The sequence below is a fragment of the Rhizobium sp. USDA 4016 genome (assembly GCF_056279705.1).
The window spans coordinates 714,402-772,072 of record NZ_JBWCCY010000004.1; the positions used below are offsets into that span (position 1 = coordinate 714,402).

At 55.4% G+C, this 57,671-nt stretch carries 40 protein-coding genes and 10 pseudogenes (1 of these 50 only partly in view); 30 read left to right on the plus strand and 20 right to left on the minus strand.

Annotated features, from left to right (window positions below):
- Positions 1–370: 370 nt before the first annotated feature.
- Both ACZ9DP_RS18775 and ACZ9DP_RS18780 read left to right on the plus strand, forming a co-directional pair.
- Entirely contained in the window at positions 371–1,429 is a 1,059-nt protein-coding gene (locus ACZ9DP_RS18775; RefSeq protein ID WP_476203230.1) for a polysaccharide pyruvyl transferase family protein, read from the plus strand.
- A 307-nt stretch (positions 1,430–1,736) separates the two neighbouring features.
- Positions 1,737–2,053 (plus strand): annotated as a pseudogene (locus ACZ9DP_RS18780) (DDE-type integrase/transposase/recombinase); the annotation flags it as partial.
- 216 nt (positions 2,054–2,269) lie between these two features.
- On the opposite strand, the pseudogene ACZ9DP_RS18785 reads toward ACZ9DP_RS18780, so the two are convergent.
- Positions 2,270–3,566 (minus strand): annotated as a pseudogene (locus ACZ9DP_RS18785) (IS110 family RNA-guided transposase).
- 149 nt (positions 3,567–3,715) lie between these two features.
- Here ACZ9DP_RS18785 and ACZ9DP_RS18790 point away from each other — a divergent pair.
- Positions 3,716–4,094 (plus strand): annotated as a pseudogene (locus tag ACZ9DP_RS18790) (integrase core domain-containing protein); the annotation flags it as partial.
- A 15-nt stretch (positions 4,095–4,109) separates the two neighbouring features.
- Here the strand turns inward: ACZ9DP_RS18790 and ACZ9DP_RS18795 are convergent.
- From ACZ9DP_RS18795 to rfbC, 5 genes are all read right to left on the minus strand, one after another.
- A complete protein-coding gene (locus tag ACZ9DP_RS18795; protein ID WP_476203231.1) occupies positions 4,110–4,331 on the minus strand; it encodes a glycosyltransferase family 29 protein in 222 nt (73 codons plus the stop codon).
- 86 nt (positions 4,332–4,417) lie between these two features.
- A complete protein-coding gene (rfbA, locus tag ACZ9DP_RS18800) occupies positions 4,418–5,284 on the minus strand; it encodes a glucose-1-phosphate thymidylyltransferase RfbA (RefSeq protein WP_476203232.1) in 867 nt (288 codons plus the stop codon).
- Between the two features lie 33 nt (positions 5,285–5,317).
- On the minus strand, positions 5,318–6,196 hold the full coding sequence (rfbD, locus tag ACZ9DP_RS18805) for a dTDP-4-dehydrorhamnose reductase (RefSeq protein ID WP_476203233.1): 879 nt from the start codon (positions 6,194–6,196) through the stop codon (positions 5,318–5,320).
- A 14-nt stretch (positions 6,197–6,210) separates the two neighbouring features.
- Positions 6,211–7,263, minus strand: a complete 1,053-nt coding sequence (rfbB, locus tag ACZ9DP_RS18810) for a dTDP-glucose 4,6-dehydratase (protein WP_476203234.1) — start codon at positions 7,261–7,263, stop codon at positions 6,211–6,213.
- Between the two features lie 18 nt (positions 7,264–7,281).
- Positions 7,282–7,854, minus strand: coding sequence for a dTDP-4-dehydrorhamnose 3,5-epimerase (gene rfbC / locus ACZ9DP_RS18815; protein WP_476203235.1), 573 nt, complete (start codon positions 7,852–7,854; stop codon positions 7,282–7,284).
- A gap of 632 nt (positions 7,855–8,486) precedes the next feature.
- Here rfbC and ACZ9DP_RS18820 point away from each other — a divergent pair.
- The 10 genes from ACZ9DP_RS18820 (at position 8,487) to ACZ9DP_RS18865 (ending at position 29,634) form a co-directional block, all read left to right on the plus strand.
- A complete protein-coding gene (locus tag ACZ9DP_RS18820; RefSeq protein WP_476203236.1) occupies positions 8,487–9,524 on the plus strand; it encodes a phytanoyl-CoA dioxygenase family protein in 1,038 nt (345 codons plus the stop codon).
- Between the two features lie 124 nt (positions 9,525–9,648).
- Positions 9,649–11,574, plus strand: a complete 1,926-nt coding sequence (locus ACZ9DP_RS18825) for a capsular polysaccharide export protein, LipB/KpsS family (RefSeq protein WP_476203237.1) — start codon at positions 9,649–9,651, stop codon at positions 11,572–11,574.
- A gap of 520 nt (positions 11,575–12,094) precedes the next feature.
- Complete coding sequence (locus ACZ9DP_RS18830; protein WP_476203238.1) at positions 12,095–13,273, plus strand: polysaccharide biosynthesis/export family protein; 1,179 nt, start codon at positions 12,095–12,097, stop codon at positions 13,271–13,273.
- 223 nt (positions 13,274–13,496) lie between these two features.
- Entirely contained in the window at positions 13,497–20,939 is a 7,443-nt protein-coding gene (locus ACZ9DP_RS18835) for a type I polyketide synthase (RefSeq protein WP_476203239.1), read from the plus strand.
- A 1-nt stretch (position 20,940) separates the two neighbouring features.
- Positions 20,941–22,356: an aminotransferase class I/II-fold pyridoxal phosphate-dependent enzyme gene (locus ACZ9DP_RS18840; protein ID WP_476203240.1), complete on the plus strand. Its 1,416-nt coding sequence runs from the start codon at positions 20,941–20,943 to the stop codon at positions 22,354–22,356.
- A gap of 14 nt (positions 22,357–22,370) precedes the next feature.
- The gene (locus ACZ9DP_RS18845) at positions 22,371–23,234 is read left to right on the plus strand and encodes an SDR family NAD(P)-dependent oxidoreductase (RefSeq protein WP_476203241.1); all 864 of its coding nucleotides are present in this window, start codon (positions 22,371–22,373) and stop codon (positions 23,232–23,234) included.
- 6 nt (positions 23,235–23,240) lie between these two features.
- Entirely contained in the window at positions 23,241–24,866 is a 1,626-nt protein-coding gene (locus tag ACZ9DP_RS18850) for an LTA synthase family protein (protein WP_476203242.1), read from the plus strand.
- Positions 24,863–26,161, plus strand: a complete 1,299-nt coding sequence (locus tag ACZ9DP_RS18855; RefSeq protein ID WP_476203243.1) for a capsule biosynthesis protein — start codon at positions 24,863–24,865, stop codon at positions 26,159–26,161. The genes ACZ9DP_RS18850 and ACZ9DP_RS18855 overlap by 4 nt, the downstream gene beginning before the upstream one ends.
- 268 nt (positions 26,162–26,429) lie before the next feature.
- Positions 26,430–27,275, plus strand: a complete 846-nt coding sequence (locus tag ACZ9DP_RS18860; RefSeq protein WP_476203244.1) for a glycosyl transferase — start codon at positions 26,430–26,432, stop codon at positions 27,273–27,275.
- A gap of 286 nt (positions 27,276–27,561) precedes the next feature.
- A complete protein-coding gene (locus ACZ9DP_RS18865; protein WP_476203245.1) occupies positions 27,562–29,634 on the plus strand; it encodes an acyltransferase family protein in 2,073 nt (690 codons plus the stop codon).
- Positions 29,635–29,785: 151 nt separating this feature from the next.
- Here ACZ9DP_RS18865 and ACZ9DP_RS18870 read toward each other — a convergent pair whose 3' ends face one another.
- Positions 29,786–30,502 carry a hypothetical protein gene (locus tag ACZ9DP_RS18870; protein ID WP_476203246.1) on the minus strand — a complete coding sequence of 239 codons (717 nt, stop codon included), beginning with the start codon at positions 30,500–30,502 and terminating at the stop codon, positions 29,786–29,788.
- Positions 30,503–30,692: 190 nt separating this feature from the next.
- Complete coding sequence (locus ACZ9DP_RS18875; RefSeq protein ID WP_476203247.1) at positions 30,693–31,097, minus strand: hypothetical protein; 405 nt, start codon at positions 31,095–31,097, stop codon at positions 30,693–30,695.
- Between the two features lie 169 nt (positions 31,098–31,266).
- Here ACZ9DP_RS18875 and ACZ9DP_RS18880 point away from each other — a divergent pair, with 169 nt between their 5' ends.
- A complete protein-coding gene (locus ACZ9DP_RS18880; RefSeq protein ID WP_476205404.1) occupies positions 31,267–33,297 on the plus strand; it encodes an acyltransferase family protein in 2,031 nt (676 codons plus the stop codon).
- A gap of 347 nt (positions 33,298–33,644) precedes the next feature.
- Here ACZ9DP_RS18880 and ACZ9DP_RS18885 read toward each other — a convergent pair whose 3' ends face one another.
- The gene (locus ACZ9DP_RS18885) at positions 33,645–34,616 is read right to left on the minus strand and encodes a glycosyltransferase family 92 protein (RefSeq protein WP_476203248.1); all 972 of its coding nucleotides are present in this window, start codon (positions 34,614–34,616) and stop codon (positions 33,645–33,647) included.
- Between the two features lie 250 nt (positions 34,617–34,866).
- On the opposite strand from ACZ9DP_RS18885, the gene ACZ9DP_RS18890 reads away from it, so the two are divergent.
- From ACZ9DP_RS18890 to ACZ9DP_RS18915, 6 genes and pseudogenes are all read left to right on the plus strand, one after another.
- The gene (locus tag ACZ9DP_RS18890) at positions 34,867–35,571 is read left to right on the plus strand and encodes a glycosyltransferase (protein ID WP_476203249.1); all 705 of its coding nucleotides are present in this window, start codon (positions 34,867–34,869) and stop codon (positions 35,569–35,571) included.
- Positions 35,568–36,443: a 3-deoxy-manno-octulosonate cytidylyltransferase gene (locus tag ACZ9DP_RS18895; RefSeq protein ID WP_476203250.1), complete on the plus strand. Its 876-nt coding sequence runs from the start codon at positions 35,568–35,570 to the stop codon at positions 36,441–36,443. The genes ACZ9DP_RS18890 and ACZ9DP_RS18895 overlap by 4 nt, the downstream gene beginning before the upstream one ends.
- A gap of 278 nt (positions 36,444–36,721) precedes the next feature.
- Positions 36,722–37,024, plus strand: coding sequence for a transposase (locus tag ACZ9DP_RS18900; protein ID WP_476205405.1), 303 nt, complete (start codon positions 36,722–36,724; stop codon positions 37,022–37,024).
- A gap of 65 nt (positions 37,025–37,089) precedes the next feature.
- Positions 37,090–37,278 (plus strand): annotated as a pseudogene (locus ACZ9DP_RS18905) (tyrosine-type recombinase/integrase); the annotation flags it as partial.
- An 81-nt stretch (positions 37,279–37,359) separates the two neighbouring features.
- Positions 37,360–37,670 (plus strand): annotated as a pseudogene (gene tnpA, locus ACZ9DP_RS18910) (IS66-like element accessory protein TnpA); the annotation flags it as partial.
- A gap of 76 nt (positions 37,671–37,746) precedes the next feature.
- Positions 37,747–37,953, plus strand: a pseudogene (locus ACZ9DP_RS18915) (transposase domain-containing protein); the annotation flags it as partial.
- Here ACZ9DP_RS18915 and ACZ9DP_RS18920 read toward each other — a convergent pair.
- On the minus strand, positions 37,950–38,249 hold the full coding sequence (locus ACZ9DP_RS18920) for a hypothetical protein (RefSeq protein ID WP_476203251.1): 300 nt from the start codon (positions 38,247–38,249) through the stop codon (positions 37,950–37,952). The pseudogene ACZ9DP_RS18915 and the gene ACZ9DP_RS18920 overlap by 4 nt on opposite strands.
- Positions 38,250–38,407: 158 nt before the next feature.
- On the opposite strand from ACZ9DP_RS18920, the gene ACZ9DP_RS18925 reads away from it, so the two are divergent.
- Both ACZ9DP_RS18925 and ACZ9DP_RS18930 read left to right on the plus strand, forming a co-directional pair.
- Positions 38,408–38,560: a hypothetical protein gene (locus ACZ9DP_RS18925; protein ID WP_476203252.1), complete on the plus strand. Its 153-nt coding sequence runs from the start codon at positions 38,408–38,410 to the stop codon at positions 38,558–38,560.
- 114 nt (positions 38,561–38,674) lie between these two features.
- Positions 38,675–38,815 (plus strand): annotated as a pseudogene (locus ACZ9DP_RS18930) (transposase domain-containing protein); the annotation flags it as partial.
- Positions 38,816–39,337: 522 nt separating this feature from the next.
- On the opposite strand, the pseudogene ACZ9DP_RS18935 reads toward ACZ9DP_RS18930, so the two are convergent.
- Both ACZ9DP_RS18935 and ACZ9DP_RS18940 read right to left on the minus strand, forming a co-directional pair.
- A pseudogene (locus ACZ9DP_RS18935) lies at positions 39,338–39,664 on the minus strand (NAD(P)-binding domain-containing protein); the annotation flags it as partial.
- 22 nt (positions 39,665–39,686) lie between these two features.
- Positions 39,687–40,538, minus strand: coding sequence for a helix-turn-helix transcriptional regulator (locus tag ACZ9DP_RS18940; protein ID WP_476203253.1), 852 nt, complete (start codon positions 40,536–40,538; stop codon positions 39,687–39,689).
- Positions 40,539–40,794: 256 nt separating this feature from the next.
- Here ACZ9DP_RS18940 and ACZ9DP_RS18945 point away from each other — a divergent pair, with 256 nt between their 5' ends.
- The 3 genes and pseudogenes from ACZ9DP_RS18945 (at position 40,795) to ACZ9DP_RS18955 (ending at position 44,451) form a co-directional block, all read left to right on the plus strand.
- Positions 40,795–42,333 (plus strand): aminotransferase class I/II-fold pyridoxal phosphate-dependent enzyme, encoded by a 1,539-nt coding sequence (locus tag ACZ9DP_RS18945; RefSeq protein ID WP_476203254.1) that lies wholly within the window; start codon positions 40,795–40,797, stop codon positions 42,331–42,333.
- 330 nt (positions 42,334–42,663) lie between these two features.
- Positions 42,664–43,224, plus strand: a pseudogene (locus ACZ9DP_RS18950) (flagellin N-terminal helical domain-containing protein); the annotation flags it as partial.
- A 957-nt stretch (positions 43,225–44,181) separates the two neighbouring features.
- Positions 44,182–44,451, plus strand: coding sequence for a flagellin (locus tag ACZ9DP_RS18955; RefSeq protein ID WP_476205406.1), 270 nt, complete (start codon positions 44,182–44,184; stop codon positions 44,449–44,451).
- Positions 44,452–44,737: 286 nt separating this feature from the next.
- On the opposite strand, the gene ku is transcribed toward ACZ9DP_RS18955, so the two are convergent.
- Positions 44,738–45,553, minus strand: a complete 816-nt coding sequence (ku, locus tag ACZ9DP_RS18960; protein WP_476203255.1) for a non-homologous end joining protein Ku — start codon at positions 45,551–45,553, stop codon at positions 44,738–44,740.
- A gap of 18 nt (positions 45,554–45,571) precedes the next feature.
- A pseudogene (locus ACZ9DP_RS18965) lies at positions 45,572–45,718 on the minus strand (transposase); the annotation flags it as partial.
- A 20-nt stretch (positions 45,719–45,738) separates the two neighbouring features.
- Here ACZ9DP_RS18965 and ACZ9DP_RS18970 point away from each other — a divergent pair.
- From ACZ9DP_RS18970 to ACZ9DP_RS18980, 3 genes are all read left to right on the plus strand, one after another.
- A complete protein-coding gene (locus ACZ9DP_RS18970) occupies positions 45,739–46,194 on the plus strand; it encodes a hypothetical protein (RefSeq protein WP_476203256.1) in 456 nt (151 codons plus the stop codon).
- Between the two features lie 231 nt (positions 46,195–46,425).
- Positions 46,426–47,346, plus strand: coding sequence for a DMT family transporter (locus ACZ9DP_RS18975; protein WP_476203257.1), 921 nt, complete (start codon positions 46,426–46,428; stop codon positions 47,344–47,346).
- 210 nt (positions 47,347–47,556) lie between these two features.
- Entirely contained in the window at positions 47,557–48,006 is a 450-nt protein-coding gene (locus tag ACZ9DP_RS18980) for a GNAT family N-acetyltransferase (RefSeq protein WP_476203258.1), read from the plus strand.
- A gap of 371 nt (positions 48,007–48,377) precedes the next feature.
- On the opposite strand, the gene ACZ9DP_RS18985 is transcribed toward ACZ9DP_RS18980, so the two are convergent.
- The 3 genes from ACZ9DP_RS18985 to ACZ9DP_RS18995 form a co-directional block, all read right to left on the minus strand.
- Positions 48,378–49,457: a polysaccharide pyruvyl transferase family protein gene (locus ACZ9DP_RS18985; protein ID WP_476203259.1), complete on the minus strand. Its 1,080-nt coding sequence runs from the start codon at positions 49,455–49,457 to the stop codon at positions 48,378–48,380.
- Between the two features lie 197 nt (positions 49,458–49,654).
- Entirely contained in the window at positions 49,655–51,583 is a 1,929-nt protein-coding gene (locus ACZ9DP_RS18990) for an acyltransferase family protein (protein WP_476203260.1), read from the minus strand.
- A 273-nt stretch (positions 51,584–51,856) separates the two neighbouring features.
- Entirely contained in the window at positions 51,857–52,573 is a 717-nt protein-coding gene (locus ACZ9DP_RS18995) for a membrane-anchored protein (protein WP_476203261.1), read from the minus strand.
- A gap of 262 nt (positions 52,574–52,835) precedes the next feature.
- Here ACZ9DP_RS18995 and ACZ9DP_RS19000 point away from each other — a divergent pair, with 262 nt between their 5' ends.
- On the plus strand, positions 52,836–53,750 hold the full coding sequence (locus ACZ9DP_RS19000) for a glycosyl transferase (protein WP_476203262.1): 915 nt from the start codon (positions 52,836–52,838) through the stop codon (positions 53,748–53,750).
- Here ACZ9DP_RS19000 and ACZ9DP_RS19005 read toward each other — a convergent pair whose 3' ends face one another.
- Positions 53,751–54,725: a mitochondrial fission ELM1 family protein gene (locus tag ACZ9DP_RS19005; RefSeq protein ID WP_476205407.1), complete on the minus strand. Its 975-nt coding sequence runs from the start codon at positions 54,723–54,725 to the stop codon at positions 53,751–53,753. It abuts the gene before it with no gap.
- A 442-nt stretch (positions 54,726–55,167) separates the two neighbouring features.
- Between ACZ9DP_RS19005 and ACZ9DP_RS19010 the strand changes: the two genes are divergently transcribed.
- The gene (locus ACZ9DP_RS19010; protein WP_476203263.1) at positions 55,168–56,922 is read left to right on the plus strand and encodes an ABC transporter ATP-binding protein; all 1,755 of its coding nucleotides are present in this window, start codon (positions 55,168–55,170) and stop codon (positions 56,920–56,922) included.
- Between the two features lie 206 nt (positions 56,923–57,128).
- Here the strand turns inward: ACZ9DP_RS19010 and ACZ9DP_RS19015 are convergent, their stop codons facing one another.
- On the minus strand, positions 57,129–57,401 hold the full coding sequence (locus ACZ9DP_RS19015) for a DUF982 domain-containing protein (RefSeq protein ID WP_476203264.1): 273 nt from the start codon (positions 57,399–57,401) through the stop codon (positions 57,129–57,131).
- Positions 57,402–57,534: 133 nt separating this feature from the next.
- Positions 57,535–57,671, minus strand: the 3' portion of a protein-coding gene (locus ACZ9DP_RS19020; protein WP_476203265.1) for an adenylate/guanylate cyclase domain-containing protein. The gene runs 1,774 nt beyond the window's last position; 137 of the gene's 1,911 nt are visible here — the last part of the coding sequence; its start codon lies beyond the right edge, outside the window; it ends in the stop codon at positions 57,535–57,537.

Genomic DNA, 57,671 nt, shown 5'->3' on the forward strand with positions numbered 1-57,671 from the left:
TAGTGATCTGAACCCTTCAGACTGGACTGTTTTGGTTAGAGTTTTCCGGTAGTTTACCTAGCTGGGAAAGGAACGGAGACATGAAGGCACGGCAGTTTTCGGACGCCCGAAAGGCGTTTACCTTGAAGCAAGGTGACGAAGGAGTGCCGGTCGCGGAGATCTGCCGAAAGCGGCGCCCAGCCACATAACGCATTGTTAGCTGGGGTGAGCCCCTGCAAGTCCCTAGGTCGCAACGCCTCGCTCGTTAATAGCAGCGATCAATGAGATGTACTACCTCCCTGTTTTTCATGTCAAATCGTTGGTACATCCTGCGCTAGTCGCACTCAGAGTTGCGCTGCAAAGCGTTAGAATCCACCTCGGGAGAGTTTTCGTGAAAGTTGCAATATTCAATGATACCGGCGTACTTCCTCATGTGGGTTGCAAGGCGGTCTCGAATGCGCATGCTGTGATGCTCGGAATAGCAGGCCACAGCGTAGAACATCGATTTTTTATGGGGTGGAGTCCGCCGGTACCGGATTACGAAGAAGATCAGGCTATAAAGTTTCTACTTTCGATTGATTCTTTTAGGGCCGCGATTGATGCTGTGGATGCCGTTATAGTCAACGGTGAAGGCACCATTCACCATGGCAATGGGCTCCAGCTCCTAGCAGGACTGGGTGCGGCCCAGCGACTTGGCAAGGCTACGCTCCTAATAAACGCGGTGTGGCAAGAAATGCCACACTATAAGGAGACTATTAGAAAGTTGGACGACTTCACTGTCCGTGATCTTAGATCTTTGAATTACGCGAAATGGTTAGATTTACCCGCTCGCCTTGTTCTTGATTCCAGTTTTGGTGCTCGATTAATAGACCAGCCGCTGCAAAATCTGCAGGGATTGACAGCCATATCAGATTGGCATCACGCTCGAGACAAGGACGTAGGCTCTGTTGTGCGATCTTTGGTCCGGAATGATCCACAGCATAAGTTTTATTTACCGCTGGAGAGAGGTGACGCCGAAGCAATGTGGGATCGATTTCCATCCACCATTGCGACGTGCGATACGTTTGTCACCGGGCGGCATCATGGCGTTTGCCTCGCAATTGCGGCACAAAAACCGTTTATACCTTTGCCCTCCAACACCCATAAAATCGAAGGTCTGCTGGAGGTCTTCGACGCACGTGTCCCGATCCCAACATCCATCGAAGCCCTTAACGACGCAATTGAATTTTCTCTCCGTAATCGCTCAGTTTACGACGATATCGCTCGACGGCTCAATGATTTGTTGCCCTTGGATACTTTCCGAATATTGGGGTCCTCCCACGATGCCGACGGGGCTAAAAGAGAACTTGAGCGGCTAAACCGCGACAAAGCTGCCTATGTTGGAAGTGTAACCAATGGTGAATGGATGACCGGTGAGCTTTCGCGGCTTTTTATGTCAAACCGTTTATGACCATAGCTTTAATTCGACTAGTTTGACTCTCATTTCTGAATCAACGGACCAAATGTGTGACCGCGAGATACTCGTTCACTTTGGCAATCGCCCCTCTCGGAGGGCCAACGAGGGACTGGCCGCGCCTTAGTTGGGTGCCGCCCAAGTAATAAAACTCGAGGTCGAAGGCCGATAGCTCGGCACGCATCTGATGCTCGAAAAATGGTTCGAGAGACGTTCTATCCACCATTCCGGAGGCTGCACTGTGCAGTGCGCATTCTCACCATTTGGCAAAACGGCTACAGCAGGAATGTTTGAAATATTGAAGAATACCTGGAGGCTCTTCCGGCTCTATCGGGAGGAGAAGCTGAGAGGGTGCGCAAGCGCGGCGGGCGGAAGCGAGCGATAGGCACAGGAGCACCGATACTGATCCCGATGGCAGCCAATGATCGTTGGTCGCTCGACTTCGTTTCGGATCAACTCACCGATGGACGCAGGTTCCGGGTTCTGACGGTCGTCGATGATTGCACGAGGGAATGCCTGGCACTCGTCGCCGATACATCGCTTTCCGGTCTGCGCGTTGCCCGTGAGCTGGATCGGATCATCGAGGAGCGCGGCAAACCCAGGATGATTGTCAGCGACAACGTCCTAAGTGCGGAAGAAAATGGGCTTGGCAGGCAAAGTTTCTCTGTTCGTCAGCATGCTCGCGCTGCATGACGCTCGTCAAGTCACATCGTCGAACCAGGCGGCCTCCACTGGAATGGGAAAAGGTCTCGTCCATAGCAAACACAGGGTCCATCATTTTGGCCCTCACCGTCCTTAACACGAGCTTCTGATCCAGGTGGAAGACCCAAGCATTGTCTACAGGGTCATCCGATGGGATGCCCTCACGGCCCTACCTGACAGAGGTTCTTCCACCTGGTACCCGCCCTTCAACGAAGGGCCGGTAGTCTGAACCGCTTTTGACGACGGCGTGTACGACACGCGCCATCTTGGCGGTAATAGCGGTCATTGCCTTGCGGCGGAGATCGGGATTGTCACGATCCCTTGCGATGTAGCGTTCGAACTTATGCCGGAAGCCGTTCTCACGCTGGCGGATGGCAACTTGTCCAGCAATCCACAGCGTCCGTCGCAGCCGCGCGTTGCCGAATTTGGAAAGCCGGGTCTGGCCACGATACTGGCCCGATTGTTGTGTCGACAGATCCAGCCCGCAGAATTTGAGAAACTGACGGTGATGGTGAAAGCGGCGTAGATCCCCAGCCTCCGCGATGATCGTCAGCGCGTTGATGGGACCGATCCCAGGTATCTGCCGCAAAAGCTGATAATCGCGGCTGTGTCGCAGCAGCTCATCGGCCTGTGTTTCGATCTCGTTACGTTGGCGGATCAGGCTACGGGCTTCGGCCACAACCATCCGAAACATGCGAATGGCAGGCGCATCCAGCGGCAATGGCAAGCCGATCGATGTGCATGCCGTCTCATAAATATCCATTAAAATCTGTGACTTGCTGACTTTCCTGCCGACAACATCCCATGCCGCTTCGACGAACTCCTCTTTCGTCAGTGTCGTGATGCTCGCGGGTGTGGGGAACGCATCGAGGAAAGCGAAGAACCAGTCGCTACGGCTGTTGCCCCTGAAGCGATCAATCTCAGGAAAATACAGCGGCAGGTAATGCGTCAGGATGCGATGCTGGATCTCGGTCTTGGCGTTAGCAATGGCTTCGTGTGTCTTCGACAATTCCTGAACGTCGTTGATGCCGGCACGCAAGGGATCATGATAGACTTGTGTCGAATGGATCCTCAACATGTGCAGGATCACCTGCGCATCCTTGGGATCGTTCTTGTCCCAGCTGTTGTGCAAGGCTTCTCGCGTGCGGGCCAGTGCCAGCGACGAGACCAACCGCGTCTCGAAGCCGGCTTCGACCAAACGCCAGGCGACGGGTCGGTGATAATTGCCCGTTGCCTCAAAAGCACAGACCACCGGTTGGCCATAAGCCTGCAGGACTTCGATCAGACGATCATGCTCCGCACGGGTGTTGAGAATTGCCAACCGGCGGCGGCGTTTATGGCCGGGTGCTTCGATCAACACTTCATTGCGAACCTTGGCGATGTCGATGGCTACCAACACGGCAGCGGTGGGTATAGAATTCTGACTGGTCATGGTCGGTCTCTCCGGAATGAGTTGTGAACACTCACATTCTAGAGATACTTTGGCTGGCCATGGCCACCTCAAACGGTGCGCGCTTGCAGCAAAAAAGCTGCGCGCACCGTTCCCTCGGTGGCTCCAATTCTTCCTTCCGTAGGTGCTACGGCAGCGAGTTCACCAGCAATGCGATCCTGCAATGGACGGACCGGGCCAAAGTGGATTGGCACTACATCGCGCCGGGCAAACCGATCCAGAACGCCTTCATTGAAAGCTTCAATGGGCGGCTGCGAGACGAGCTCTTGAATGAAACTCTCTTCTCCACTGGCCCATGCTCGATCAGCGCTTTCAAACTGGCGCAGCGATTACAACGATCACCGACCACATTCTGGCCTCGGCTGGCTGACACCTGCCGAGTTCGCTCAGACCATCGACCCGCGACGTGATGCGGTGCTGCGCAGCCGAAATGGCTCCGCACCGCAACCCGCCGCTACCGCCATAAATGCAGCAACCAAAAACCGCTGGAGCGAACTCAAAACTGGATAAAACTTGGGGGCAAGGTCAGAGCCTTTCCGCTCTAAACCCGGAGTAAATGTCAGCTACGTGCTGAAAGACCGAAAACGCAAGGATATTTGTTTTGTGTCCCTGTCTTTTTGGATCGGTCGGTAACCCGCGATTCATCCGGATGACTACGTCGTGCTCATCGATATCTAGGCCGTGGTCAGCCCCAAAGATGGAAGAAGCATTTCCTACGACTGCGATCCTCTTCTCTCGGAAATGCATTCCGGCCTCCAAATGCCATCTTCCACGATGTTTAACACTTGCTTGGTGCGTGTATACCTAACGCACGCGTCAGACTATCCATGTATTCAGCCTTCAGCGATCTTCAGCAGGTACTTTCCGTATGCGGTTTTCGAATACTGGTTGCCGTACTCGATAAGCTTTTCCCTGGTTATGTAGCCATTGGCAAATGCTATCTCCTCAATGCAGGCGATATTGGTTCCCTGGCGGTGCTGGATCACGCGGACGAACTCGCCTGCTTCAAGCAGACTGTCATGCGTTCCGGTATCAAGCCACGCATAGCCGCGAGACATCTTCTCGACGAAAAGTGCCCCCTTCTCCATGTAAATGCGATTGAGATCAGTAATCTCGTATTCGCCACGAGCCGACGGCTTGAGATTTTTTGCGTACTCGATAACCTTGTTATCGTAAAAATAAAGGCCCGTGACGGCAAACCGGGATTTTGGATGGCTTGGTTTTTCTTCGAGGCTTATTGCATGCCCGTCGGTCGCGAGCTCAACGACGCCATAACGCTCTGGATCATCCACCTCGTAAGCAAAAACGGTTGCGCCTTCCTTGCGGTGTCTCGCTTTTTCTAGGAGATCACTCAGTCCCGCACCGAAGAAGATGTTATCGCCAAGCACGAGCGCGACATTATTGTCGCCTATGAACTCTTCGCCGATCGTGAACGCCTGTGCGAGTCCGTCAGGCTTCGGTTGGACGGCATATGAGATATTGATGCCCCAGTCAGAGCCGTTGTCAAATAGACGTTTGTAGCTGTCGAGATGTTCGGGCGACGAGATGATGAGAACGTCGCGAATGCCCGCCATCATCAGCACAGATAGCGGATAATAGATCATCGGCTTGTCGTAGACTGGAATCAACTGCTTGTTGATCGCAAGTGTCGCCGGGTGAAGGCGGGTGCCGGAGCCGCCGGCCAGAATAATGCCCTTCATCGAAAATCCATCCTCATCAGAAATCTCGTTTAGTCAGTTGCCGCGCAACTCTGAAAGCGTCTCGCTAAGTGCATCTTGCCAGTGGCGTGGCATAACCCCAAAGTCCCGGCCGATTTTGTCCGTCGACAAGCAGGAATAAGCCGGTCGCTTAGCAGGTGTTGGATAATCGGCGGTGCTGATAGCCTCTACGATTGGAACCGAACACCCAGCTTGCGTCAGCTGACGAAAAATTTCGCGCGCGAAACCACACCAGCTCACTTCACCTGCATTAGTAAAATGATAAGTGCCGGTCGGAGACCTCTGATCCCTTATTAGACGCAGTGTGATCGCCGCTAGCGCCCCGGCAATATCCTTGGCTGCAGTTGGCGAGCCTCGCTGATCATCCACAACACGCAACGTAGGACGGTCGGCTGCGAGCCTCAGCATGGTCCTGACAAAGTTGTTGCCCTGCGGACTGAACACCCAGGCGGTGCGAAGGATCACATGACGGGGGTTGGCCGTACGCACTGCCTGCTCGCCCGCTTCCTTCGACGCTCCGTAAACACCGAGCGGCGCAACCCCATCATCTTCCAGATAGGCCGATGATTTGGCGCCATTAAAAACGTAGTCGGTCGACACTTGGATAAGTGGAATTCCTGCTCGAGCCGTTAGCTCAGCTAAAGCCGCGGGGGCCTGAGCATTAATTTTCCAGGCATCAACTACGTCGGTTTCCGCCCTGTCAACAGCAGTAAAGGCGGCCGGATTGATGATGGCACTGAATTCGTTCCCGGCAAAATAGGTGCGGATCATATCGATTTTGCCGAGGTCAAGCTCAGAGCGGTTCGGTGCGATGATCTCGACATCGGCGGGCCATGGGAACTTCAACAGCTCCATTCCCACTTGACCTGTTCCGCCGGTTACGAGAATTTTCATCGTCGGCATCACGATCAGCCCAGGCCTCGACGCTCGGCCGCCTTGGTGCGGTTCAGAATATCGCCCCACCAGTCGCGGTTATCGAGATACCATCTAACCGTCTTCTCAATACCGCTTTCGAAACTCTCGCGGGGCGACCAGCCGAGTTCTCTCCGGATTTTGGAAGCGTCGATGGCGTAGCGCTGATCATGCCCTGGCCTATCGGCGACAAAGCTAATTTGCTGATGATAGGATGATCCATCGGTGCGCGGTTGCAACCGATCAAGTATGCTGCAAATTGTTTCAACAACCTCGATATTGCGGCGTTCAGAATTGCCGCCGATGTTGTAGGTCTCGCCGGGAATTCCCCTTTCAAAAACATGCTGCAGTGCCCGCACGTGGTCCTCGACGAACAACCAGTCGCGGATATTGCTGCCGCTGCCGTAGACAGGAAGTCGCTCACCCGCGAGTGCTTTTACGACGATCAAAGGGATAAGTTTTTCCGGGAAATGATAAGGACCATAATTGTTGGAGCAATTGGTGATCAGGACAGGCAGGCCAAAGGTATGACCCCATGCCGAAACCAGATGATCGGACCCTGCTTTGGAGGCGGAATAAGGGGAGCGTGGGTCATATGGCGTAGACTCAGTGAAGTACCCTGTATCACCAAGTGAGCCAAACACCTCGTCAGTGGAGATATGGTGGAAACGAAAGGCAGTGCGGCGCTCCTCGTCGAGGGTTCGCCAATAGCCTAGGGCTTTAGCGAGAATTGTAAACGTGCCCATCACGTTCGTCTGCACGAAGGTAGCGGGACCATCAATCGATCGGTCAACGTGCGATTCTGCTGCCAGATGCGTGACAATGTCCGGCCTAAAGCCTTCCATCGCTGCGGAAAGTTTTTCCTCATCGCAAATATCGCCGTGGACGAACTGGTAACGCGGTGAACCAACGATTCGCTCAACCGAGGTCAAGCTGCCTGCATACGTCAGAGCGTCGTAGTTCAGCACCTCGTGGTCTGTTTGCTCAATAAGGTGGCGCACGAGTGCCGAGCCAATGAAACCAGCGCCACCGGTGACAAAAATACGCATGCGAACTCCTTGAAGGGATTATACTTCGACCAGCTCTAAGGGAGTCCCATCATACTGGAACGGGCTATCGAACTCGGAAAGAAGCGGCTGCGTTCTATCCTTGTCGCTCAGTGTTGGCGCGTTCCCCTCGGATAAAGGCCAACTGAGAGAAATATTCGGATCGTCCCAGCGGATCCCACCATCGTTCGCTTGAGAGTACACATCGGACACCTTATAGGACACTTCAGTGGAAGGCTCTAACGTCAAAAAGCCATGGGCAAATCCAACCGGGATGTAAAGCTGCTTGCCGTTATCAGCTGTGAGCTCTACACCGACCCATCGACCATAGGTTGGCGATCCGTTTCTGATATCAACAGCAACGTCGAAAATCCGACCGCGAATACAGCGGACCAGCTTTGCCTGAGCGAATGGCGGAGTTTGGAAATGCAAGCCCCTTAAAGTGTGGACCTTTACTGAAAGCGAATGATTATCCTGAACAAACCGATCGAAAATACCATAATTCGCAAACGTATTTTCACTGTAAGTTTCAGTAAACCAGCCGCGATCGTCGCCGAAACGTTTTGCGCTTACTGAGACGATTTTCGAAATCATAAAATTGTGCCCTGCCGAGAAACCCTGCCAAATACCACGTGCCGAGCGGACATAACATCAACCATCATAGTGGTCTAGACCGTTTGCTCTCAGTACTTCCCTGCTTGGATGTTGGCCTCATGTGCAAATGGCCTCGATTCCTCCGATCGCGATTTCCGATATCTGCAGAACGCTTTCTGGTTGCATTTCAGGTTCTGCGCGTGAGCGAATCGTCGTCAATTAAAGAGAGCAGGGCCATTGAACAGTACCACCAGTCAAGAGCCACTCGTTGTTATCTCCGGGACCCCGTAAGCTGCGAAGATAGTAAATATCCTTGCAGAGCCAAAAGAGCGAGCCATCAATTCGTCCTTCGACAGGCGAAAGCAGAAACCTCAAAATACACACTTGGCCGCTCTGGCAATACCTACTCGATGATCGGCCGAAGGAATCGATGCTCGAGCATGCGAGGCTCGCCATAAAGCCGCAACTATTCCCGAACACTTCCGCGTTAAACCCAAGCGCTGCGACGATGTCGCTAACTGCACGTCGGCGTCGTCATTCAAGTCGTTCTTATGATGGATTTGATTCGATCTTGCTCCGCTCGCGAATCCGCGTCAATTTAGCGCCCACTCGGAAAGCAAACGGAGGGGTCGATGTGGAAGCAGAAGTGGTCACCGCTGAAGGTGCTGATGTGTCCCGTTTATGCGCTTCAGATTATCACCGGCGAAAAGCGCTTCATTGAAAATCCGTTGTTGGGGAGTGAAAAGCTCAACCGGAATGGCCTGCATATCTGGCGCGTCAAGACCGCCGCGAAGATTGTGGAGTCGCGCCGCCGGCGGCTGCAGCATCTAATTCCCCAACACGAGCGTACCTTCTTCACCGAAAACGGCTATATCGAACGACGCAATTTCCTGGCGCCGGAAATGTTCGCGCAACTGCGTTCCGAAGTCGAGGCTCTTCGCGCGCCGGCTCGCGAAATGACGCAAGGGAAAGCGGTCACGCGACGGACGTCCCTCACTCCTGAAGTTCTGAAGAACTATCCGGCTATTCGCGCCCTGGTAGATAGCAATGCGTGGAGCGACCCTCTCCGTTATGTTGGAGGCTTTAAGGCAGAGCCAGTTATCAGTATACAAACTATCTTTGGGACGGAGACCGAAGAGGGCAAAGGAAAAGATCCGCAAACCGATCTTCACATGGATACGTTCCACTCGACGGTTAAAGCTTGGTTCTTCCTCTATGATGTTCCCGAGGACGAGGGCCCCTTCACCTATGTCGCCGGCTCTCACAAACTGACCAAGCGGCGGCTCGCCTGGCACAAGAGGAAGAGCATCCTGGCGTCCGTCCGCGGCGACAATGGTTCGTTCCGGATTCCGGAGAACCAGCTGCACCTTTTGCGTTTGCCTGAACCCACCAAGTTCGCCGTTCCCGCCAATACGCTCGTCGTCGGAGATACGTTTGGATTCCATGCCAGGGGCAAGTCGGTCCGGCCTTCCGTGCGCGTCGAAATCTATGCGTCGCAGCGACCCAATCCGTTCCTTCCCTTCGTCGGCCTTCACGCAGGATTCTTGCCTTTCGTGAAAGGCCGAAAGGAGGTTATCGGCTGGTTTATCGAAGATTGCCTTGTCCGGCTGGGACTAAGGCGGCAAATCTGGAAAGATATCGGCACGGCGGGGCCGCTCGATCCTCGGTGATGGCCGACGAGTTCTGTTGCGGCAAGGACGACAACTGGTTACTGCCAGACGGCAAGAAATTCGCGATCCACGAGCGGATCATGCCACCGTCGTCTCGCGACCGAGACAGCTAGATCGAGATGCAATGAATTACCTGATCGACAGACTGGCGGAACTTATTCAAGATTTGATCGAACGGAAGAGGCTCCTCAATATCCTGAGCCTGGTGCTTGCCGCCCTTGCCTTCATCGTACGTTTTCTGCCGATGCCTGCGCACCGCCGCCGTATCTGCGACGGCCGGATGTATATCGCCTGTCAACAGAAAAATTTCAAAAAGGCAGCCGAAATCCTCGTTGAGCTGAGCAACAGCGAAACTCCGGGTGCGGATTCGCTGCGCCTGTTTTTCTACGAGGTTCTCGGGCACGTCGATCCTCGATACGCATACAAATTAATGAAGGCACGCCACTTCGATCGAAACCTCTCGCCGGTTATCGAGGCGGCACTTCTGCGCCGGAGCGGAGAGTATGAAGCGGCCCTCTCTGCCCTGGATTATGTTGCAGAGACATTTCCTGTGCGGGTTCAGGTAGCCGAGTTTAAGAGGAGCTTGTTACTGGAGGATCGCAGGCACGAGGAGTTCGCCGTCGACGGTCTTTGGCGCCTCTCGCACGATCCCGACAAGCCTCTCTTCCAATTCGCGGCTTCGGTTGCGGCTGCGTCCGATAGTGCGGGTCGCAATGACATCCTGAGGTCTGTGATCGAACGAATAGTTCGCGATCGCGATGCCATTCTCGACGATCCCAAGCTTCTTTCAAGATTTGCTCAGCAAGCGATCGAGGCGTCGATGTGGCTCCTGGATTTCGCAGGAGCAAAGCGGGTCCTTGAAGCGCTTCGAAAAGCCGGGATGAAAACGGCGGCAGACCGACTAGAGCGAAGACTCGACGTTGATGCGCTTGCGTCGATGTCCGGGCTCATCGAACAAGCGCATCAGGACATCCTGGGGCGGGTTGGGCTAGACCAAGCTAGGGCCGACACATACGAAGCGGTTGTCATCATACCGTCGGCAGCAGTGCGGTCCAACAAGATTGACTATCCCGGCTTTCGGTCAGACATCAGGTTTGTTTTGCGGACCATCACGGACTGTCTCGACGAAATGGGCGTGAAGTACGGAGTCAAAGGGCAGATTAAGCTGCATGGGGTCGAAGATCTGCCGGTACCGTACTTCTCCTATCACAGCGTATCCGAGCATCGAAATGGCCTTCATTTCAAGGAAACCGATCGCCCGTCGCGCTTCAGCTTTGATGCCGGCGGTTACTCCGGATGGTCGGAATTCTCGAGAAAGCGTCTCACTGAACTGCCGCTCGACGAGGTGGATCTCTCCACGGCCGCCAGCTTCTTCGAGCAGGATCAGGCGCAAACCATTTCGCGCAACGTGTCAAAATATGCGCAGGATCCGCTACGCTCTGCTGAGGTGCTGCCAGCTCGTTTCGTTTTCATTGCTCTTCAGATGGTTGGCGATTCGGTGCAGGAATTGGCGTATCGAAGCCCTATCGAAATGATGGAGGAAGTGGTCACTGCATGCGAGAAGATCGACTACTCCGTTGTCGTCAAGCGCCATCCGCTTTGTGGTTCGACCGCAATTGGAAAATACATCCAAGACAACAAAGACGCTGGTCGGATTGTCGTGGCCACCGGCAGCATTCATAGTATCATCGCCCAATCGGTTGCCGTGTGCGTGGTTAACTCCGGCGTAGGTGCAGAAGCTCTTTTGCACGAAAAGCCTGTATTTGTTTTCGGGCGCTCTGATTACATGGCCGCTTGCTATAATTGCGAGCATCAAGGAGACTTCGAAGGGCAATTCAAGCCAGGACGAGCGGTTATGTCACCAGCTGACCTCCGGCGGTTTTGGTATCTTCTGCGCAACGATTATGCGGTGGATCTGCGGAATTCCGAAGGAGCCAAAGCAGTTATTCGCAAGCGCGTCGAAAAGCATATGTCGGATTTGCGTCAGATCAATAGCTCATCGTCAACGTGTCGAGACCATGACGACGGACGCGACCTAGTCATCTCGTAGCATCACTCTCCGAGGTCTTAAAAAGGCAGACGGAAACTGTCCAACTAGCAGCTGCGGCAGCTTTTCAAGCGGGTTTGTGCCGTCACTATGGTCGTCGGATTGCGACCTCAAACTGGGTAAATGGAACCAAAAGAAACTATTCAAGCGTTCATATTGGATGCCAATAAGCGTCGAATTTCGGACGCCGATTGACACTCTCCAGCAACGAAGGAGGGCTGCAACGCGCCACTCGTGGCAGGCTGTCACGCAAAAAAGCTGAGTTCATATCGTGATAAAGACGGCGAATGTTTAAGGGCCTTTAACTCAAATTGCAGATAATTTCCGAAGCTGTTGTGCGAACATTGTTAAGCGGTTACTGCACTATGGCATCGAGAACGCAGCTGTGATTTTTTTTGGATCGGTCCGCCAATTGACTTGTTGTGAGACGCTCAGTGTGCTTTGCAGGTGCCAATTAGAATCTTTTGCAAATAGGTCGGCGGCAACCAGCAAGAGCGGTTCTGTCGATATCGAGGGAAATCAATTGGTTCGATCGAGTATTGTGTTGATCTGCCTTGGCTTGGCGGGATGCCAGGCATTGCCATCGCAGGGGCCTCTTGCTGATACTATCAACAAGGATGCTGGGCGATCGGCTGCAGAAGTCGGCCGCCGTAACGCCGCCGTTTTCGATATAGTCGACGTTGACCGACGTTCCGCCACTCTTGTTTCCAATTACGTGGCGACCGCTCTCAATCGCCGTTTCGGCATCGGCGGCGGCGTTGACCGCGTGGTGATCGGTATTGGGGATCAGCTTAAGGTGACGATTTTCGAAGCAGGCAGCGATGGCCTCTTCTCGACGACGGAATCGAAGCAGACGAACCTCGATATTGTGGTCCAGCCGGATGGGATGGCGTCAATTCCCTATGCGGGATCGGTCAAGTTTGCAGGGAGGACGCTCGAGGAAGCCCGCAAGGCGATTCTCGCGTCCTTGGCGAATAAAGCCGTCGAGCCCGACGTCATCGTTACGAGCGTGAGCACGGCATCGCGAAACGTGACGGTGTCTGGTGAGGTCGGCAGGCCATCCCAGGTGCCGCTGAGCCTCGTCAGTGAGAAGATCACCGAGGTGCTCGCGAAGGCGGGAGGACCGCAGGCGCAACCCTATGAGGCCTATGTGACGCTCGTTCGCGGAAAGAAAACCGGCACGGCGCTTCTGAAATCGATTATCGAAAATCCTTCTGAAGACATTTACGTCCGGCCCGGGGACCGGATTTTCGTGTCGAAAGACCCACGGAAGTTTACGATCCTTGGCTCCGCCAATGTAAATGCGCGCATCGACTTCGGCGCGAACGATCTCAATCTACTCGAAGCGGTTGCGCTTGCCAGTGGCGGCAACGACCAGACAACCGATGCCAAGGGATATTTCCTGTTCCGCTACGAGGAGCCCGATGTCGTCATGAGCCTGCTTGGAACGCAGCGGTTCCATGAGCTCCTGAACAAGGGATTGGCGCCTGACAGCGTCGGCCGCTATCCGATCGTCTATCGTTTCGACATGAGTCATCCGGATAGTTTGATTGTTGGACAGACCTTCCCGGTTAAGAATCGCGACGTTATCTATATTTCCCGTCATCCTTCTGTCGATATACGAATGTTCTTGGGTATCGTCGGGGAGCCAGTCGGGATCGCAGCCCAGGGTGCGGGAATTTATAATGGCATGAACGATTAATTTAGACCTGATCGTCGCTATGCTTTTCGAAGGGGTTTCATCAGGAAATGATGGAGCCCCTTCCTTTTGTTTACAATCGGTTACAGCTGTTATTGAAACGTATGGGAATACAACCTCAGATACGATTTTTTCGGGTGACAAGCCGTATCTTTTATGATGTGAAGCTTAACTGGCATGGATAGCCACCCTCTGCCGCCTACCGCCATTACGACACCGGGTGAACATGACGATTGAGATAATTGGGCGTGCAAGCGTAGCTCCAGGCGCTTCTTCAGTGGATGAACTGCGGCAAATTCTCGAAGACGGGAAGTGCACCGTCAGCGAAATCCCGGCCGAGCGTTGGCAGCTCGCCCGCTACTGGCACCCGCATCAAGGCATCCAGGGCAAGACCTACACGTTCGCCGCCGGCGTTCTTACTGACGTCTATCATTTCGATCCGGCAGTCTTCGGTCTTTCCCAGCGCGAAGCGATGCAAATGGATCCACAGCAGCGGATATTGCTGAGTCTTGTCTGGCGCGCGCTTGAGGACGCCAATCTTCCTGCAGCTTCGCTGAGTGGCGAGCAGGTGGGCGTCTATGTCGGTGCATCAAGCCTGGATAACGGCAACCTGGCCGTCGAGGATCCGGCGACCGGCAGCCCCTATTTCATGACGGGCAACACGCTCTCGATCGTTTCGAACCGTATCTCGCATATCTTCGGGCTACGCGGCCCAAGCATGACGATTGACACGGCTTGTTCGTCGTCGCTGGTGGCGCTCGACCAGGCCGTCCGAGCACTTGATCGCGGCGAAATCGATACGGCGATCGTGGGCGGGATCAATCTTTTGGCGCATCCGCTTTCCTTCGTCGGCTTTGCGCAGGCGCGCATGCTGTCGCCCGAAGGCCTTTGTCGCGCCTATGACACGAATGGCCATGGCTATGTGCGCGCTGAAGGGGGCGTCGTGCTGGTGCTTCGCCGCACCGACAAGGCTCTGCGCGAAAGGGATCGCAGTTACGCCCGCCTTCATGCAACCGGCGTCAATTCTTCAGGCCGTACCAATGGCATTTCCCTGCCGTCTCGGGAGGCGCAGGCTGCCCTCCTCAAGTCGGTTTACGAAGGCGCCAATATCGATGTGAACCGCATCGCCTTCATAGAAGGCCATGGTACGGGTACGCGCGTCGGCGATCCCGCGGAAGTCTGGGCCATCGGCAGCGTCATCGGCAAGAACCGCCGGGCGCCAGTTCCGATCGGCTCCATCAAATCGAATATCGGTCATACCGAACCAGCCTCCGGCCTCTTCGGTCTCCTAAAGGCAGTCATCGCACTTGAAAACAACTTCCTGCCGGCAACGCTTCATATCGAGCGGACCAACGAAGACATCGATTTCGAGGACCTGAACGTTCGCGTCAACACCTCTCCGATCGAGCTGATGCCTGCGAAAACCCCGCGCTTTGCAGGCGTAAACTCGTTCGGCTTTGGCGGCACGAACGCCCATGTCGTGATCAGCGATCCAGATCCTGTCGCACCGCCTGAGCCGCAAGCAAAGGGTGATCGCGTCATCTTCATGGCAAGCGCCCATAGCGCCTCGGCCCTTGAGGGCCTGCTTGATGACTATAAGCAGCGTCTGGAGCAGGCTGAAACTAGAGAGGCGCGCCAGCTTGTCGCTTCGGCGGTGGCGAACCGTGAGGCAATGCGCCACCGTTTTGCTGTCAAAGCGAAAGACAGCGACGGAGTGCTGGCCGCAATCAGCGCTCATCTGGCAGGTGAGCCGACGGCTGGCGAGCATGGCGAGGTTCCTGGTCAGGGCGTGCGGGTAGCATTTGTCTTTGCTGGAAACGGCTCGCAATGGCCGGGCATGGGGGTGGACGCCTACCGCGAAAACGCGCATTTCCGCCAATGCTTCCAGTCCTTCAGCGCGCTCTTTGAATATTATCTCGGCGAAAAGCTGACTGATCTGCTTTTTTCCAAAGACCTGCCGGAGCGGCTTGCAGACACTAAGATCGCGCAGCCGATGTTGTTTGCGGTGCAGGCTGCGTTGACCGACTGCCTTTCGGCGCAGGGCCTGAGACCCGATGCGGTTTTTGGTCACTCAGTCGGTGAAATTGCCGCTGCTTACGCCGCCAAGGTGCTGACGGCCGCAGAAGCTGTGGCGATTGTCGCCAAGCGCTCGCAGCATCAGGACCTGCTCGCCGGCGAAGGCAAGATGGCAGCGGTCGTCATGAGCGCGGACGCCGCGCTTGCTTTCGCAAAAGCGAACGGCTTCGACAATATCTGCATCGCAGCCATCAACGCGCCGAATTCAGTGACGATTTCCGGCCCATCAGACGAGGTTCAATCCTTCCGCGACGCCGCCCGCAAGGTGCAGATCGTGGCGCATGTGCTCGATATTAATTATCCGTTCCATCATCCGATCATCGATCGGGCAAAGGACGCATTCTTCGACGATCTGCCGGATCTTGAGCCAGATGCCGGCGCCGGCACGTTCATTTCCACCGTCACGGGCCGCCATGCTGATGGGCAGACGCTGGACACGGCTTATTGGTGGCGCAACGTGCGCGATCCGGTGCTGTTCAAGGACGCTTGCGAAGCCGCGATGGAAATAGGTTGCAACCTTTTCATTGAAATCTCGCCCCGCCCGATTCTTTCGAACTATGTGACGGACATCGCCAAGAACATTTCGCATCAAGCGGCCGTAATCCCGACGCTCGCGCGTGAAAGCGGAACCGGGCGCGATCCGGTCGCCCAGTCCTTCGCGCGTGCTGTGGCTCATGGCGTATCGCCGCTTCGCTCACGCAACGCCGCCGGTCGCAACGCCTTCATTCAACTTCCTCCGCTGCCGTTCGAGAACATCGAATTGCGTCCACAGCCGACGAGCGACGAGATCGACATCTTTGGCCGCGATCAGCGTGTGCCTTATACGCTGCTCGGCTGGCGAACCGATCCGAACGCATCGAGCTGGAAGAACCATGTTGACGCCAACCTGCTGCCAGACCTTGCAGAGCATGTCGTGGATTCAAAGGCGATCATGCCTGGCAGCGGCTTTATCGAGATCGCCGTAACGGCTGCGCAGCAATATTATGATACGGACGAGGTCGAACTCGGAAATCTGGAGATCGTCCGGCCGCTGGAATTGCGGCAAGATCGTATCGCCGAACTTTCGACGGTCCTTTCTCCCGAAACCGGCAACATCGAAATTCGCTCGCGCGAACGGCTGAGCAATGACGACTGGACCGTTCATGCCGTAGCCCGGGTGCGCAAGACGATCGATGCTGTGGCCGATGAGCGCGCAGCCCCGGTCGTCGGCGAAGTCAAATCAGTTCTGACGGCGGAAAAGACATATGAGACGGCAGAGCGCTTCGGCCTGCAATATGGTCCGCATTTCAGGCTGTTGTCGAAGGCGGTGGCTTTCGGGCACGGTCTGATAGAGGTCGATCTCAAGACGGCACAGAAGGCTGCACACCCTTACCTGAGCTACAACCTGAATCCGATGTCGGTCGATGCAGCGTTTCACGGTCTGGTGGCGCTTTTCGATCAGCTATCCGGCGATCAGGCAGGCGCGCCCTATATCCCTGTGCGCTTCGGCTCCGTTCGCGTAAGGCGTTCCGAACGGCCGGTCGTCAAGGCGACGATCGGTATAGAGCGGTTCAGCCAGAATTCGATCAAGGTGCGTTTCCGGATGTTTGACGATACCGGCACGCAGGTTGCGGCATTCGACGATTGCCGCTTCCGCCGGACGTATCTGAGGCGTCACCACACGCTGGATTCCGTCTCGTTTCACTATGAGAGCGTTCCGTCCGCGCTTTTTGCCGCGACATCCGACATTCATGCGTTTCCGGTCATTGCCGACGCCCCGGACGTTGCGCTGAATAACGCAACCCTTCTGCTCGACGCCGCCGTCTATCGCGCATGCCACGAGATCGCGCTTGCGCTCGCGGCAAAGGATGGCTCGATTACGATTGGCAGTCTTCCCGGCGATGCCGCATTCAGATCTTTCCTCACCAGCTGCCTCTTCAGCCTTGAAGATGCGGGAATTGCCTCTTCCGATGATGGAAAATGGACCGTTGCGACTGAATTCACGCTGCCGCCGGTCCAGGAGGTTCTGCGGGAACTTTATGGTGAAGACGCCGGCCGCATCGCGGAAGCCGTCCTCATCAACGATGCGCATCGCGACGCACTCGAGAAAATCGCGGCCCTCAAGCAGGGCACCGACATTGCTTCTTCGAAGTCGGTCAGCGAAGCGACGCTGGAGCATGTTCTCGTCCATTCGCCTTTGAGCTTGCAACGCCTTTCCGTTGTAAGCGGCATGGTCGATGGCGTGCTGAAGGCGAAGAATGGCGGTATCCGTCGGATTCTGGAAGTTGGGTCGATCTCGGCCGCCTTCAGCCGCAAGCTTGCCCTGGCGGCAGCCGAACACGGCGCTTTGCTTGTCATTGCCGATCCGCGTGAAAATATCCGGCGTACGCTGGAACTCGCCTTCGAAGACAGTGCGCATGTCATTGTCGCAGACCCCGATAAGCTCGGCGATCAGGCCGCGGCCGATTTGGTTGTCGTTGCGGGCGATCAGAGCCAGCAGTATCTTTCCAGCGACGACGCGCTCCAGGCTGTCGTGCGCAAGGCAGCTTCTCACGGTGCGACGCTCGTCCTTGCCGATCGTGCGCCTTCCGCTTTCAACGACTTTGTATTCGGCCTGTCGGACGGCTGGTTCGCAGGCAGCCAGTCTCCGGAATTTCCGATCGGAAAGCTCGGAACCGCCCGGCAGATTGAGGATCTTGCACATTCGCTCGGATTTGCGGACGCAAAGGTCGACGAAGCCGAGTATCCGGAAGGCAGGCTCGTTTCGCTGATCGCGCAGCCGAAGGTGGTAAGCGAAGAACCACTGGCCGCCGAGACCGGTAATGGCCCGCTATTTGTGATCGGCGAAGGCTCAAGCCACGCCTTGGACTTCGGGGGGCTGGCAACAATATCCGTTGCGGCGGACGAGCCGAAGTCGGCTTATGCTGAAGCCTTCTCCAAATTTGCGGGCCAGCCGGTGCGTGCGGTCTATTATGCCGAGCGCGCATCGAAGGAAGACCCATCGAAGCTGTCACAGGATCGGCTCGTCACATTTGCGTCTTTTGCAGAAGCGCTTGCCGCCTACATGCAGGCCGGCGAGGCTGCCGCAAACAGCCGTCCGCAGCTTCTTCTCATTGCGCCCGGCGGCTCGCCGCTTTCCGGTGATGGGACCGACGGCGCAAACTCCGGGCTTTGGGCCTTTGCGCGCGTCCTGCAGAACGAGTATGAATTCCTGGACGTCCACATGCTCGATGCGGAACCCGGCGATCGGCGTGTTTCCGGCATCGTGAATTCGATCTTCGCATCACATGGGGCAAACCGCGAATGGATGCTCGACGCGGCGACCGGCGAGGTTCGTGAACTGCGCGCTGTTACCGGGCCTTCAGCGTCCTCTGCCCGGATGACCGACGGCTATGCCGCTGCCACGATCCGCCAGCATTCGGCCGGACGCCTCGACAGTGTTGCCTGGGAAGCTTGTGACGTACCGTCTGCTGCCGACGGTGAGATCGTCGTTGCCGTCGAGGCAACGGGTCTCAACTTCCGCGATGTCATGTGGGCGATGGGCCTGCTTCCCGAAGAAGCACTGGAGGACGGCTTTGCTGGCGCCACGATCGGCATGGAGTTTGCCGGACGTGTTGTCGAAACGGGCATGAGCGTCAGTGAACTCAGGCCTGGCGACAAGGTGATGGGCATCGGCCCGGCCGCCTTCTCAACGCATGTGAGGGTTCGCCGAGATGGTGTCACCAGGCTACCCGAACGGATGGATACGGTCGCCGCAGCAACCGTGCCGGTCGCGTTTCTCACGGCCTATTACGCCATGGTCGAGCTCGGCCGCATTCAGCCCGGCGAGACGATCCTGATCCATGGTGCCGCAGGCGGTGTCGGCCTGGCTGCCCTGCAGATCGCAAAGCTGAAGGGTGCCACGGTCATTGCCACGGCGGGAACGCTTGAGAAGCGTCGCTTCCTGGAAACGCTCGGCGCCGATCATGTCTTCGATTCGCGCTCCCTCGACTTCGTGACCGATATCCGCCGGATTACCGATGGTGCCGGTGTCGATCTCGTTCTCAATTCGCTCTTCTCCGAAGCCATGGAACGTAGCCTGGAACTCGTGAAGCCGTTCGGGCGCTTCCTTGAACTTGGAAAGCGCGACTATTATTCCGACCGCAAGATCGGGCTGCGGCCTTTCCGCCGCAATATCAGCTATTTCGGCATCGACGCCGATCAGTTGCTTGTCAACGTGCCGGATCTCACGAAGCGTATATTTGCCGAGATCGGAGAGTTGTTCTCCGCCGGAAAGCTGGTGCCGATCCCTTATCGTGGTTTCGGCTACGACGAGATCAGCAGCGCGTTCCGACTGATGCAGAATGCCGGCCACATCGGCAAGATCGTCGTCCGTCCCCCGATCATCGGCAAGGACAAGGTCCTTCCGGCACCCGGCAAGGCGCTTCACTTCGATTCCGATGGCATCTTCCTTGTGGCAGGAGGCATCGGCGGCTTCGGTCTTGCAACTGCAAACTGGCTGGTTTCGAAGGGCGCCCGGAAGATCGCGCTTTGTTCACGCAAGGGTGTTGCCGACGACGAGACCCGCAAGGCGATCACCGAATGGACAAAGAAGGGTGTCACGGCAAGCGTGCATGCTTGCGACATCACTGAGGAGAGGGCGGTCGCCGCCCTGCTTGGCGAATTGCGCGCCAAGGCACCGCTGAAGGGCATCGTCCATGCAGCCATGGTGCTTGACGATGCCCTGCTTTCGAACCTCACGGCAGAACGCAACCGGCCCGTCGTCGACGTCAAGGTCAAGGGCGCGGAAATCCTCCACCGGCTGACGGCAGATGACGACCTCGATCTCTTCCTGCTGTTCTCGTCTGCGACGACGATGCTCGGCAATCCGGGCCAGGCGAACTATGTCGCCGCCAACGGATACCTCGAAGGTCTGGCGCGCCAACGCCGCGCGGCCGGACTTGCCGGTCTGGCGGTCGGCTTCGGCGCGATTGCAGACAAGGGCTACCTGGCGCGTAACGCCGAGGTGAACGAGGTGCTTTCGAAGCGCATCGGCAAGTCGGCATTGAAAGCGGGCGATGCGCTGGAGCATGTCGAGCGCTACATGCTCGCCGATCAGGGCCGCATCGAGGGTGCAACCGTCATGATCGCCGAGGTCGACTGGAGTACGGCGCGCCTTCTACCAATTGCTGGAAAGTCACTGTTCGAGACGATCATGCGCCAGGCAGGAAGCAGCCAGGCGACCAATGACAACGAAACCATCGATCTCGAGGCGATGATCGCCGGCAAGTCTGCAGACGAAGCGCAGGCCCTTCTCCATAAGCTGGTCGCTGCCGAAATCGCAGCGATCCTGCGTATTACCGAAGATGGGATCACACCGGAAAAGGTGCTGAAGGATATCGGGCTCGACAGCCTGATGGCGATGGAACTCGGCATGAGCTTCCAACAGAAGACGGGTTTCGACATACCGCTGAGCGGTATCAGCGATGGCACGACCATCGGCGATGTTGTGGCTCGTCTGCGGGAGCGCGTGGCCAGCCGTAGCGGTGGAAACGAGGGAGCAGGCGAAGCCGAGCAGGTTGTCAGCCAGCTGATCCAGAGTCATTCTGGCACGGTTCAGAAAGCGGCAATGTGAAATGACGGACAATCCAGACGGCAAGGCGCAGGACCGGAAAACGGGACTGCTCGATCAGATGCGGCACGCCAACGAGTCGTCCGGCAGAAACCGGGCAGCCCGGATGAACCGCCACCCTCAGCCGCCGGTTCGCCAGGTGACACGATTCGACGAACTGCCGGAATACCAGCGGGTGATGACCCAGAAGATCGGGGCGCAGATGGCTGGCATCGGCAACCCCTTCTACCGGTCTCATGACAAGGCGGCAGGTGCAACGACTGTCATGGCCGGCCGGGAATTCGCAAACTTTGCCTCGTATGACTACCTCGCAACCAATACCGACCCGCTCGTCAACCAGCGGGCAAAAGAGGCGATAGATCGCTTTGGCATTTCTGCATCGGCAAGCCGGCTGGTTGCCGGAGAGCGGCCCGTGCATGTCGAACTTGAACATGCGCTTGCCAAGGTCTACGGCGTCGACGCTGCCGTCTGCTTCGTCAGCGGCTACCTGACCAATGTTGCTGCGATCAGCTGCCTGATGGGCCCGCAAGATCTCGTGATCCACGACGAATTCATCCATAACAGCGCGCTTGCCGGGATCAAGCAGTCAGGCGCGGCACGCCGTCTCTTCAAGCATAATGATGTCGAGAACCTCGAATCGGTTCTGAAGACGCTGTCCTCCGACTTTCGGCGTATCCTGGTGATAGTCGAAGGCGTCTACTCGATGGATGGCGATATCGCCGACCTGCCAGCACTGGTCGAGCTGAGGTCGCGTTACGGCTTCTGGCTGATGGTCGATGAGGCGCACGCTCTCGGCGTGCTTGGAGAAACCGGTCGCGGCAGCTTCGAACATTACGGCATCGACCCCAGTGAGGTCGACATCTGGATGGGAACGCTTTCAAAGACCACATCGAGCTGCGGCGGCTACATAGCCGGAAGCCAAGCTTTGGCGGACGTCTTGAAGGCGGAAGCCGGTGGCTTTGTCTATAGCGTTGGCTTGGCGCCGGTACTGGCGGCTGCGGCAGTGACCGGCCTGGAAATATTGACGAAAGAGCCGGAGCGTACCGCCCGGTTGCGGCGCAACGGCGCGCTCTTCCTCAAGCTTGCGAAGGAAGCCGGTCTCGATACTGGCCTTGCGACCGGCTATTCCGTCGTCCCGGTCATCGTTGGGGATTCCGTTCGCGCCGTGCAGCTTTCCAACGATCTTCTCGAAGAGGGCGTAAACGCGCTGCCGATCATCCATCCTGCAGTTCCCGAGGGCATGGCGCGACTGCGTTTCTTCATCACCTGCAATCACACGGATGAGCAGATTAGCCATGCCGTCACTGTGACGGCAAAGCGGCTGAAAGATTTACAGGACCGCAATTTCGGCCTAGGTTCGATCGACTTCGAAAAGGTCATGAAGCTCCTGCCGATGAACCAGGTGGCGGGCAAGCCTTAAGGCAGGACGATGCAATGCATGTCATCGTAACTGGCGGTTCAAGCGGTATCGGATTAGCGGTCGCAAAGGCTTACGCCGCCAGAGGCGAGCGTGTTTCGCTGATCGCACGCGATGCGGCACGCCTCGATCAGGCGGTTCGAGACGTCCAGGCCGTATCGAAGGGCGGAAGCTCTTTTGCCGTTTCGGCTGACGTTTCCAAGCATGAGGACCTGGCATTTGCGGTCAAAGCCTGTGAAACGGCAAACGGCCCCTGCGATGTGCTGATCGCCTCTGCCGGCATTGTCGAGCCGGCCGCCTTCGATGCTCTTTCAGCCGCGGCCTTCGACCAGCAAATAACCACAAATCTCATGGGCACCGCAAATGCCGCCCGTGCCGTTTATCACAGCATGAAGGCGAGGGGGCAGGGCACCATCATGGTGGTCTCGTCGGGTGCCGCATTGATTGGCCTTCACGGTTATGCGGCCTACTGCGCCTCTAAATCGGCCCTCAAGGGCTTTGCGGAAGCAGTACAGGCGGAGGCCGTCGGAACGGGAATTCGCGTCTCTATCTGCTTTCCGCCGGACACGCTGACACCGCAGTATCAGCGCGAAATCACGATGCGGCCATGGCAGGCCGAGGTTCTCATGGGCAAGGTGAAGCCCTGGACGGCGGAAGCAATTGCACAGCGCATTATCGCCGGTATCGACCGCAACCGCTCGAGGATTCACTTCACGCCGTCCCTCATGGCGCTTGCCTATCTGGGGCCGTTCATCAAGCCGCTGCTTTCGCTCTGGTACCGATATCGGTTGAAGCGTGGCGCAAGGGAAACGCACGCAAGGTCATCGACTGTGCATTTGAAGTCGGGGATATCATCGGGCATTGACACGCCCAAGCTTTAATCGGATTTGGCATTTGTTGCCGGTAATAGAAAATCGATGGTTCCGTTGCGCTTACATGATGTCCCCCTTCTATTGGTCGCCTCCTGCTTCGTCCTGACGTGCATCTTCGTCTACGCAACGGACTGGTTTGCGATGCCGTCTGCCGTCTATCGTCAGAACAAGATCGAGCGAACACCCGCACGCTATGCGCTCGATCTTGCCGCACGCCTTCCGGTTATCGCTCTGGTCTTTGCGGGTTTCTTTTCGGTGACGTGGCGGCCGATCTACGCCATGCAGGCGACGATGAGCTTCTTTATAATTTTCACCGGGATTTCGCGCGCTAAATTCAAGTTCATCCGAGAGCCGCTGATTTTCTCCGACATCGCGCTCGTCGTAGATGTCTTCAAATACAAAGAGATCTTCTACGCGACCTCGCTGAACGTCTTCTTCTGGATATTCTCGTTCCTTTATGTCTTCGGCGTCACCGGGCTCTACTTCTATTTCGAGCCGCATATCTTGCCTGACAGCGCACAGGTGTTCTGGGTGCTGGTCGGGCTGGCGTTTGCCTTCGGACCGTGGCTGGCGCTTTTCTACGGCCCTGTGAACGGGCCGGTTTCGCGGGCCACCCAGCAGCTGGTTGGACCGATCGATATCAAGAAAAATACGGTCCGCTTCGGCACGTTCACATCTGTCGTTCTTCATTTCATCATATGGCTCGGCCGCCGCCGCGAGAAGATCGTGCACGAGCTGTCCGAAATGCTGAAATCTGCGCTGCATGATCTTTGGGATCCGGACGGCGATGAGGAGCCGCCGCTCATCGTCATCTGGCAGTCGGAATCTTTCATCGACCTTCGTCATTTCGAGGTCAAAGACCTTAAGCTTCCCAATCTTGATCGGTTGCGCAAGCGGGCGGCGCAATGGGGTCGTATGACGAGCGTTTTTGAGGGCGGTTATACGCTTCGCACCGAGTTTGCGGTTTTAAGCGGTCTTCAACCGGACGACGTGCATATCGATGCGAGCTATCCCTATCTGAGCGCAAGCCAATATGCGGATGTCGTTTGGCCGAACAAGCTGAAGGAGGCCGGCTGGAAGACGCAGTTCATTCATCCCTATGACCGCACCTTCTTCCTGCGCCATAAGGCGATGCCGCAGCTTGGCTTCGATCACATGATGATGCTCGATGAGTTCGATCACAACCCGGAGCGCGACGGCCCTTATGTCAGCGATCAGGCGCTGACGAAGAACGTGATCCGCGAAATCGAAAAGGATCCGGGCATCAAGAATTTCCTGTTCGTCGCCTCGATGGCTAACCATGGCCCCTGGGAGCCTGGTCGTGTCGGGGATCTCACGAATCCTGTGGAGATCTATTCCGAGCTGCTTCGACGCGCCGATCATGCGCTTGGAAATTTGGCGCATCATCTCGACACACTGGACCGGCCAGTCTGGTTGCTCTTTTACGGCGATCACGCGCCGCTCTTGAAGGCTTTCGCTGATCCGTTTCCGGATCCTCGTACCGATTATATGATTGTGCCGCTTGGTCGCGCTCGGGCGCATTCGCAGCGTCCGGTCCCGCCCCGGGAAGAAGCGCCGTGGAACCTGCTCGGAACGCTGCTGCGCTATGCCGGTCTCAGCAAAGAGTTGCCCGCGGAATGATCGTGCCGGTCCGCTCAGAGGAGATGGCGAAACGCGCCTTCCTGTTTCTCCAGGGGCCATCGTCCATCCTCTATCGTCGGATCGCGGACCACCTTGAGGCAGCCGATTGCGCGTGCCTCCGCGTCAACCTTAATAGCGGAGATTGGCTATTCTGGCGCAGGCGAGGTGCCTTGAACTATCGCGGTCCCTTCGCCGCCTGGCCGGGTTATGTCCGTCATCTCATCACGGACCGCAAAATCACCGACCTTATCGTCCACGGAGAGGAAAGACCTTACCACCGTGCTGCCATCGCCGAAGCCCGCGCAATGGGCGTTTCGATCTACACCATCGAGATGGGGCATTTGAGGCCTGATTGGGTGACGATCGAGCGCGAAGGCCTTTCGTCCAATTCGCGCTTTCCCGTTGATCCGGCTCATATACTTGCGGCTGCGGAAGGCCTGCCGGAACCGGATTGGAACAGGCGCTACAGTCATACTTTCCTCTCGGAAGCGATCGCCGATCTGCTGTACTATCTGCCGACGGTGTTCTTCTCACTCTTTTATCCGCATTACCGGCGGCACGGGCTGTTTCATCCGCTCGCCGAATATGCGGGCTGGCTGAGGAGGCTCGCAACTGGCCGCAAGAGGGGTCGCGAGGCGAGTTTCAAAGTTGGCCGGCTGTCTTCCGATAACGCAGCGTTCTTTGTCTATCCCCTGCAGATTGAGACCGATTATCAGTTGCGCGCCCATTCGCCGTTCCACAGCCAGCGGGATGCGATCCGTTTTATCCTGCGCTCATTTGCCGAGCACGCATCGCAAGAAGCGAAGCTGGTCGTCAAAATCCATCCGCTCGACAACGGACTTATCGACTGGGACGACTATGTGATCGCCACCGCCCTGTCGCTCGGCCTGTCCGGCCGCGTGCAGGTTATCGACGGCGGTGACTTAACGGCGCTGATCGCTGCAAGCCGCGGCATGGTCACCGTCAATTCGACAGCTGCGCTTTCCGCATTGCAGGCAGGAAAGCCTGTTAAGACGCTCGGAGTTACGATCTATGACATCGACGGGCTGACGGATCCAAAGTCCATCGATCGTTTCTGGCAAGATCCACAACCGCCATCACGAAAGCTTCTTGACGCGTTCATCCGATTGCTCGCCGCTTCCGTGCAGGTTCGCGGCAACTTCTATTCGAAAGAGGGGGTCACGGCTGCAGCCGAAAGCATTGCCGCCAGATTGCTGGCCCGAAATGTCAACGAGCCGGGCGCATACGTCGAGCCGCCGATCCGCAAACATCCGACGAAAATAGACGTCCCCTGATCCGCACTGGTTCGCATCCTTCAGCCTATTTCATCAAGGCAGCTCTCACCGTGGGGACACTCACTTACAGTCGAAGTCAAGACTGATGTGACGGCCAATCGCGTAGCCTGCGACTCGCCGCACTGGCTATGTCTAATGGTTCAACGACACCCTGCACCTTAGAAGTTGCCGAGTGCTCGCCAATAAGGCAAAAGGTTACCTCTCATCGCGCGATGAATCTCAAAAAGCGCTAGCAGCATTGAGATTTTAGATAGGAATGGCGGAGTAAATGGCTGTGAGCGAGACGCTACCTGCGGCAGGCACGAAACAGGTGATCTGCATAAATTGGGGTACGAAGTTCGGCCCCCCCTATATTAATCGCCTTTATGCCATGGTTGCGAGAAACATAACTCCGCCGTTTACCTTCACATGTTTCACCGATAAGCGAGATGGCATTCGGCCTGAGGTTCTTTGCGAGGACCTACCACCATTAGACGTCGCGAAGATGCCAGAGAAATCCCCAGGCATTTGGAATAAGGCGCGGCTTTGGGGCGAAACTTTAGGATCACTCAGCGGCCCAGTTTTGTTCCTCGATTTGGACCTTGTGATTGTTGCGTCACTCGATCCGTTTTTTGAGGTTGGCAGCGCCGACGACGTTGTCATGGCGCGCAATCAGACCACGCCATTTGAAAAGCTCGGACAGACATCGCTATTTCGATTTCCGGTAGGCAAGCTCGCACCACTGCAAGAAAAGTTTAAGGCGGCACCACAGGTGATTGCGGATCAATACCGGTTCGAGCAGCGTTTCGTAACCAGGAACGCTCCGGATGGTCCGAAGTTTTTCCCGCGCGAGTGGGTGCTGCACTTTCGTCAAGATTGCCGCCGTGCATGGCCGCTCAATTACTTCCTTGCACCGCGGCTCCCCCAGAGCGCAAAAGTAGTCATTTTCCCTCGTGGCCTTCGCCCAGAGCAGGCGATACGAGGGAAGTACCACGAACGGGGCGCCGACACTCCGTTTGGGCATCTCATGGCAAGTTTCAACAAGAGAAAGCGGCTGAAGCAGGACTCGTTCTTCGCGCATCTTCGGCATTTTATCCTCCCGACACGCTGGGTGGCCGATCACTGGAGGGAGTAAGCATGTTAAACTGCCGTTTCTCTTCGCGGGCCCGGCGACGATCGACGTTATGATTTGGCTAGCCGCTGGGCCGAGGCTGCAGCGATCCTGTTCGTCCGAACGAAGCTAGCCGGTCCTCGGAGCGGGCTGAACAATGTTCGGGCCTGTTTACTCGCCGGAAGTCAGCGGTTGCGGAGACGTCCTTGATTGACAATATAACGATGATGCAGTCCTTGCCTCATTGCGGGCAAATCGCACGGCTACGGATAGCCGCGATTCAGCGGTCGAACTTTCCAAAGGAGCCGAAATGATATTGAGCCAAAGCCGGCCCAGTTATAGGCCCGAGCTCGATGGGCTGCGCGCCGTCGCCGTTATACCGGTTGTACTCTATCATATCGGCCTGGCCTGGCTTCCCGGCGGCTTCGTTGGCGTCGATGTTTTCTTTGTCCTCTCCGGTTATTTCATGGCCAGAATTATCTCGTCGGAGATCGCGGCGGGCTCCTTCAATATCTGGCAGTTCTACAGCCGCCGCATCAGACGAATTTTGCCCGCGCTCACCGCGGTTCTTGCCGCAAGCACGATCGCGGCGTGGTTCCTGTTCATGCCTCAGGAGTTCGAATACTTCGCTAAAAGTCTGATCGGAGCAGCTACTTTTACCGCCAATATACTGTTCCAAAAAGAGAGCGGCTACTTCGATCTTGAAGCGCACACGAAGCCCCTGCTTCACACGTGGTCACTGAGCGTCGAGGAGCAATTCTACATATTCTTTCCGCTTACCCTTCTCCTGACGCGGAAGTCGCGCGCAGTGACATTGGCAGTTTTGATAGCGGCATTCTTTTTGTCATTTGCCGCCAGCTGCTGGGCGGCCTTCAACGCCACATCTGAGGGGTTTTACCTGCTTCCTTTTCGGGTATGGGAGCTCCTGCTTGGGTCGCTGGTTGCCCTTGTTCCTGCACCGAAACTGACGCAGCGCAGCGAAAGCTTGATGGCTGGGGTTGGCCTGCTTGGAATCGTTGCTGCTTTCTTCGCCTACAATGTTGACACGCCCTTTCCTGGTTACTACGCGCTCCTGCCGTGCCTGTCTGCTGCCGCAGTGATATTTTCAAGGGCCCAGGGGAGCTGGAGTTACTCCCTTCTAAAGGCGCCCCCGATGATGTTCATCGGAAAGATTTCGTACTCTGTCTATCTCTGGCACTGGCCCATTATCGTTTTTACCCGCTACCTCAACCTCGGAATGGAGGCCTGGTTGGAAGGCGCAATGGTCTTTGCTTGCGCGCTCGCGCTCGGATACCTCTCGTGGCGTTTTATCGAGCAACCATTCAGGCACGGCGGCAGCATGAGTATAGTCACGCCGCTTGTTTCGGGCGCGGCGGCAGTTGCGGCCTCGGTTGCAGTTGCTAGCACGATCATTGCCTATCATGGGATGCCGTGGCGTCTCAGCGGGGATGCGCTCCAGCTTTATGCGGCAACTTACGATCAAAGTCCTTTTTCTCAACCGCGTTGCTTTGCCGATACCAACGGAAACGGCCTGTCCGTCGCGGCCATAGAGGAAGGCCGGCTTTGCGTTGTGGGTGATCACTCCACAACTGCTCCCCCGTCCTTTGTCGTTTGGGGAGACTCGCATTCGGCCGCGATGGCTCCTGCAATCGATCTTGCAGCGCGCAAGGCAGGAATAAGGGGTGTACTTGTCGGTCGTGGCGGTTGCCCACCGCTCCCTAACGCCGCATTTTCATCTCAAAAGAACGTCGAACGCTGCGTCGATCACAACAAGGCGGCGCTTTCCTTCATTGAAACACAGAAGATCCCTTATGTATTTCTAGTCGCCTACTGGCCAAAATATGTCCACCGATCCGAGTTGCCTAATCAGGGCATCTTCTTCGATCCTAACATTGCTCCACCCGTCGAAGACTGGTCCGCTCCGGTGCGAAACAGCCTCGAGGAAACCATCACGCGGTTAGACGCGGCTGGTACGAAGTCTGTATTGGTACTTGACGTTCCTGAAATGGGCGTACCGGTCCCCGAAGCACTAGCGAGAGCCGTAACGACAAGCCGCTCTGAGGATATTGCTCCCTCGCGCGACTACACCGATCAACGACAGTCGTTGGCAAGAATGGTGCTGAACGATGTCGCCAAGCGCAAGAACGCCTATCTCGTAGACCCTCTCCCTAAGCTGTGCGACGCTACCCGTTGCCACGCGATCATCAAAGACACGGTAATGTACAAGGACGCCGATCATCTTTCCGCATCGGGTGCTAGAATTCTTGCTCCCATCTTCGACGGTGTGATCAACGTGATTGCGCATTCCATTCCTGCGCAAGCAGTTGGCGGGAAGCCTGGATCGTCAGAAGCGATAAAACCACCATTCGATGTGGCGTTTTAGTATACGCAAGGGCGAGGGGGCGCCTTGACACTGCGGTCCTAACGCGTGTCGGCATGGCCGAATTGAGGCCGATAATTGATATCTATTCTGTACAATACAACGTCGAGCGCGCGGGCAATGATACCATTTCGCTTACTCCTGGCAGAACTCGTTAACTGCGGGCAAAAGAGATCGGGCTAGCCATGTGCTTTTCGATGTCATCCCTGTTTCGAACGAGGGGAAGCCCGATTTGTGCGGAGAGCTCGCCCTCCGTGGTGAACACATTCCCGCGATTTCGGAGCTGCGTCAGCAGAAAAGTATCCTCCGCGATCTGCCGCCGAAGCTTGCCCTTGTCGTTGTAAGAATGGCCCATTTTCGTCACGGAGAACCCGGCCAGGGTCACTGATGGCGCGCCCATGAAAAGGGCGTAACAAACAGCCGCAACTCCGTTTGTGACCTTTCCGAGTTCTCCCACACCAGGGGGAAGGCCGCCGCTCACGGCGGTGACGATTGCCTCGCGCTCATCCTTGGTGGCGCGCATCAGACTCTTGTACTGCACCTGGGGCATCAGCAGCAGCCTCAGCCGCATAAACCATAGGGGTTTCGTGTGGAGCCATAAAAGACCTCTCGTTCTCACGTGAGGGTGCTCATCCCAAGACTTCTTTCTCTTTCGAAACGTCAGGTCGGCCGGTGGGAGACCCAAGGCGGCAGCCGTCTTGCCCGAGTTGTTGACGTCGACGCGAGCGCAATGTCCGATCAAGTCAGCCGGTACTGTAGGGCATGGGGCGGAGCCGAGGATCAACCACGGCTGATCGCGAATGTCGAGCTGCGAGAGCCAGCGGCGGTGTTTTTCCCGGAGGATTTCGAGCGCGTCAGGTCCAACTGTCATCTAGAAATTTCCGTCGCTTAGTTTGCAAGTAATATTCTGCGCCATGTCTTGCATAACCCAATCGACGTGTCCACTCCGGGCTGAATTTCCGTGACGCCGTTAATCGCGGCAGTTTATATTCGGCGGTTCCCTCCCGTACACCAAAGACGGTCAATGCACAGTCACTTGAACTTAGCCACGATGATATGATTCAGGTGTCGTGAAGGCCCTGTTGGGCTGCGACGGGCCTATCAGCCGTAAGATAGCGGCTACCCCGCATCTGCGGTAAATCGGCCGATTCTGCATCCGACGGTAGCAAGTCACGGCGATTTTCGAGATTAATACTGCATTTTCTGGTTCTCTTTTCGTGGGCCAGAGAGACCGCGGCGCTGGAGAACATGCTGGCTTCGCCAAGCGCTTCAATTTGTCCGTTATATCCGCAACGTCCGATGTCGAAAGTGTGACTTTCGTTCCTCCGAACGCCGCTGTGGCCTTCCTCCGCGCGAGTGATCGAGGTTTGTGCTTGCAGGCTCAGCGACGGAAATGATGCAGTCGCAAAAAAGTCCATGTTCGGTTTGTGACTGACCATAAAGGCCGGCCCGCCTGGATCTTGCATATGCACGATCTTCTCTGTGCCGGCGTTGCCTAGCGACATTTCGCGAGCAGGTGATTGACGAGGCCAACGGCTCGGCTACAAGTAGCCGGCCTCCAAAAAGGTTGAGCAGATTACATTACCCATGCCTGAGGCAACGTCCGCGGTCGGTGGTTCGTAGAGGAGCAGCTCGATTTTAACATATCGACCCATTGAGTATCGACCCGGCTTGGACGGATTGCGAGCCGTGGCAATCTTGCCGGTGCTCCTCTTTCATGCAGGTTTCGGGGCGTTCAGCGGCGGCTTCGTCGGTGTCGATGTGTTCTTTGTCCTCTCGGGATTTTTCATGGCGAGGATCATCCTGGCCGACCTTGACCGCGGCAGATTCAGTCTTCTGGAGTTTTATGTCCGGCGCATGCGGCGCATCTTCCCGGCGCTGTTCTCAATGATGGCCGTTTCGGCTGTCGCGGCATGGTTCTTGTTCATGCCGCAGGAATTTTTGTATTTCGCCGATAGCCTAGTAGCCGCCGCATTGTTCACTTCAAATGTTCTGTTTCATCGTGAGAGTGGCTATTTTGATATTGCCGCCGAGGTGAAGCCTTTGCTTCATACTTGGTCCCTGTCTGTCGAGGAGCAGTTCTACCTTGTTTTCCCCGTCGCGCTTTTCATCTGCTATAAATTTGCAGGCAGGCGCATGTTTGGGATCGTTTTGGCGGTCTCGCTGCTGTCGTTTATAGCAAGCATCTTCGAAGTATATCATAAACCGGAGAAAGCATTCTACCTGCTGCATTTCCGCGTTTGGGAATTGCTAATAGGAGTTCTGGTCGCTATTGCGCCGCAAGCGAACTATCGAGCCCGCGTGTCTCAAGCCATGACAGCACTGGGGCTCGTTGCAATCTTCGCAACCGTCTTTCTCTATTCTCCCAGCACTCCTTTCCCGGGGTTCAATGCCGCAATTCCCTGTGTTGGTACGGCCCTTGTGATCCACGCCAATTGCCGAGATGGCTTGATTGCCCGCTTTCTCGACAATCCCGTTTCGGTCTTTATCGGCCGCATCTCGTATTCCCTCTATCTTTGGCACTGGCCCGTTATCGTGTTTTCGCGCTCCGCTCTTGAACACGAACTGACGACCGAGTGGGCACTGACGGTCGTCGCACTGTCGTTCGCGTTGGCCTACCTTTCTTGGAGGTTTGTAGAGCAACCCGCCCGATACGGGAGGCTAGCGCCCTCGGGTGCAGCCATAGCCAGCCTGAGCAGCGCCGCAATTGTTTCGGCGATCGCCTTCGGAACTGTCGTCAAAAGATTTGAAGGCATTCCCCATCGTTTGCCCGAAGAGGCGCTCCGGCTTTACCAAGCCACTCATGATGAGAGCCCGTTTTTCTCTCGGCTGTGCTTTGCCGATTCGGACGGGGATGGCTTGACCTTGGCTCAGATAAGAAGAGGCGAACTTTGCAGGATTGGAGTGCAATCTTCAAGCGAGCCTCAGTTCCTTGTGTGGGGTGACTCTCACGCCGCGGCCATTGCTCCGGCAATCGACGTTGCAGCGCGCGAGATGGGTCTGTCTGGTATGTTCCTCGGCCGCGCCTCCTGCCCGCCCTTACCGAATGCGGACTTCGGTCCCCCTTGGGCGGTGAAGCGGTGCATCGAGTATAATTCAACAGTAATGTCGTTTATCGAGCAGAGAAAGTTCCCTTTCATCTTCATGGTTGGTTACTGGCCGAAATACGTTCATAGGGCCGAGCTTCCGGGTGGGGGCGTCTTTTTCGACCCGCGTGTAGAACCCTCCTTGGCAGATTGGTCTTCGCCTGTCAGGGCGAGTCTAAACACCACACTCGCTAAGTTCGCTCAGGAGGGGACGAAGGCGGTGCTGGTAATGGATGTACCGGAGGTTGGCTCCGACGTCCCAGAAGCGCTCGCCAAAGCCGTAGTCGCTGGAAGATCGCTTGATATAGCCCCTCCTCTTCATTACACGAGCAAAAGGCAGGCGTTAGCACGGCGGGTGCTGGACGAGGCAGCCAAATCGAACGGAGCGCTGGTGGTAGACCCCATGGGCGCAATCTGCGATGCTTTCAGGTGTCACGTGATGCGAGAGGGCACTGTCCTGTATAAGGACGGAGATCACCTATCGGCCAAGGGTGCGGCGAGTCTCTCGGAAGTCTTCCGCCCCGTCATGGGTATTATAAGAGCGGGCGTCCCTTCTTTGACGTCTGAAAAGCGATCATGACCTTTCGCTAAAGCGCGGCAAGCGGTGCTGGAGGAGAGCCTTAGGGTATTTTGACTACCAGTGATGAACTGCAGATCAGCATGGCGCTCCTGCACAAGGTCTGCGGGCTGAAACCGCTAAACTCAATGCGGATCAGAAATGCTCAAACGGCATAAACGCCGTATTGTTCGCGCTCTGTCACAAGACGCCGGCCGTCATATTCACAGGCATTACCCGAATCTGTCGGTCATGCCTACAACAAGGAAAACCTGGTGCGGCTGCACACGGATATGGATCGGACGATACTGGAGCATCTTATCAAGAAGGGATATCCCCTATTTACAGCAGATCCATATGTGTCGCAGGCTTCAGGCATCCCGATTTGGACTGGTGCTTTGCCGGCGTGACAGCGGTGCGACCGACGATATCTCGGGTCGGGAGAGGGCGATCGCGCGACCGGTCACGAATTCGACCATCGAGCGGTCTTCCACTAAACTTGCTTCTATGTTTCGAAGGGTCGTTTCCATTTTCTTCTTCAGGAAATCCGCTGAGACAATGTAGTCGGATCCGCGGGCGATCTTCTCGGCCATTTCCTGAGCCGACTTGCAGTAGTAGTGGTTCAGTTGGAGATACTCGTTTGAATAAAAACTTCGTTTCTTCCTGCCGTCCCTGGTCGTGCGAAATCCTATGTCATTGACGGTAAGATCGCCGAAGGACCGCGTCTTGAATTGGTGCACCGTAACCTCTACGACTTCGCAGGGATCTACGATGCACTTGAAATTGGAGAGGTGCTTCGCTTTGCTGAGCGGATCGTCGTTGCGCCACGTATAATTCATGACAACGGGGCCTTGCGGCCTCACCTTATGTCCGCCCGTGCCAAACATATGCCAAGGCAAGGAGACATTGGGAAATCCCTGTGTTGCTTCCAGCGCTTCCTCGATCGTGCCTCCCTTGCGCGGAAGCAAGAATTCGTCGACATCGATAAAAGCTATGCGACTGAATCTACCGCCGAAAGTGGCGACGGCATGGGAGAAGGCGAGAACCTGGCTATTGATGAATCTCGATTCCAGGTACATCTTGCCGGACCATGGAATGATCGTAAGCTCGTCGGCATTGAGAACCGACTGCAATATGCTGCATGTGGCATCGGTCGAGCCGTTATCATAGACGACAAAGTGACTGATCCCGACGGCTTTATGAAACATCGCCCATTCTTCGATATATGATGCCTCGTCTTTAACGATTGCGGCAATCGCGATTCCGGACCGGCCTGGCAGAGGCTCCGGCGGAATGATGGCAAGACTATTGATCGGAGTGTTCTTTCGTCTGAACCACGACATTTTGCCGCCTTATGTCCCTGTATTAGTAGAAGTTGAATCTCGTTTCAGGAAAGTCGCGCTATAATAGCGCTGGACTAGAATCAAGTGACGTCGCGGCTTTTTTGAGAGCCGGCCCCGGAAGGCCTCCATGTGAATTGACACAGGGTTTCTGGTGGTGCACAGCTGCGGACCGTCAGAAGAACTTTTCCCTCTCCATGAGAGGGGCGACCTTAAAAGAGGTCTCTGCACAGCCAAAATGAAAGGATCATCGATGAGAGATGCCGTTGCTCGAATTTTTGTCGGTTTTGATTCCAAGGAGGTAGTTGCCTATCACGTTCTATGCCAGAGCATTATAGAGCACTCCTCGATCCCTGTCGCCTTTTCGCCTATTGTCCTCGATAATCTGAGGGACATTTTCACGCGCGAGCGCAATGCGCTGCAGTCGACGGAGTTCTCCTTCTCTCGCTTTCTGGTTCCCTACCTCAGCAACTATGAGGGGTGGAGTATTTTCATGGATTGCGACATGCTGGCGCGGGCCGACATCGCAGAGCTTTGGAAACTCCGGGATGATCGATATGCTGCGATGTGCGTGAAGCATGACTACGTTCCGAAGGTCGAAACCAAATTTCTGGGCCAGACTCAGACGAAGTACGAGAAGAAGAACTGGTCGAGCATGATCTTGTTCAACAACTCAAAGTGCAGGGCATTGACCAAGGACTTTGTCAACACGGCCACTGGCCTGCAGTTGCACCAGTTCAAGTGGCTAGACTCCGACGAGCAGATTGGCGATATCCCCGTCACTTGGAACTACCTGGTAAACGAGTACGACAAGCGCGACGATGCGAAAATCGTTCACTTTACCGATGGCGGCCCATATTTCGACGAGTACAAGAATGACGATTACTCCGACGAATGGTTTGCCATGCGCGAGCGCGTTCTTGCCGTCACCCAGAAGGCTGTCGGGAGCCCAAGTTGATCACGTCTACCGATCAAAGCGCAGGCACGCTTCAGCTTAAGGGCGGCGTCGCTGATCTCTCTGATACCTTGGACTGGAAGAAAGTTTTCTCCCAGTTCTCACACATTGTCCTTGTCGCCAACAGCGGTCTAAATGACGTCCAACTGCTCCAGCGCCATTATCCTGCGAGCACCTTGTTCGTGTTCTTCAACAAGGTCTACAAAACCTTGTCTGAAGATTTCAAAGGCAACGCTATTCTGGTCTCGCGCGGCCAACCCGCGGGAGCGAATATCGTTTACAAAGGCGAAGTGGACGAGGTTCTCGCTTTTTTCGAGCAAGCGACATTTCTTGGCATTCTGAATCTCCGCTTGTCCGAGCCGGAAAAGCTGAATACGTCGGCCGATTTCCACGGTGCCCCGACCGGTCACCTCGATCTTGTTGGCTTTGCCGACCGTTTCTACACTCCCGGAAAAACGCCGACCAGCGGCTTTGCGATGGCGATGTGGCTGACAGGTATGAACCTTCCCGGCTCTATTGTACTCGCGGGATTCTCAGCGCGCCGGACCGAAAAATGGAGAGTGGTTGCTGCACACGATTGGAGTTTCGAGCAAACTTGCTTTAGACTGTTAGCAAGGGCCGACAAGATTTCGATACATGATGGCGTTGCAATAAACGCTTACGAGAACTTGAGCGATCTCTTTCCGGAAATTTCAAAGACGGACATTGCCTTGGCCGCTGCAGAAGTGTTTTCCGAGCGTCTCGGGAACACAGATGCCGAGGTCGATAAGCTTATCAGTCTGACTGGCGCGGCGCGAAAGATCGATCAGATGTTTAGATCGCTGAGACCGGCGTGGATGAAAAAAAAGAAGCCGCATGGGTCCAAAGCAGAATAGATCAACGGCGACTTTCATTGCTGACCGTCTGGCGTTCGGCCGCGGCCGCTTCCAATTCGTCGCATCGCCTCGTCCTTGAGGCAGCATCCAATATTTCAGGTTCCACGTTCACCAATTCACTACTTTACGAAACCGGTCCCACGTTGTTTTGTCGGCCTTGATCTGTGATCGACTTTCCATGGACGAGCGAAGGGAGTTTCTCCATGGAGACTACCGGCCGGGAAGACCGGGCGGGCGTAAGGGACATCGCCACTGGCCGGACGCGGTGAAGGCACGGGATCGTCTCGGAGAGCCTGCGGCCGGGCGTGACGGTGAACGAGGTGGCCGACCGCTACGGTCTGAAGCCGAACCACCTGTCGTCGTGGCGAACGATAGCACGGCAGGGCGAGCTGGTTTTGCCCGCGCCGGAAGATATGGTGGAATTCGCAGCGATAGTCGTCGAGACACCTGCGGCCGAGCCGCCGATCAAAGAAGCCAGCCGTCCCGAGATCGTCGTGGGTCCTGTCACCATCCGCCTGGAGGGCGGCGCATCTTCGGCTCGGATCGTTGCTATTGCACGTGCGTTGGCGACCTCGGAATGATCTTGCCGTCAAACCGCGTGCGGATCATGGTGGCGACCAAGCGAGTGGACTTCCGCAAAGGCCACGACGGTTTGGCAGCGCTGGTGAAGAAATATGTCGCCAAAGCACGCGAGCACGCGAGCACTGTGTCTCCCTTCGCTCCGAGCGGGTGTCGCCCAATGTCTTGCGGCACACCGCCGCCATGGAATTGCTACAGGCGAGGCGTCGATTGCTCGGTCATCGCTCTGTGGCTGGGCCATGAGACGGTCGAAACGTAAGCGCGAATTTCCCGACACCTTTTGCTGTTGAGTGCTCTGATGCACGAGGTGTCCACCAAAATAGGTGGACACCTTGTGATGGAAGACGATGATCAGAAACTGCGGGTAAGGCTTGTTGGTCGGAACGGGCGACGTCGCTACGACCCGGCATCGAAGGACCGTCTTGTCGCGGCCTGCCTTGAGCCTGGCGTGTCGGTATCGAAGCTTGCGCTCGAACATGGGGCCAATGCGAACCTTCTTCGGAAGTGGATAAAGAAGCGCACGGAGACCCAGCCCTCCCGCCGTCCTCATCACCGGCGTTTATCCCGGTTCAGATTGAAAGCACTTCCGATCGGGCCTTGCTGCGACAGAGCAGCATGGCTGCGGTGGATGTGCCGGGGACTTGCGATGGAGTGCGTGGTCGAGGATGCCTCATCCGCTTGGGGCCGACAGCGGAAGCTGGCCTCTTCCGCTTCGCGCTAACTGAGCTGGCTGTTCAGCGATACCGTGGATGGAGCCAAGGCCAGTGCCGTCGTCTACAGCCTGATGCTGACCTGCCGCGCCTGTGGTGTCGAGCCGTTAGCCTGGTTACGCAACGTTCTCACTGAACTGCCTCAGCGCCCTCAGAGCGTAGCTATCGACGATCTCCTGCCCTTCAACTTCCCCAAAACCCCGAACACGCGCGCTGCCTAGTTCGAGCATGGTTTCGGCTTACCGTAGAACGCCTCGTTATTCAGGGAAGCAAACACCATGTCACCGAGAGGCGTTTCGTCGCGGAACTTCGTGAATTTCGCGCCGTCCATCGTCTTGCGAGCGGCTTCGATCTGCAAAGTAGCACCTTGAAGCAATTGCTCGACCGTCACTTTGTATTCGCATTGCCAAAACAGCAGATCACGAATCCCGGACACGTAGTTCAACACATTGATACGGCCCCTCATTTGCGCTTCGCTCTCGCCGCTCCAAGCCGCGATGTAGTAGGCAACCTTCATGCGGGGTGTGTCCTCAAAGGCGGCGGCGGGTGAGGCAACTAATATTAACGAAATCAACAGTGACAGCAGTCGCACGGACAACACCTAAGATTGTGACATTTGAGGAACCGATACTCCGTCTGAGCGATCAGTTGCAAGGGCTGTCAACGTGCGGGGAAATGAGCCCTTACTTCGAAACGACGCTGACCTATCTTCATGCACATCTTGAGCTGAAGGAATCCGCACTCGCCAAGCTGAAGCCATATGAACGCGCAAAGGCCGAACGATTCCGACCAAACGACCGGCTTCTGGAATTCCTGAACTCCCACTGAGCATGAGAACTATGCCGAGTGGCAACGAGGAGTCTCCAACCGAAACGGCGAGGAAAGCGCGTTTCAACTGCCATGGTCAAAGAGGCGCTCGGCATAGTTCGACGGTCGGCATAAACCTGCAAACTCAATGCTGTCGATCCGCTGGCCTACTTGACTGCCACGCTCACCGCCATCGTCAACGGCCATAAGCAGAGCCGGATCGATGAACCCTTACCGTGGAATTATCCAGTCGTATGTAACAAGTGCCAACAATGATCGCTGATTCCAAAGGTTCCACCTTCTGCTAATGAGGCAATGGAGCTTTCTACAATGGAACGGCTGCTTATGCCCTATCGCTTGCGTCTAATTTACGGCTTTTTTTTTACCCTTATCGCAGCAGTTTCGAGCAGCGGCTCAGCCCATGCCCAAACATTTCATGGTTTGCACAATTTCGAACTGGGTAGTTCGTAAAAAGTCCCGCTGCGCAGAGCGCCAAGTTGAGCAAAAAAAAAGGTCAGCTCAATCGCAAACCCTCTGATCCCCAACATCATTAGGGCCTGAGGAGCGATCCCTAGCAGTATGGCTGTCACGACAAGAAGTGGGGCCTTCTCGGACAACTTTTGCATTGCATTGCCTTCTGGCATGGCGCGTCATCCCTCAATGAAAAGCACATTGGCGTGCAAGTTGCAGGCGCTTTTCCCGGAAAAGTGTTAATGTCCGGTGTTGGCGCATAGTTGCCGCGTCCATCATGGCTGCGATCATCGACATCGACTATAGGATTTCAGTCAAGGTGCGAGCGGCACGCCGCTTACCATTGTCGTCCGAGTAGAACAGGATGGTTGCCGCCTTCGGCTCTGGGGATCACCCGAGATCAGATGCGGTTTGCAGGTGATTGAATGCCTTGACGAGCCGCGCGCCGGGGACGAGGTTGGTCGCTGAATATCTCCGTCGAGAGACAGCCGTTCAGTTTTGCGGGCTGAAACAGCGGCGCTTCGACCGGATTGTTGGCGTCGACGACGATGCTGCTATTCCAATTGGGGAGGTCTGCGAGAGCCTTTGGAAGTTGCGACCAAGCACGCCGGCGACAATGATGTCGGCGCTGGCGGCTTCGAAGATGGTTCCCGCCAAATGACGAGCACTGATGTCATCAAAGCGCGGACGCGGGAAGATCAATTAGGTTCAGGCGTGTCAGGAGTGTCGCAAGCTCTGCCTGCCGTCCCGTATTCGTCTTACCAAAGATAGAGCGCAGATGGGTCCGTGCCGTTTCGTAGGATATCGATCTGTCCTTGGCGACTGTTTGCAAGGTCATTCCTTGAGAGATCATCGTTGCGATGATCGCTTCAGTGGCTGTGAGCGCGAAGAGTTGGCGGAGCTGTTGCTGATTTTGCCATTGTTTCCGGCCGACATCCTCAATGAGGCAGACGCCAACCGAGTGGGCAAAGAAATCCGGAAGATTGCCGCCCAGGCGTTGTATGCGCAGCACCATAGGTCGCATGCCGTCCCGGGGTATCGTGATCGAGCCTGCAGGTTCGTTTGGCTTCAGCCATTTCTCAGTCGTTATCGAGCGCATCCGTTTCTGGATCGCGGTCGTGACCGCGGGAACGCGCGAGCAGATGGTCCGATTGCTGATAAATACCTCTTCACCGAAGAGCCGCTCGGCGTCGGGAGTGACCTCCGTCACGCGGCAGAACCTGTCGAAAAATATCGCCGCGACACCTGTCGCCCGGAATGCATCGACCATCCCGCCGATCCTGCTCGCCGACATACCCCGCATGATCATGGCGGAAGCCATCAGGCGCTCGCGGGCGTTCTGAAGTACCACGGCTTCCTCATCGCTGAAGACGTCGGAGTTGAGCGTCCTGTGCAGGGTAAGACAGAGGAGGTCCTCCGGCGACGAAAAGCCGATTATGCACGTCCGGCCGATGCCGTGTTCCGCCTGGAAGCGATAGTACTCCAGGTGCTCGAACTGGTCGCGGGTGGTGTACTGCTGGTCCCGCATTGTTCCGTCCCTCATCATGAGGGGAATGCCGCGGAGACGCCATTCGTTGATGTGCCAAGACTTCAGCACAGGCTACACAAGAAATCCCGAAAGTAAAGGTGAAACTTTTCGTTTTCAATGCCAAGTTCTTATCTTTCGAACACCGCAACAGTTCCTACCTCAGGCAGAAAAGAAAGTCTCACGCAATTGGAGTATGCGTTGCGACAAGAGGCCGTGATATCCAAGTATAGAGATGCCGTTAAAAACAACTGTAACTATGACAACTAAATCTAATACAAATAATGAAGATGTTATTGCAGCTTACATGGCAATGTATGAGGTTAGCTTCAACGAAGCCGTCATTATGTCGAGTCGAGAAACACCCAAGGAACGTCTTGAGACATACCTTGAGTGGCATGGCGTTTTCGACAAATCTTCATATATGTTAGAGAGATGTTCTATGCGCTCCAGCTTTGCCATTGATGCCATACCTGCCACAGACCTTGGAACAGGCACAGCAAAGGATCACTTCGCCGCCAGTGAAACTCACCTAATCAAGCGCTGGACACCCATTGGGAACTGGTTCCACGACCGTGGAAAATTGGGGTTGGACCCATACCAAAAGTCCACAGGCGGAAACATCCTCCCGTTTGTTTCCGGGCGTTGGCGTGACGGCACGCCTTTCTCGGGGGTCAACTTCGCCAGCCAGGACTACTTGTCGCTGTCGTCACATCCGCGTCTGGTGAAGGCGGCAAGTGATGCCGCCGCGCGCTATGGAGTTCATAGCGCCGGGTCAGCTGCATTGATGGGCAATTCCGATTTATCTTTGGAACTGGAGAGAAAATTAGAAAAGTATCTAGGTTTCAAGGAATGCACCCTGTTTCCGACGGGCTGGACAGCCGGGTATGGCATCGTAAAAATGCTCGCGCAGCCTGGTGACCATATTGTTATGGACGTTCTGGCCCACGCCTGCCTGCAGGAAGGCGCAGAAGCTTCGGGAGCGAAAATCCACCGTTTCCCCCATCTGTCGAACGAGGGTGTGGAGAGGAGGTTGAAACGGATCAGGACAAGTGAACCGTCCTCGGGAATCCTGGTTGTTACCGAGACGCTGTTTTCAATGGACAGCGATAGCCCTGACATAAAAGAACTCCAGGCAATCTGCGCCGCTTACAACGCCGTTCTTCTGGTTGACTGCGCACACGATCTTGGCTGCATTGGGCCAACTGGAAGGGGCATTCTCGAACTTCAGGATATGGTGGGAAAGGTTGATGTCCTGCTTGGCACCTTTTCCAAAACCTTTGCGTCGATCGGGGGCTTCGTCGCCACCCAATTTGACGGCTTTCGTACCGCCGTTCGCGCCTGCTGCGGTCCCCAGACGTTCACAAACGCGATGACGCCCATTCAAGCCGCTGTGATACTGGAGGCTTTTCGAATTGTTGAGAGCGATGAGGGTCAGCACCGCCGCCTCAAACTTCGCGATAACATTGATTACCTCCGGGCGCAGTTGAAGCGTCATGGCTTTGTGGCTCTTGGCGAACCCAGCGCAATCGTGCCGGTTGTGGTGGGAGATTGTGGTGCCGCGCGAACAATGACATCATTTATGATTAGAAACGGGGCAATTGTGAATCTTGTCGAGTCACCTGCGGTCGCTAGAAATCAATCGCGCTGGCGACTCCAGCTGATGTCAGATCATTCACATGCTGACATCGACTCCTTCATCGAGTGCGCTCTTGAAGCACGAGCCGACAGCCCGAGGGAAGTCGTCGAAAAGCGGATAGGGAACCACCCCACCCTGATTGCGACCCCCGCCGATTAGTCCGTCTGGCGAGCAAGTTCCTATCGACGAAATCTTCGGCACGGCCGAAGTAGCGTTTATTGCAGCTTGGAATGCGCCAAAGGCTGGGGAATCACAGTGCCAGTTGATTCCGGGTCAGGAAATGAGCGGGGCAAGCGCTTGCTTCCTACGGGTGTCCCGATCTACGGCTGCACCAAGCCACCATCATCCAGTAGTTGTGAGTGATCGTCAGATTTCCCGTTATTGATCAATGTTTTGTTAACCATATAAAGTGTAGGTTTCAGCTAGAAGCTGCATGACGCGGTGAAACGTCCTCTTTGACCCAATCACCAGTTTTATTTCTTGGCTGCGATGACCTCTATTTCAACAAACAGTTCAGCGTCGGTTGCGCTTCAAACCATGCGGACGATCAACTCAAACATGCAAGAGACTGAAAGTCGCGCGTCCTCGGGACTTCGCATCGGCGATGCCTCGGACAACGCCGCTTATTGGTCGATTGCAACGACTATGAGGTCAGACCTTAAAGCCGTATCTGCCGTATCCGATGCATTGGGAATGGGCGCGGCAAAGGTCGACACAGCGTATGCCGGAATGACTGCGGTGGCTGATGTGTTGGCGGAATTCAGGGCGAAGTTGGTGACGGCCAAGGAAGCTGGCGTCGATAGGGCCAAGGTGCAGGCTGAACTTGATCAATTGAAGCAAAGTGTATCGAGTATCGCCCACTCAGCGAGCTTCAGCGGCGAGAACTGGCTCAGCACAAACGTTGAAGATATCAATGACAGTGATCTGGACGTGGAAACGGTGGTCTCAGCGTTTGTCCGTGATGCATCCGGCAATATATCGGTAAAAACCACCACAGCCCACTTGGCTGAGATAGCGCTGTTCAACAGCACGGGCGGAGGGCTCTTGGAAGCCGACACCCGCAAGCTAAAGACTCTCGGGGGAATAAGAAACTTCGACACGTTCATGGGCAACGACGGCGAAATCTGGAGGAGCGAGGTAAACGCTTCGCGCGGCGCTTCCGCAGCCATTCAATTTACGTTTTCCGGCCCACTCTCCTTCGATGATCCTTCAGACGGCGTTTCCTTCGACATAACGGTGGACAAGGACAATCCGGCCGACGTGCCACCGCCGCATAACACCGGCGCGACGTTTCCGCCCATCGAGATAACGAGAGCGACGATTGACGCCTATAATCCTGGCTTGAACGGCGAAATATCGACGTTTGAGCAGTACATCGCAGTCTTGAACATCGCCCTCGACGCGTCAGGCGCAAAGGCTACTGCTCGCACCTCTCCAAAATGGGAGGCGGCGACGCAAACCTGGATAGCCGATCCCAACAAGATCGTCATCTGGACAGACGAAACATCCGGTCTTGACGGCTCCTACGTCGAGATCAGGAATTTCAGCACCTCCGTCGGTTCGGGCGGTCTGGGAAATGCCGCGGCATTCGGCACGCGCGGATCCGAACTTCCAATCGCCTTTGTACCCTTTGAGGTTTACAAGGACGGTGACAACGTTGATGGCGTGGAGGTTTCGTTCAGCTTCAACGTGAATGGGCAGACCGCAACCAGCCATTCCTTCAATCGCACCTACGTGAACAATCTGCTGGGGAAGGACACGGGTAAGGTGGAAACGGCAGCGGAGATGGTCACGTTGATGCAATCCCTCGTTTCGGCCGATTGGCCCGATGTGATCATTGAAGAGACGGGCGGCAACGGCATTTCCATCCGCTCGGACAACACTACCGATCGCCTGTCAGGAACGAAATCATACATCGGATTCACGAATATTTCGGTCAGTATCGAGCCGATCTCCGATCTCGACTTCATGGAAATTGATATTGCCGCCAACCCGCAGAAGCTTGACATGTATCTGAGCTATACGGACCTAGTCCTTTCCGACGTTGTATCCGCAGCCGCTGTTCTCGGCTCTCTTCAAAAGCGGATCGACATGCAGGCCGCCTTTGCCACGAACCTTGCGGACGCAATCAGCGGGGGCGTTGGCCGCTTGGTCGATGCGGATATGGGCGAGGAGTCATCACGGCTTGCGGCATTGCAGACACAACAGCAACTTGCGTTGCAATCCCTTTCTATTGCTAACGGCGCTCCGAAAAGCGTGCTGCAGCTGTTCCAATAGACAGGACCCGGTGCCGACATTGCGGTTATCGGGCGAGGGGACGAGTTTTGGTGTTTACGCCAAAAGCGTTCGTGAAGTTGATTGAAGAGCGCTCATCCGATCAAAAGTGTCGGAAGAGTTGTTGCCCTGGAACACCGTACTGTAGTCGCCCTCTTGATCGTATCGACTTTATTCTTGACGTCGTTGGTCTACACCACGGCGAGGTTTGCTGCCGCTCATCACCTTGAGGAAGGTGCGTTAGAAACCGTGTCGTCTACCGAGACAGGGTAACTGGTTGGCATTTGGATCATGCCTTCTTCCGGCTCCTGAGATCAGCCTCAACACTCTTACGAAGAGCCTCCATGATGTTGACCACGTTCGAGCCCGGGGCTTCGGTCTCGGCCTTGCCTTTCGCCACTTTCTTCTTCGGCTTCAAAGCCTTCTTCTTCTCGGCAATGATCTTCAGCAGGCTTTCCTGGATCGGGTCCGCCACCATGGTGGGCGACCACTTCTTCGTCTTCTGCTTGATCAGCTGCTGCACGAGCGGAATTAGGTCCGGGTCCGCTTCTTCGTTAATGTCTTCGAAGTAGCTTTCCTCCGGCCTTACCTCGTCGCCAAAACGAAGTGTCCAGAGTACGATGCCTTCGCCGCGCGGCTCAAGGACGACGGCTCGCTCGCGATGGCCGATCACCAGGCGTGAGACGCCGACGACTTTGTCGGCCTCCATGGCATCACGAATGACAGCAAACGCTTCGTGTCCGACCGGATCGTCGGGCATCAGGTAGTGCGGCTTCTCCAGATAGACCCACTCGATGCTGTCTCGCGGTACGAACTTCTCGATGTCGATTGTGCGCACGGTCTCAAGGGCGACGGAATCTAGGTCATCGTCCGTCAGGATGATGTAGTCATTCTCACCTCGGGCGTATCCCTTCGCCTCGTTCTCGTCTTTCACCGGCGTTCCGGTAACGGAATCGACGTACTGTGATGCGACACGGTTGCCGGTAGCCTTGTTCAGGGTGTGGAACCTGACTTTCTCGGTTTCCGACGTAGCGGGGGACATTGCAACGGGGCAGGTGACCAGCGAAAGCTTCAGGTAACCCTTCCAGTATGGACGTGGTGCCATGACCGATCCTCGTCATTAGGCCATGAGTTGACGCGGATTTGTAAAGCGACTGATATCGCCCAATTCGGCAATCATCGTGGCGGCGGTCACCAGAGCCATGCCGCGCAACGATTGCAGCGCATGGACGACCGGGGCCAGTGACCAATCGCTCAACATGATCTCGATCATCGGCAAACATGCCGATCATGGACGCCACGGCCATCGGCCTTCTCTATGTCGTGTTCGTTATCCCGCTCGGGGTGCTGGTTCTGAAGGAACGGCTAAGCCGGCAGCACCTTGGGGCTATCGCGATCTGCTGCGCCGGGGCCACGACCGTCATGGCATCGCGCGGTGCGTTCACCGAGTTTCACCTGGCTTATGTCTTCCCGGCCGGTATCGCGGTTCTCGGCGCTGCGCTGCTGGCAGTCGAAGGGCTGATGATCAAGATGCTTTCACACTCCGATCGCACGATGACGGTGCTACTCTATGTCAACACGTTCCGTATCCTGCTGATGGCCGTCCCCGCTGCTATGCAGTGGGTGCCGCTCTCCCTCGAAAGCGCAATGCTCGGACCGCTTGCGGTGATGGCACAATACTGCATCGTCAGGGCTATCGCCTTGCGTCACTGTCGATCGTTGGCCCGGTCGATTATACGTGGTTGATCTTTGCAGGTCTGATCGGCTTTCTGTTTTTTGGCGAACAGCCGACATTGGGTGTCGTAGCAGGGTCAGCGATTATCACCGCAGGCGGCATCATGCTCGCGGTCATCAAGCTACCGTCCAGCGAGCGCGAAAGCACGTTGCCGGCGTGAGGCATGCCCGAAATCCGGCTAGCTCTGCATCGGGAAGCAGGCCTTCGCCTATAATGGGTTCCCGGAAACGGGGAACAGATTCATGCGACTTACATATCTGGTGTTCGCTCTCCTTGGCTTCTTCTGGGGATCGAACTTCATCTACATGAAATGGGCGGCGGAGATGATCACTCCGGCGCAAATCACCCTTCTGCGCGTGTTCTTCGGCTTCCTGCCGCTGGCCTTCGTGGCTTGGCGAAAGGGCGTAATCCATCGGGACCAGTTGCGCCACCTGCCGCATCTCCTTGTCATGGCGGTGCTGGCGACGGCCTTCTATTATTTCGCGATCGCGGAAGGCACGGCGCGGCTTCCCTCCGGCATTGCAGGGGTTCTTGGTGGATCAATATCGCTTTCCACAACGATCGCCACCCTTCTGTTCCTTCGCACGGAAAAGCCCAACACATTGATGTTGGCCGGCGTTCTTGTAGGCTTTGCCGGCATCCTCCTCATCGCCAGGCCCTGGGAGAGCGTGGAAAGAACCATAGACATCACCGGGGTTTTCTGGATGTTGGCCGCGACCACCATCCTCGGCGTATCCTATGTCTACGTTCGCCGCTTCCTGTCCCCTTTGAACCTACCGCCCCTTGCGCTCGCTACATGGCAGACGGGACTTGCACTATTGGTGCTCCTGGCAGTCACCGATCGAACGGGGATGAGCGACATTCTGCAAAACTGGCATGCTGCTGCTGGTGTTGCCGTAGGTCTGGGCGTCCTCGGAACCGGCATGGCGTTCCTGATCTACTATTATCTGCTGCAAGAGTTGGGCGCAGTCGCGGCCTCGGGCGCGACCTACATTACGCCCAATGTCGCCCTACTGATCGGTTGGGCCGCTGGAGAAACCGTCGGCGTCTTGGAAATCGGGGCCATTGCCCTTGTTCTCATCAGCATCGCGATGCTGCAGATCGGCCGGCAGCAAGCCTTGAAGCAGGCCGGACGAGCAGTGGAGGCAACGGCGAAACCTTAGCGCTGAATTTCTGTCGCATTAATCCCCGATTAAAGCGGGACTTGTTTTCCCGACTTTTGCAACGCTGGAGAATATGGAATTTTGCAACGCCCGCAATGACGGCTTTTGGCGCTATCCGGCCGAGGCGCTCTTCCGCTGTCGGGCCCGAAGCGGACGAACTGCCGCAACTATGGACTAGACAAGTGCCATGCTTTCACACATTCTCGCGCGATGATTGCAATCCTTGAAACTCTCGCGGCCGAGCCAACTGCAGACGAGCTTGACCACCTCCTGAAACCGCTGGTGGCCTTCAATAGCCACCACACCGCGGCCATAGCGGAATGGCCTCATCTCGGTATAGTTTTGAGGCAACCCGAGACTGCGGAGATCGTCGGCGGCCTGTACGCGTTCGATGAACTCAATTGGCTATTCGTCAAGTATTTGGTTGTGCCTGAAGCACTCCGCGGAAAGGGTCTTGGCCGTCAATTAATGGGAGAAGCGGAGCGCATTGCCCGCGAACGGGGATACCTGGGTATCTTCCTAGACACCTACGACTTTCAAGCAAAACCGTTCTACCTGAAGCTTGGTTATGAGCAGTTTGGGGAGCTCGAAGGGGACGACCATACGCCCCGACGGTTTTTCCTAAGAAAGTTGCTTTCTTCGGAAGCCCTGAAAACCTGAGACTACGGGCCTAACACTTTGCCATCATGTCAAATAGTCGTAACATGACCGCTTCTGGCGCATAGTTGCCATAGCGCTTCACGGCTGGTGGCGTTTGATACCAAATGCCGAGATTATGCCAACATGTGTGAGGGCACACCGCTTACTACTTTACCTTGCAGTGCCAGAGTAAAATAAAACATTCAGGGGGGCGGACGAGCAACCGAACGGGATTTCATCGCGCGATTACATGCGACGAAAGAAGACCTTCCAAAGGACGCAATCACAATCGACGTTGCGGCACCTATCGCACGCGTCGTTGACAAAATTCTTGAAAATGCCAACTAGATCAAGAAGTCCCAAGACGTGACGAGACACTGCAAGCGAGAGCCCTAATCAATTAAAGAGGCGATATCACGAAACATCGCTGTCGCGTCGCGCTTAGCTCGCGCAACATACTCTGCAGCAGCAACCTTTTCGGCATCGCCCCATTTGAACTCCGAGCTAAACGCTGTGCCCGCGTCTGTCGCCAGCAACCCCGGAATGCCCGCGTCTATCAGCATCCCGCGCGTCTTGGACGTGTTTGACGCAACAGCGACAAAGGGAGTGTCGGCAAGAAGGCAGAGGCAGGCGGCATGAAAACGTCCCGCGACAACGCATTTTGCCTGGGCGATCGTTGCCAAAATCTCAGTCGCCGGACGGAAACGAGAAAAGTCTCTAGTCATGGCCCAGCGCTGCATCATGTTGGGCCGGAAGACCGACTTTCGAAAAGCCTTGTATGATATGCGCCCAGGAGAGCGATGAGGCGGAGTCCCCGTTACTTGGCCGCTCGGGGAAAATACCACACGAGGTCGCAGCTGTTGATCCATGAAGGGATTTTCCAAGTCGCTGGTGTTGAGATTCAAGAAAGTCGTATCCTTCCGTCGAATCGCGAGATCGATGATTTCCTTTTGCGCCACCTTGTTGGCGTTATCCGTGACAACAATTTGGGTATTCCGCTCTGTTCCGGACGTCGGGGCAAATACATTGCTTGAGATCGTCAAATCCGGCACCACCTTGACCCTAAGGCCCATTGAAGTGGCGCTTTTTGCGCTCAGAGATTCCCTGACATAGATCTTATCGAAAAAACTGCATGCCTTTGCGATAGCCTCGTCATTTCTTTCGAAAACCGAGTTTATGAGTACGCAAGCCACCCCCGCATCACGGCAAAAAGGCGCGACATCTGCGAGAGCCTTTGCCTGTTTGGTTGCATCATGGAGAGTACCTTCACCATTAACAATAACGAGGTCTGCCTTTCGCATATGTTCCTGTACAAGTGGCTGCTCACGCCAATCGACATGAACGGATGACGTCGCGCTAATTTCGATGCCCTCTTGAGAGGCGAGGTTTACAATTTGAGCTACAACGAGACGGCATCCCAGGTGCGGCTTTGTAGAGGTATCATTGATCAAAACGGCTTTGCGATTGGCCATGGAAAATCCTGAGAATACGAGAACATGTTTGCCTGCCTTGAGCAGAAGCGGAAGAAGATCGAGTGCCGTAAGAAGGCCAAAACTGGATCTATCCATCGTCGGCCATAAGTTCGCCGGACTGTAAGGCAGGGCTTTGATAACGCCAATTCTAAACACCTAAAAAGACGATAATATGAGGCAATGCGCCTGGAGCTCGGTCAATTAATTAGAGCGCCAACGATATTCTTTGCGACAACATCTGCACCGTCCCTCGTGAGGTGAAGTTTGTCGTAAATATAAGCTTGGCCTCCTGATGCTAAAACACAGTTATTGTCAGCTGTGCTGCAAAAAGAATGCGAGGGGAAAACCCTGATTATATTACCGCCCTTAATGCTGTCCAGGTAATCAACTGCATCTTTCGCCTGGGAAAAATATTTTTCCTTAGAAACCGAAACTGTTGGCTTCGGGTTGCCGGTTAGCATTAGTTTGGCGACCTTGGCCACAACCTGTGAATCTCCTCTGGGGACAGGGTACAGCAAAACAACCCGAATGCCGGCTTCCTGTAGTTCATTCACCGTCGATTGAAGCGCTTCACGCACCATGGCTTTTCCCTTCGAAGATGCAAGCGTGATTTGTTGTTTGTTGAGCACCAGGTTCTTCTCGTCGAAAAACGTGATCCACGCCCCAGCTAGGATGACTGTTTTAACCCCACTGGCTTTGATACGTTCGAATGCAGTCCGAATATAGTTTGGACAGCCTTGTGCGGACTCTCCACTGCTCTTAATTCCCACGATTGGAGCGCATGCGGTATGTGTCATCTGCTCCAAAGCAATGCCGTGTCGATCGAGTTGCGCGGCTAGAGAGGGGCTCAGTGACGAAGCTATGGAATCCCCTACGATCGCGTAGCTAGAATCATGCTCAGAATTATAAACGCAACTTGGTTCCGGCAATTGGAGCGGAGAAGGATCCCTAAATGCTAGACAGCGTCGGTTCCATGCGTTCTCTTGAATAAAACTAGAAATTTGAGGTGGTAGCCGGGATGGGGCGCCTTTTGTGAGGTTTCCGTAGATTCCAAAACTAACAAGCGCGATTGTAAAGACAGCGCAGCCACCGAAGAATCCTTTGCTAACGTGAATATCTTGATCAGGCTTGCGTCTGAACGGCAGCTCAATGAAACGGTACGTGCAATATGCCAATGCCAAGGAGACGACTATCAAAGCGAACATCGTCATTCCGTTTGGCGCGTCTACGCTGCGAATTTTAGCAAAAGCAAACAGGGGCTGATGCCACAAGTACGCGCTGTAGCTGATACTGCCCACCATCACCAGAGGTGGTAGGGATAGGCTATTTCCTACAAAATTCCCGCTTCTCGCAAATGTTAGGATTAAACATGTTCCAGCTACTGCTAGACTTGCTGCGGGGAACTGAGAGCTCTCATCGAAACAGATAATCGCAGCGCCGATAAGGATGATCCCCGCGCAAGCCCACCATCCATGATCGCGTTGTCGGCCGCCGGTGAAGACAGCGCAGGCCCCTCCAAAGAAAAACTCCCATGCTCGTGTCGGAAGAAAATAAAAGTTCAGTTCGGGGACATATTTCGAGCATATGTAACTTACTATAATACTGACTGTGGCTCCCGCGACTAAAAATAGTAGCGTTGCGTTCTTCTTGTATGACTTCTTGCCTATTACACGTAGCAAAAACGGATAGATCGCGTAAAACTGCTCCTCGACCCCAAGGCTCCATGTATGAAGTAGCGGCATTTGGGCCGTTTCAGGCGAAAAATACCCACTTTTTGTCCAGAAGAAGATATTTGATACCGAGAGGCATGCTGCAATAACTGAATCCGAGAACGCGCGTAATTCCGCTGGCATCATCCAATACCACCCGGCCGGTACACAGCATGCGATTACAAAAAAAAGAGCGGGTAGAATTCGCCGCGCACGCTTTTCGAAGAAGCGTGCGATGCTAAAAGTTCCTGCCTCTATGTCCCTTAAAATGATCGATGTTATCAGATAGCCGCTAATCACAAAAAATATATCGACGCCGATAAAGCCTCCTGGCAGAGCATTTGGATACGCATGGAAAACAATCACGGACAAGACAGCTACGGCGCGAAGTCCTTCGATCTCTGTCCTGTACTTCATAAATCGGCGCCCTCGAATGATTGAGAAGTCGAGGTCATATTCGAATGAGCAAAAATAGCAATATCGAGGCGGCTCCTTCAATCGGGGCGCTTCCGACCATCAGCCGGATTCGCTTCCGAAGCCACGCCCCGTTGTCAAGCTTGAGAATACTCGACTATCCCATCATTGTGACCTGCCACTACCCTCCGGCAGGGACCGCCTTGCGAAGTTCCGGGTCTCCCGTGAATCTGCGCATTCCATCAACCTAGTGTGGCTATACGTCGCATTCGCGCATTACGCCGGCATCCATAGCGGTATGCCGATCGCTGAAGAAACTTGAGGATCCGCGGTGTAAAGCGGCCACCCATCGCGCAACAGCTTACTGAAAACCATCTCGTCCATCGTTTGATGAAGTCGACCAAGATTTTCGTTGTTGTACACATGACCGGTGGATCGAGGATTAATACCGGTAATTATGACTTCACTCGCGCCATGGCAAAAGGCAAACAGCACCGCATTTACCCCGTTGGAGCACTTTTCACTCGCGTCCATTTCCGCAGTCTTTAGGCCACAAACTTTATCGAGTAGCGCCATTCTTTCGTATTTGTTGACAAGCGTTAGACTCTCGTACTGGTAGTGAAATGCGCTCAAGCCCGCTCTGAGTGCTTCCTCACCCTCCGGCCAGAGAAAGACATATAAGGCCTTTGTGGACTGCCCCCGGAGCACCCGGCGAACCTCAACCGCATTGGTATTTTGACCTCTGATCTGGTTGAATTGCATGAACGTAATGTCTGGTCTCTCGATGCCCCAGTTTTTTGTGACAGCCTGAGACCCGTTGACTGTCACAATGCTAAAATTGCGATCTAATCCAGCAGGGAGATTTGCTTGCGGGGCAGATCCAACCACGACTACGGGACCGCGAAACGGACTGCGTAAATCCGGAGGGCTTGGCCGTGCAAGTTTGTATTTTAGTGTTCGGTACACCCGCTTGCGAAGTTGACTAATGCTCATAATAACTCAAGGATTTCACAGAGGTAGGCATTTCGCGTGACAGCCAGTTTTCCACCGGTCAGTTCGACGTTCGGCAGTGAGATACGGCTTTGTTCTCGTCGGGATTATTACCTTGACACTTCTAGTGGTCGCAAGCCAATAACTTGCAGAGACCACACTTTGAACAATCACGCGCGCGGGCGGCCTTCAGGAGACGCTACAGATAGCGAAGATTTCAAGTGCCCGCTCGGCCTTGCTAATGAAACGATCAGGTAGCGTTGTCATGGGAGAGATATTTCACTCAGCAAACCGCCCGTTGGCACGATCCATAATCAAAATCGGCGTTAGGCTGTTTCTCGGCCGATCTAAAAGCCATTTTCAAGATTGGCTGCCGGGTCTCAAAATCATTTCCTTCGAGGAGCGGCAACAAGCCTTAATTCGTTATCGGTCGGTCGATATTGTTGAAACGCTGGCTTTTGCTGATGTCAATCTAAACAAACCTGACTGTGTTTTTATCGTCGGCAGCGGCCCGTCAATCAACCATTGCGCAATTGAGAAGATACCGGCGGGCAGTGCGTTGTTACTCAACGGAGCGATAAACCTTATTGGATCAAAGATACAAGAGCCGCTCGCTGTAGTTGTGGAGGATGAGCGCTTCGTGTGGAGGCATTTCACTCTCCTTAAGGAGAAGGTTCCTCAGAACGTCCCATGTTTACTATCGATCAGTGTCATTCGAGCGATTTGTGAGATTGACAGTGCCTGGCTTCGAGACAGAAAGGTAGTGCTCATCAGAAACATTCTTGCACCTTATGGGGAAAAACGACGTTCAGAAGGGGCTGTTCAGAGCGGCTTGCTTTTCCGGAGTGAGAATTCGGCAGTATCGATAGATCCTGACAAAGGCGTATTCCCCGCGGGCTCTGTCGCCGCAACTGCCATGCAATTTGCGTTAGCGTCGGGCGCGACGCGCATTGGCCTTTTTGGTATAGATATTTCGAACGCGAATCTCCCTCGGTTCTACGAAAATGAAGCCTCCTCCGCTTATACTGGAATACTATCGGCAGAGCATCGTATTCTCGCGTTCTTCGCTGCGGCAAAGCAGTATGCAGGTAGAAAGTCCATTGAATTGGATTGTTTTTCGCCCGTTTCCGCATTGCTGAAAATCGGCTATCGCTACGACGGACGCTTCGAAAACGACTGACTATTCTCCAGTCAATGGGCCGGGTTGGAACCTGATCCTTCGTTCAATGACGCGCGCTATACGCTTGGCTTCATTTAGCGGTGAATACGAATAAGCCTCAAGTCGACCTTCGAACGACCGCGTCAACTTCAATGTTTCTCGCAGATCCCGATGAAAGCGCTCAAACTTCACCAGCCTATCGCCGGGAACAGCTGACAGATCCAAGGAATATACCGGTAGGCCGGTCACTAGCGCCTCGCATGGCATTGTCACTGAATCCTTTGTGATGAGAAAGGCGTCAGCCGCCGCGACGTAGTCAATGTAAGGATTTGGCTCACATCGATCCCAAACGGTGACGGTTGGCGATGCAATCTCGCGTAGTCTTCGCAAAGTCTCATCGTCGGATCTTCGAGATGTTGACACGAGAACTTGCCAGTCGCCGTCTGCAAGAGTTCTAACTGCGTCCTGAATGCCGCTTATCGCTCGATCGTCATAAACGTAGGCACCGTTTGAACCCCCCACGAACACGGAGGCTATTTTGCGCCCCTGCGGACTATACCGGCGCCTGGCATTTTCCCGCCGCAGCAGTATCTCTTCGGCCCGGAGCCGGTGTGGCACGCCTACCATCCGCTCGTATTGCGGCAGTTCATCGAACTCATTTGTCCAGTCATGATTGGATACGAAAACCAAATCATAACCGGATACCCTCGGACGCTGGAGATGCACTATAAACGGCCGGCTTTTGAAGGCTCGTTTCATCTTTATGACGTGGCTTTCAGACCTAAAGCCACAGGAAATGATGACATCAGGCCTTGCTTCTCGCAAAGAGAACAAACGCGGCGAAAAATATTTTGAGATGCCGTGTTTTACTACAACGGGTTTTTGAAGGACTGGCCCACCAAAATTATTCGCTACGCCGGTGCATTGAGACATCGTACCAATCTTGGACTCGCTCACAACCCATGCGTTGAGCAGGTCGCTCTTGACCGGATCCATTCTAATTGCCCTGTTTGAAACCACGTGGCTGACGTAGTCCCTTCCGTTGTTTTCCGAGGTCATGTTGTTATCAAGCCGTCTCACGGATTCCAAGTGAGGTTCACCAAGTGAGTAGCGAGAGCAGATCAGGATTCTGCGACATTTTTCGTGTCTGGCAATGTCCCAAGGCGGCAAACAGAACGAGGACGGCCACGTGATCTCGTGGCAGCAGCGTGACGTCAATCTGCTGCCCGACCCCATTCTAGACTTAATGGCAGTCGCGTTCCTCCGCAGGGTCTATAGGAATCTGACGGCTATGCAAGACGATCAGCCGAATGCTTCCCGGCAGACGCGCCGTTTCGTCAGGCGCGATGAATACTCGACTTTCCGGTCATTGGCCGGTAAGACGCCAGCTCGAACCTTATCGCTTGGCTGAGCCGGCGGGGAATTCATACGAGCGCTCATGTCTCCAGCAAAACAGAACGTCCGCACTCTTGAGATATTGAAGCGGGTGGTCTCCGAAAATTTTAGGGACCATATTCCTGGCTATAGCTTCGCGATTGCCTGCCTGGCTGCGGTCGCGCTTTCTACTGCCTATACGGCCTACGTGATGAAGAGCATTGTCGACGAGGCCTTCGTCAGTAAAGACGCAGAGCTCGTCGCGCTAATCTGTCTCTCGCTCTTCGCCGCATTCGTCATCCGAGGATTTGCAAGCTACGGTCAGGCTGTTGCTCTTTCAAGGGTCAGCAACGGTATCGTCGCCCGCTACCAGAAGCGGCTTGCGGCCCATCTAATGACGCTTCCGGTCGAGTTTTTCGACCAGCGACGGTCGGGGCAGGTCGCTGGGTTATTGAGCCAGAATATTTCCGGCATACGCGACGTTCTCAATCTGACGGTTACGTCGACGGCGAGGGACATGCTCTCCTTCGTCTCGCTGCTCGCAGTGATGGTCTATCAGGACCCGCTGCTGAGTACCGTCGTTTTGGTGATGGCACCGGCGCTGCTCTTCGGGCTCAGGTATTTTTCACGTCGCCTCAAAGAGGTTGCGGCAAGGGGCATCCGGCTCAACAGCATTTTCTTCGGAACTTTGCAGGAGACGATCCAGGGCATTTCCGTGGTTAAGGCCTTTACGATGGAGCGCGCGCTGGAGGCCCGGGTCGAAAACGTCATCATTGCGGTCGAAAATCGAGCCAATCACCTTGCCCGCCTATCCGAACGCAATGCACCCGTAACCGAGAGTTTTGCCGGCCTCATGCTGGCCGGTTTACTTGCTTATGCTGCCTATCGCTCGATCTATTTCAACGTACCGCCGGGTGCCTTCTTCTCTTTCTTCACGGCGCTGCTGCTGCTCTACGATCCACTGCGCCGTCTTGCGAAGCTGCAGGTGCAGATGGAGCGCGCGGCCGTCCACGCACGGATGATCTACGAAGTGCTGGACTTGGAGCCACGCCAGCGCGACCTGTCGGATGCTAAGCCGCTGAGGCCGACGGAGGCACGGATCGAATTTCGCGACGTCTCCTTCGCTTATGGCGCCGATAGCGTTCTCAACGGCGTCAGCTTCGTCGCCGAAGGCGGTAAGACGACAGCGCTCGTCGGCCCGTCCGGCGCCGGAAAATCGACGATCATGAATCTGATCCCGCGCTTCTATGATCCGGGGGGCGGCGAGATCCTGATCGACGGGCAGGACATCGCCCATGTCACCAAACAGTCGCTGCGTGAGCAGCTCGCCTATGTCTCGCAGCAACCCTACCTCTTCGAAGGCTCGATCCGCAACAATATCCGATATGGCCGGCCGGATGCGACGGATGCCGAGGTCGAGGAAGCCGCACGGCTTGCCTACGCGCATGATTTCATCTTGGCGCAGCCGCAGGGCTACGATACGCCCGTCGGCGAAAGCGGCGTGACGCTGTCGGGCGGCCAGCGCCAGCGCCTGTCGATTGCCCGCGCGCTAGTGCGCAACGCTCCGATCCTCTTGCTCGACGAGGCAACCTCCGCTCTCGACACAGAATCCGAAGCTGCCGTCCAAAGGGCTCTCGACGAAGCGATGACCGGCCGCACCGTCGTCGTCATCGCCCACCGGCTTTCCACGGTTGTGCGCGCCGACAAGATCGTCGTCATGCAGCAGGGCCGTGTCGTCGAAGAAGGCAATCACGAGACGCTTGCGAAGCTCGATGACGGTCTTTACGCTCGGCTTAGCCAGTTGGGATTCAGTGCGTAAAATCGTTGCGGTTCAGAACTCGCGCGGAATTTGGTGTCTTCGCCGCAAACCCGTAGTGCCTTGTGCTCGAACGGGAGCTGCCGCCAACGATAATCGCCGAGGGCGCGGTCCAATGCCTTCGGTGACCTCACAAAGCGCTTCCGCAAGAATGCGATATGATAAAAACGCATCCTAGCCAGCTGCTTAGCTTAGAATTGCACGGAAAATCAGACTCTCACTCTGATGACGTCAGGAATTTCGAGGGGGATGTGCGCCTCGTGGGCGGCATCGATGAAGGCTTGCCTTGCTTGCTCTTTCGACGTTCTTCCCTCAGCCACGCCGATGCATACTTCCATGGCATCGAAAAATGCTTTGCCATCAGAGACTGGCCAATACCGGAGAAGGATATCGAGGGCTTCCCGGGTATTTGTAACAGTGTAGAGCTGTCCGCTTTCCTTGCAGACGATCATTACCGGCTGAACCCACTGCGCACTGTCCATGGCTCATACCACAACCTATCGGCAAGTTAACACTCGCTGGAATCCTGCGCAGGCGCAAGCGGATTCAGAGGCTGAATTAATTTCTCGTCGATTCAGAAGGCACAGAAGAACGCGGGGGAGGCACTTACCGCGCTCATGCAGTGTTTCGTTCGATAAAGCCTGAACGCAAAGCGGTTTCCGGAGCCTTTGCACGGGAAAGATCCTGTAGGAACTGATCCATCAGAGGAGAATCTCCGAAGCGCCGATAGTTGCGTTCGGAGGCCAGCGAAA

What these genes read in the sequence shown, in the direction of transcription:
- ACZ9DP_RS18870 (WP_476203246.1), bottom strand. Translation starts at nt 30,502, where the DNA reads ATGACAGTTGGACCTGACGCGCTCGAAATCCTCCGGGAAAAACACCGC.
- ACZ9DP_RS18890 (WP_476203249.1), top strand. Translation starts at nt 34,867, where the DNA reads ATGAGAGATGCCGTTGCTCGAATTTTTGTCGGTTTTGATTCCAAGGAG.
- ACZ9DP_RS18875 (WP_476203247.1), bottom strand. Translation starts at nt 31,097, where the DNA reads ATGCAAGATCCAGGCGGGCCGGCCTTTATGGTCAGTCACAAACCGAAC.
- ACZ9DP_RS18865 (WP_476203245.1), top strand. Translation starts at nt 27,562, where the DNA reads ATGATATTGAGCCAAAGCCGGCCCAGTTATAGGCCCGAGCTCGATGGG.
- ku (WP_476203255.1), bottom strand. Translation starts at nt 45,553, where the DNA reads ATGGCACCACGTCCATACTGGAAGGGTTACCTGAAGCTTTCGCTGGTC.
- ACZ9DP_RS18855 (WP_476203243.1), top strand. Translation starts at nt 24,863, where the DNA reads ATGATCGTGCCGGTCCGCTCAGAGGAGATGGCGAAACGCGCCTTCCTG.
- ACZ9DP_RS18920 (WP_476203251.1), bottom strand. Translation starts at nt 38,249, where the DNA reads ATGAAGGTTGCCTACTACATCGCGGCTTGGAGCGGCGAGAGCGAAGCG.
- ACZ9DP_RS19000 (WP_476203262.1), top strand. Translation starts at nt 52,836, where the DNA reads ATGGGAGAGATATTTCACTCAGCAAACCGCCCGTTGGCACGATCCATA.
- rfbA (WP_476203232.1), bottom strand. Translation starts at nt 5,284, where the DNA reads ATGAAGGGCATTATTCTGGCCGGCGGCTCCGGCACCCGCCTTCACCCG.
- ACZ9DP_RS19015 (WP_476203264.1), bottom strand. Translation starts at nt 57,401, where the DNA reads ATGGACAGTGCGCAGTGGGTTCAGCCGGTAATGATCGTCTGCAAGGAA.
- ACZ9DP_RS18885 (WP_476203248.1), bottom strand. Translation starts at nt 34,616, where the DNA reads ATGTCGTGGTTCAGACGAAAGAACACTCCGATCAATAGTCTTGCCATC.
- ACZ9DP_RS19005 (WP_476205407.1), bottom strand. Translation starts at nt 54,725, where the DNA reads ATGGATCCGGTCAAGAGCGACCTGCTCAACGCATGGGTTGTGAGCGAG.
- ACZ9DP_RS18940 (WP_476203253.1), bottom strand. Translation starts at nt 40,538, where the DNA reads ATGCGGGACCAGCAGTACACCACCCGCGACCAGTTCGAGCACCTGGAG.
- ACZ9DP_RS18835 (WP_476203239.1), top strand. Translation starts at nt 13,497, where the DNA reads ATGACGATTGAGATAATTGGGCGTGCAAGCGTAGCTCCAGGCGCTTCT.
- ACZ9DP_RS18945 (WP_476203254.1), top strand. Translation starts at nt 40,795, where the DNA reads ATGACAACTAAATCTAATACAAATAATGAAGATGTTATTGCAGCTTAC.
- ACZ9DP_RS18860 (WP_476203244.1), top strand. Translation starts at nt 26,430, where the DNA reads ATGGCTGTGAGCGAGACGCTACCTGCGGCAGGCACGAAACAGGTGATC.
- rfbC (WP_476203235.1), bottom strand. Translation starts at nt 7,854, where the DNA reads ATGATTTCGAAAATCGTCTCAGTAAGCGCAAAACGTTTCGGCGACGAT.
- ACZ9DP_RS18955 (WP_476205406.1), top strand. Translation starts at nt 44,182, where the DNA reads ATGTATCTGAGCTATACGGACCTAGTCCTTTCCGACGTTGTATCCGCA.
- ACZ9DP_RS18925 (WP_476203252.1), top strand. Translation starts at nt 38,408, where the DNA reads ATGAGCCCTTACTTCGAAACGACGCTGACCTATCTTCATGCACATCTT.
- ACZ9DP_RS18970 (WP_476203256.1), top strand. Translation starts at nt 45,739, where the DNA reads ATGGACGCCACGGCCATCGGCCTTCTCTATGTCGTGTTCGTTATCCCG.
- ACZ9DP_RS18845 (WP_476203241.1), top strand. Translation starts at nt 22,371, where the DNA reads ATGCATGTCATCGTAACTGGCGGTTCAAGCGGTATCGGATTAGCGGTC.
- rfbD (WP_476203233.1), bottom strand. Translation starts at nt 6,196, where the DNA reads ATGAAAATTCTCGTAACCGGCGGAACAGGTCAAGTGGGAATGGAGCTG.
- ACZ9DP_RS19010 (WP_476203263.1), top strand. Translation starts at nt 55,168, where the DNA reads ATGTCTCCAGCAAAACAGAACGTCCGCACTCTTGAGATATTGAAGCGG.
- ACZ9DP_RS18985 (WP_476203259.1), bottom strand. Translation starts at nt 49,457, where the DNA reads ATGGCCAATCGCAAAGCCGTTTTGATCAATGATACCTCTACAAAGCCG.
- ACZ9DP_RS18820 (WP_476203236.1), top strand. Translation starts at nt 8,487, where the DNA reads ATGTGGAAGCAGAAGTGGTCACCGCTGAAGGTGCTGATGTGTCCCGTT.
- ACZ9DP_RS18975 (WP_476203257.1), top strand. Translation starts at nt 46,426, where the DNA reads ATGCGACTTACATATCTGGTGTTCGCTCTCCTTGGCTTCTTCTGGGGA.
- rfbB (WP_476203234.1), bottom strand. Translation starts at nt 7,263, where the DNA reads ATGCGTATTTTTGTCACCGGTGGCGCTGGTTTCATTGGCTCGGCACTC.
- ACZ9DP_RS18840 (WP_476203240.1), top strand. Translation starts at nt 20,941, where the DNA reads ATGACGGACAATCCAGACGGCAAGGCGCAGGACCGGAAAACGGGACTG.
- ACZ9DP_RS18795 (WP_476203231.1), bottom strand. Translation starts at nt 4,331, where the DNA reads ATGCATTTCCGAGAGAAGAGGATCGCAGTCGTAGGAAATGCTTCTTCC.
- ACZ9DP_RS18995 (WP_476203261.1), bottom strand. Translation starts at nt 52,573, where the DNA reads ATGAGCATTAGTCAACTTCGCAAGCGGGTGTACCGAACACTAAAATAC.
- ACZ9DP_RS18990 (WP_476203260.1), bottom strand. Translation starts at nt 51,583, where the DNA reads ATGAAGTACAGGACAGAGATCGAAGGACTTCGCGCCGTAGCTGTCTTG.
- ACZ9DP_RS18980 (WP_476203258.1), top strand. Translation starts at nt 47,557, where the DNA reads ATGATTGCAATCCTTGAAACTCTCGCGGCCGAGCCAACTGCAGACGAG.
- ACZ9DP_RS18825 (WP_476203237.1), top strand. Translation starts at nt 9,649, where the DNA reads ATGAATTACCTGATCGACAGACTGGCGGAACTTATTCAAGATTTGATC.